This window comes from Prauserella sp. PE36, from assembly GCF_003311655.1.
In the GTDB taxonomy this organism is placed as follows: Bacteria; Actinomycetota; Actinomycetes; order Mycobacteriales; family Pseudonocardiaceae; genus Prauserella_A; species Prauserella_A endophytica.
On sequence record NZ_QEQT01000087.1, the window covers coordinates 55,784 to 111,062 of the forward strand.

57 protein-coding genes (2 of these 57 cut by a window edge) are annotated in these 55,279 nt (G+C 72.0%); 26 read left to right on the plus strand and 31 right to left on the minus strand.

What is annotated here, in order from left to right:
* Both DI005_RS25615 and DI005_RS25620 read right to left on the minus strand, forming a co-directional pair.
* On the minus strand, window positions 1-28 hold the beginning of the coding sequence (locus tag DI005_RS25615) for a hypothetical protein (protein WP_113643880.1). Its footprint begins 617 nt before the window's first position; 28 of the gene's 645 nt are visible here — the first part of the coding sequence; it begins with the start codon at window positions 26-28; its stop codon lies beyond the left edge, outside the window.
* 114 nt (window positions 29-142) lie between these two features.
* A complete protein-coding gene (locus DI005_RS25620) occupies window positions 143-946 on the minus strand; it encodes a sulfite exporter TauE/SafE family protein (RefSeq protein ID WP_113643881.1) in 804 nt (267 codons plus the stop codon).
* An 85-nt stretch (window positions 947-1,031) separates the two neighbouring features.
* Here DI005_RS25620 and DI005_RS25625 point away from each other — a divergent pair, with 85 nt between their 5' ends.
* Both DI005_RS25625 and DI005_RS25630 read left to right on the plus strand, forming a co-directional pair.
* Complete coding sequence (locus DI005_RS25625) at window positions 1,032-1,793, plus strand: helix-turn-helix domain-containing protein (protein ID WP_113643882.1); 762 nt, start codon at window positions 1,032-1,034, stop codon at window positions 1,791-1,793.
* Window positions 1,794-1,841: 48 nt separating this feature from the next.
* Entirely contained in the window at window positions 1,842-2,450 is a 609-nt protein-coding gene (locus tag DI005_RS25630; protein WP_113643883.1) for a cysteine hydrolase, read from the plus strand.
* 421 nt (window positions 2,451-2,871) lie between these two features.
* On the opposite strand, the gene DI005_RS25635 is transcribed toward DI005_RS25630, so the two are convergent.
* From DI005_RS25635 to DI005_RS25665, 7 genes are all read right to left on the minus strand, one after another.
* Window positions 2,872-3,261, minus strand: coding sequence for a VOC family protein (locus DI005_RS25635; RefSeq protein WP_112267421.1), 390 nt, complete (start codon window positions 3,259-3,261; stop codon window positions 2,872-2,874).
* 156 nt (window positions 3,262-3,417) lie between these two features.
* Window positions 3,418-3,705, minus strand: a complete 288-nt coding sequence (locus DI005_RS25640) for a VOC family protein (protein ID WP_369973620.1) — start codon at window positions 3,703-3,705, stop codon at window positions 3,418-3,420.
* 59 nt (window positions 3,706-3,764) lie between these two features.
* Entirely contained in the window at window positions 3,765-5,654 is a 1,890-nt protein-coding gene (locus DI005_RS25645) for a DUF2075 domain-containing protein (protein ID WP_113643884.1), read from the minus strand.
* 160 nt (window positions 5,655-5,814) lie between these two features.
* A complete protein-coding gene (locus DI005_RS25650) occupies window positions 5,815-6,441 on the minus strand; it encodes a dihydrofolate reductase family protein (RefSeq protein ID WP_113643885.1) in 627 nt (208 codons plus the stop codon).
* Window positions 6,438-6,908 (minus strand): SRPBCC domain-containing protein, encoded by a 471-nt coding sequence (locus tag DI005_RS25655; protein ID WP_113643886.1) that lies wholly within the window; start codon window positions 6,906-6,908, stop codon window positions 6,438-6,440. The genes DI005_RS25650 and DI005_RS25655 overlap by 4 nt, the downstream gene beginning before the upstream one ends.
* Entirely contained in the window at window positions 6,905-7,255 is a 351-nt protein-coding gene (locus DI005_RS25660; protein ID WP_112267411.1) for a helix-turn-helix transcriptional regulator, read from the minus strand. Before DI005_RS25660 ends, DI005_RS25655 begins: the two co-directional genes overlap by 4 nt.
* Before the next feature lie 128 nt (window positions 7,256-7,383).
* Window positions 7,384-7,797 (minus strand): MarR family winged helix-turn-helix transcriptional regulator, encoded by a 414-nt coding sequence (locus tag DI005_RS25665; RefSeq protein WP_228713958.1) that lies wholly within the window; start codon window positions 7,795-7,797, stop codon window positions 7,384-7,386.
* Window positions 7,798-7,848: 51 nt separating this feature from the next.
* Here DI005_RS25665 and DI005_RS25670 point away from each other — a divergent pair, with 51 nt between their 5' ends.
* Window positions 7,849-8,262 carry an SRPBCC family protein gene (locus DI005_RS25670; protein WP_112267407.1) on the plus strand — a complete coding sequence of 138 codons (414 nt, stop codon included), beginning with the start codon at window positions 7,849-7,851 and terminating at the stop codon, window positions 8,260-8,262.
* 131 nt (window positions 8,263-8,393) lie between these two features.
* On the opposite strand, the gene DI005_RS25675 is transcribed toward DI005_RS25670, so the two are convergent.
* The 5 genes from DI005_RS25675 to DI005_RS25695 all read right to left on the minus strand — a co-directional run bounded on the left by DI005_RS25675 (window position 8,394) and on the right by DI005_RS25695 (window position 12,272).
* Entirely contained in the window at window positions 8,394-9,440 is a 1,047-nt protein-coding gene (locus DI005_RS25675) for an iron chelate uptake ABC transporter family permease subunit (RefSeq protein WP_112267405.1), read from the minus strand.
* Window positions 9,441-10,484 (minus strand): iron ABC transporter permease, encoded by a 1,044-nt coding sequence (locus tag DI005_RS25680; RefSeq protein ID WP_113643887.1) that lies wholly within the window; start codon window positions 10,482-10,484, stop codon window positions 9,441-9,443.
* Complete coding sequence (locus DI005_RS25685; RefSeq protein WP_113643888.1) at window positions 10,481-11,470, minus strand: ABC transporter substrate-binding protein; 990 nt, start codon at window positions 11,468-11,470, stop codon at window positions 10,481-10,483. Before DI005_RS25685 ends, DI005_RS25680 begins: the two co-directional genes overlap by 4 nt.
* 139 nt (window positions 11,471-11,609) lie before the next feature.
* Entirely contained in the window at window positions 11,610-11,963 is a 354-nt protein-coding gene (locus DI005_RS25690) for a DoxX family protein (RefSeq protein WP_112267399.1), read from the minus strand.
* A 6-nt stretch (window positions 11,964-11,969) separates the two neighbouring features.
* Entirely contained in the window at window positions 11,970-12,272 is a 303-nt protein-coding gene (locus DI005_RS25695; protein WP_112267397.1) for a hypothetical protein, read from the minus strand.
* Between the two features lie 78 nt (window positions 12,273-12,350).
* Here DI005_RS25695 and DI005_RS25700 point away from each other — a divergent pair, with 78 nt between their 5' ends.
* Window positions 12,351-13,226, plus strand: coding sequence for a sigma-70 family RNA polymerase sigma factor (locus tag DI005_RS25700; RefSeq protein ID WP_112267396.1), 876 nt, complete (start codon window positions 12,351-12,353; stop codon window positions 13,224-13,226).
* Between the two features lie 84 nt (window positions 13,227-13,310).
* On the opposite strand, the gene DI005_RS25705 is transcribed toward DI005_RS25700, so the two are convergent.
* The 4 genes from DI005_RS25705 to DI005_RS25720 all read right to left on the minus strand — a co-directional run bounded on the left by DI005_RS25705 (window position 13,311) and on the right by DI005_RS25720 (window position 17,981).
* Window positions 13,311-15,443 (minus strand): PQQ-dependent sugar dehydrogenase, encoded by a 2,133-nt coding sequence (locus DI005_RS25705; RefSeq protein WP_112267394.1) that lies wholly within the window; start codon window positions 15,441-15,443, stop codon window positions 13,311-13,313.
* A 446-nt stretch (window positions 15,444-15,889) separates the two neighbouring features.
* Complete coding sequence (locus tag DI005_RS25710) at window positions 15,890-16,087, minus strand: ferredoxin (protein WP_113643889.1); 198 nt, start codon at window positions 16,085-16,087, stop codon at window positions 15,890-15,892.
* Window positions 16,084-16,758 carry a TetR/AcrR family transcriptional regulator gene (locus DI005_RS25715; RefSeq protein WP_112267390.1) on the minus strand — a complete coding sequence of 225 codons (675 nt, stop codon included), beginning with the start codon at window positions 16,756-16,758 and terminating at the stop codon, window positions 16,084-16,086. The genes DI005_RS25710 and DI005_RS25715 overlap by 4 nt, the downstream gene beginning before the upstream one ends.
* A 2-nt stretch (window positions 16,759-16,760) precedes the next feature.
* On the minus strand, window positions 16,761-17,981 hold the full coding sequence (locus DI005_RS25720) for a cytochrome P450 (RefSeq protein WP_113643890.1): 1,221 nt from the start codon (window positions 17,979-17,981) through the stop codon (window positions 16,761-16,763).
* A 124-nt stretch (window positions 17,982-18,105) separates the two neighbouring features.
* On the opposite strand from DI005_RS25720, the gene DI005_RS25725 reads away from it, so the two are divergent.
* Window positions 18,106-19,539 (plus strand): MFS transporter, encoded by a 1,434-nt coding sequence (locus DI005_RS25725; RefSeq protein WP_113643891.1) that lies wholly within the window; start codon window positions 18,106-18,108, stop codon window positions 19,537-19,539.
* Between the two features lie 158 nt (window positions 19,540-19,697).
* On the opposite strand, the gene DI005_RS25730 is transcribed toward DI005_RS25725, so the two are convergent.
* Window positions 19,698-20,261 (minus strand): nuclear transport factor 2 family protein, encoded by a 564-nt coding sequence (locus DI005_RS25730; protein ID WP_112267384.1) that lies wholly within the window; start codon window positions 20,259-20,261, stop codon window positions 19,698-19,700.
* 95 nt (window positions 20,262-20,356) lie between these two features.
* On the opposite strand from DI005_RS25730, the gene DI005_RS25735 reads away from it, so the two are divergent.
* The 4 genes from DI005_RS25735 to DI005_RS25750 all read left to right on the plus strand — a co-directional run bounded on the left by DI005_RS25735 (window position 20,357) and on the right by DI005_RS25750 (window position 24,691).
* Entirely contained in the window at window positions 20,357-20,863 is a 507-nt protein-coding gene (locus DI005_RS25735) for an enoyl-CoA hydratase/isomerase family protein (RefSeq protein WP_255565767.1), read from the plus strand.
* A gap of 24 nt (window positions 20,864-20,887) precedes the next feature.
* Window positions 20,888-21,877, plus strand: a complete 990-nt coding sequence (locus DI005_RS25740; RefSeq protein ID WP_113643894.1) for a helix-turn-helix domain-containing protein — start codon at window positions 20,888-20,890, stop codon at window positions 21,875-21,877.
* 196 nt (window positions 21,878-22,073) lie between these two features.
* Window positions 22,074-23,528: a phenylacetaldehyde dehydrogenase StyD gene (styD, locus tag DI005_RS25745; RefSeq protein WP_112267378.1), complete on the plus strand. Its 1,455-nt coding sequence runs from the start codon at window positions 22,074-22,076 to the stop codon at window positions 23,526-23,528.
* A 38-nt stretch (window positions 23,529-23,566) separates the two neighbouring features.
* Window positions 23,567-24,691, plus strand: coding sequence for an NDMA-dependent alcohol dehydrogenase (locus DI005_RS25750; RefSeq protein WP_112267376.1), 1,125 nt, complete (start codon window positions 23,567-23,569; stop codon window positions 24,689-24,691).
* 75 nt (window positions 24,692-24,766) lie between these two features.
* On the opposite strand, the gene DI005_RS25755 is transcribed toward DI005_RS25750, so the two are convergent.
* Together DI005_RS25755 and paaK are read right to left on the minus strand one after the other, a co-directional pair.
* Window positions 24,767-25,384 (minus strand): TetR/AcrR family transcriptional regulator, encoded by a 618-nt coding sequence (locus DI005_RS25755; RefSeq protein WP_112267374.1) that lies wholly within the window; start codon window positions 25,382-25,384, stop codon window positions 24,767-24,769.
* Window positions 25,385-25,406: 22 nt separating this feature from the next.
* A complete protein-coding gene (paaK, locus tag DI005_RS25760; protein WP_113643895.1) occupies window positions 25,407-26,753 on the minus strand; it encodes a phenylacetate--CoA ligase PaaK in 1,347 nt (448 codons plus the stop codon).
* 136 nt (window positions 26,754-26,889) lie between these two features.
* Here paaK and DI005_RS25765 point away from each other — a divergent pair, with 136 nt between their 5' ends.
* A complete protein-coding gene (locus DI005_RS25765; RefSeq protein ID WP_113643896.1) occupies window positions 26,890-28,110 on the plus strand; it encodes a thiolase family protein in 1,221 nt (406 codons plus the stop codon).
* Here the strand turns inward: DI005_RS25765 and DI005_RS25770 are convergent.
* A complete protein-coding gene (locus tag DI005_RS25770; RefSeq protein ID WP_112267368.1) occupies window positions 28,107-28,892 on the minus strand; it encodes an enoyl-CoA hydratase/isomerase family protein in 786 nt (261 codons plus the stop codon). The two genes, DI005_RS25765 and DI005_RS25770, sit on opposite strands and share 4 nt — an antisense overlap.
* A gap of 55 nt (window positions 28,893-28,947) precedes the next feature.
* On the opposite strand from DI005_RS25770, the gene paaZ reads away from it, so the two are divergent.
* From paaZ to DI005_RS25820, 10 genes are all read left to right on the plus strand, one after another.
* Window positions 28,948-30,996 carry a phenylacetic acid degradation bifunctional protein PaaZ gene (paaZ, locus tag DI005_RS25775; RefSeq protein WP_113643897.1) on the plus strand — a complete coding sequence of 683 codons (2,049 nt, stop codon included), beginning with the start codon at window positions 28,948-28,950 and terminating at the stop codon, window positions 30,994-30,996.
* A complete protein-coding gene (paaA, locus tag DI005_RS25780; RefSeq protein ID WP_113643898.1) occupies window positions 30,993-31,928 on the plus strand; it encodes a 1,2-phenylacetyl-CoA epoxidase subunit PaaA in 936 nt (311 codons plus the stop codon). Before paaZ ends, paaA begins: the two co-directional genes overlap by 4 nt.
* Window positions 31,925-32,209 (plus strand): 1,2-phenylacetyl-CoA epoxidase subunit PaaB, encoded by a 285-nt coding sequence (gene paaB, locus DI005_RS25785; protein WP_112267363.1) that lies wholly within the window; start codon window positions 31,925-31,927, stop codon window positions 32,207-32,209. The genes paaA and paaB overlap by 4 nt, the downstream gene beginning before the upstream one ends.
* 7 nt (window positions 32,210-32,216) lie before the next feature.
* Window positions 32,217-33,098, plus strand: coding sequence for a 1,2-phenylacetyl-CoA epoxidase subunit PaaC (gene paaC, locus DI005_RS25790; protein ID WP_113643899.1), 882 nt, complete (start codon window positions 32,217-32,219; stop codon window positions 33,096-33,098).
* Complete coding sequence (paaD, locus tag DI005_RS25795; RefSeq protein WP_112267359.1) at window positions 33,092-33,580, plus strand: 1,2-phenylacetyl-CoA epoxidase subunit PaaD; 489 nt, start codon at window positions 33,092-33,094, stop codon at window positions 33,578-33,580. Before paaC ends, paaD begins: the two co-directional genes overlap by 7 nt.
* A 1-nt stretch (window position 33,581) precedes the next feature.
* Window positions 33,582-34,664 carry a 1,2-phenylacetyl-CoA epoxidase subunit PaaE gene (gene paaE / locus DI005_RS25800; RefSeq protein ID WP_113643900.1) on the plus strand — a complete coding sequence of 361 codons (1,083 nt, stop codon included), beginning with the start codon at window positions 33,582-33,584 and terminating at the stop codon, window positions 34,662-34,664.
* A 63-nt stretch (window positions 34,665-34,727) separates the two neighbouring features.
* On the plus strand, window positions 34,728-35,669 hold the full coding sequence (locus DI005_RS25805) for a sensor histidine kinase (RefSeq protein WP_113643901.1): 942 nt from the start codon (window positions 34,728-34,730) through the stop codon (window positions 35,667-35,669).
* A 665-nt stretch (window positions 35,670-36,334) separates the two neighbouring features.
* Window positions 36,335-37,171, plus strand: a complete 837-nt coding sequence (gene folP / locus DI005_RS25810; RefSeq protein WP_113644016.1) for a dihydropteroate synthase — start codon at window positions 36,335-36,337, stop codon at window positions 37,169-37,171.
* A gap of 17 nt (window positions 37,172-37,188) precedes the next feature.
* Window positions 37,189-38,661: a CoA transferase gene (locus tag DI005_RS25815; protein ID WP_233520315.1), complete on the plus strand. Its 1,473-nt coding sequence runs from the start codon at window positions 37,189-37,191 to the stop codon at window positions 38,659-38,661.
* A complete protein-coding gene (locus tag DI005_RS25820) occupies window positions 38,658-40,028 on the plus strand; it encodes an amidohydrolase family protein (RefSeq protein WP_170200559.1) in 1,371 nt (456 codons plus the stop codon). The genes DI005_RS25815 and DI005_RS25820 overlap by 4 nt, the downstream gene beginning before the upstream one ends.
* Here the strand turns inward: DI005_RS25820 and DI005_RS25825 are convergent.
* On the minus strand, window positions 40,013-40,615 hold the full coding sequence (locus DI005_RS25825; RefSeq protein WP_113643903.1) for a TetR/AcrR family transcriptional regulator: 603 nt from the start codon (window positions 40,613-40,615) through the stop codon (window positions 40,013-40,015). The two genes, DI005_RS25820 and DI005_RS25825, sit on opposite strands and share 16 nt — an antisense overlap.
* A 46-nt stretch (window positions 40,616-40,661) precedes the next feature.
* On the opposite strand from DI005_RS25825, the gene DI005_RS25830 reads away from it, so the two are divergent.
* The gene (locus DI005_RS25830; protein WP_113643904.1) at window positions 40,662-41,729 is read left to right on the plus strand and encodes an enoyl-CoA hydratase/isomerase family protein; all 1,068 of its coding nucleotides are present in this window, start codon (window positions 40,662-40,664) and stop codon (window positions 41,727-41,729) included.
* Between the two features lie 23 nt (window positions 41,730-41,752).
* On the opposite strand, the gene DI005_RS25835 is transcribed toward DI005_RS25830, so the two are convergent.
* The gene (locus DI005_RS25835) at window positions 41,753-42,103 is read right to left on the minus strand and encodes a hypothetical protein (RefSeq protein WP_199543221.1); all 351 of its coding nucleotides are present in this window, start codon (window positions 42,101-42,103) and stop codon (window positions 41,753-41,755) included.
* 40 nt (window positions 42,104-42,143) lie between these two features.
* On the minus strand, window positions 42,144-43,775 hold the full coding sequence (locus tag DI005_RS25840) for a RecQ family ATP-dependent DNA helicase (protein WP_113643905.1): 1,632 nt from the start codon (window positions 43,773-43,775) through the stop codon (window positions 42,144-42,146).
* 93 nt (window positions 43,776-43,868) lie between these two features.
* Between DI005_RS25840 and fdh the strand changes: the two genes are divergently transcribed.
* From fdh to DI005_RS25865, 4 genes are all read left to right on the plus strand, one after another.
* Window positions 43,869-47,144: a formate dehydrogenase gene (gene fdh / locus DI005_RS25850; RefSeq protein WP_233520316.1), complete on the plus strand. Its 3,276-nt coding sequence runs from the start codon at window positions 43,869-43,871 to the stop codon at window positions 47,142-47,144.
* Window positions 47,141-48,052, plus strand: coding sequence for a 4Fe-4S dicluster domain-containing protein (locus DI005_RS25855; protein WP_112267343.1), 912 nt, complete (start codon window positions 47,141-47,143; stop codon window positions 48,050-48,052). The genes fdh and DI005_RS25855 overlap by 4 nt, the downstream gene beginning before the upstream one ends.
* Window positions 48,049-48,981: an NrfD/PsrC family molybdoenzyme membrane anchor subunit gene (gene nrfD / locus DI005_RS25860; protein ID WP_113643908.1), complete on the plus strand. Its 933-nt coding sequence runs from the start codon at window positions 48,049-48,051 to the stop codon at window positions 48,979-48,981. Before DI005_RS25855 ends, nrfD begins: the two co-directional genes overlap by 4 nt.
* Before the next feature lie 90 nt (window positions 48,982-49,071).
* The gene (locus DI005_RS25865) at window positions 49,072-49,503 is read left to right on the plus strand and encodes a hypothetical protein (RefSeq protein ID WP_137095353.1); all 432 of its coding nucleotides are present in this window, start codon (window positions 49,072-49,074) and stop codon (window positions 49,501-49,503) included.
* Window positions 49,504-49,632: 129 nt separating this feature from the next.
* Here the strand turns inward: DI005_RS25865 and DI005_RS25870 are convergent, their stop codons facing one another.
* The 5 genes from DI005_RS25870 to DI005_RS25890 form a co-directional block, all read right to left on the minus strand.
* A complete protein-coding gene (locus DI005_RS25870; protein ID WP_112267337.1) occupies window positions 49,633-50,283 on the minus strand; it encodes a response regulator transcription factor in 651 nt (216 codons plus the stop codon).
* Window positions 50,284-50,503: 220 nt separating this feature from the next.
* Window positions 50,504-50,665 (minus strand): hypothetical protein, encoded by a 162-nt coding sequence (locus DI005_RS25875; RefSeq protein ID WP_233520317.1) that lies wholly within the window; start codon window positions 50,663-50,665, stop codon window positions 50,504-50,506.
* Window positions 50,666-50,685: 20 nt separating this feature from the next.
* Entirely contained in the window at window positions 50,686-51,678 is a 993-nt protein-coding gene (locus tag DI005_RS25880) for an ABC transporter substrate-binding protein (protein ID WP_199543225.1), read from the minus strand.
* Between the two features lie 24 nt (window positions 51,679-51,702).
* Window positions 51,703-52,464 (minus strand): ABC transporter ATP-binding protein, encoded by a 762-nt coding sequence (locus tag DI005_RS25885; protein ID WP_113643910.1) that lies wholly within the window; start codon window positions 52,462-52,464, stop codon window positions 51,703-51,705.
* A gap of 1 nt (window position 52,465) precedes the next feature.
* Window positions 52,466-53,545, minus strand: a complete 1,080-nt coding sequence (locus DI005_RS25890) for a FecCD family ABC transporter permease (protein WP_369973621.1) — start codon at window positions 53,543-53,545, stop codon at window positions 52,466-52,468.
* Window positions 53,546-53,672: 127 nt separating this feature from the next.
* Here DI005_RS25890 and DI005_RS25895 point away from each other — a divergent pair, with 127 nt between their 5' ends.
* Complete coding sequence (locus DI005_RS25895) at window positions 53,673-54,893, plus strand: MFS transporter (protein ID WP_113643911.1); 1,221 nt, start codon at window positions 53,673-53,675, stop codon at window positions 54,891-54,893.
* Here the strand turns inward: DI005_RS25895 and DI005_RS25900 are convergent.
* Window positions 54,880-55,279, minus strand: partial view of a TetR/AcrR family transcriptional regulator gene (locus DI005_RS25900; RefSeq protein WP_112267331.1) — the 3' portion only. 209 nt of this gene lie beyond the right edge of the window; only the last 400 of its 609 coding nucleotides appear in the window; its start codon lies beyond the right edge, outside the window; it ends in the stop codon at window positions 54,880-54,882. The genes DI005_RS25895 and DI005_RS25900 overlap by 14 nt on opposite strands.

Below are 55,279 nucleotides of genomic sequence, written 5' to 3' on the forward strand. Positions count from 1 at the left end.
CCGCGATCGCGATACGTGGTCTGCGCATAGGTTCTTGCCTTTTGGTCGGCACCGGTGTCGGTGATCGTCTTTGTCGGTTTTGGGACGTTCGGTTCCATCGGTGCGTTCCGGCTTTTTATGTGACGAACTCCTCTATGGATGCTCAGACCGTGGTCGCGACCATCGCCACGACGACGATGGCGAGCAGTCCCACGTAAGTCCACGCGTACACGTGGTCGGGGATGCGCGGCGGCCGCCGGCGCAGTGCCACGATCACCGGCAGGGCGCCGACGAGCAGGGCAGCCGCCGCGCCGACGTCGACGGCGCCGACGAGCGCGACACCCCCTTCGCCGCCGATGGCGGCGTGCTGGGCGAGGAACACCACGAGCGCGGGTGTGGCGATCGCGAGGGTCAGCGGGTTGGCGAGCGACGTCGCGACCCGCATCGGGTGGCCGGCGCGACGCAGCAACGGAACGGTCAGCACGCTGCCGCCGACACCGAGGAACGACGCCACCGCTCCGATCGGCAGCCCGGCGCCGGTCGCGAGCGCCGCCTGGCCAGGCGCCGCTTCGGCGCGGGCGGCCCGGCGCAGGAAACCCGGCCGGGCGAGGACGTCGACGATCGTGCCCGTGACGTAGCCGACGAAGCCCCAGGTGATCAGCGCCGACGGTGCGAAGCGCGCGGCGACGGCACCCGCGGCCCCGCCGAGGGCGAGCAGCCCGACGAGCCCGGCCCTGCCCCGGAGCAGCCCGAGCACGCCCCGGTCGGTCGCGGCCGTGGCGACCAGCGCGTTGACGACCATGACGACGCTCGACGTCGCGACGGCGACGTGCGCCGCGTCCGCGCCGAGCGCCGCGTCCACCCCGACGATCACGGGCACCGTCACGAAACCGCCGCCGAAGCCGAACAGCACGGTCGTGGTTCCGGTGAGGATCCCGACGCCGAACAACAGGAGAGCCACGTCCACGGGGGTTCATTCCAGCCGGTCGTCCGCTGGCCGACAATCGATGATCCGCCAGGTTCCTTCGAGACCCGGCCAGTATGCTCGCCGGGTGCGGAACGTGCCCTACGAGCGATACGACCGGGTGCCGCGCGACGTGCTGCCGATCGGCACCGACTACGAACCCGGCCACCTGCTGGAGTGGCACACCCACCGCAGGGCGCAGTTCCTCTACAGCGCCACGGGCAGCATGATCGCCGAGACCGACGACGGCACGTGGACGGTCCCGAGCGAGCGCGCCGTGCTGATCCCCGCGGGGACCCGGCACCGCATCCGGATGCTGGGCGCGAGCACCCGCAGCCTCTACCTCGAGCCCACCGCGGTGCCGTGGTGGCCCGCCGCGTGCACGGTCGTCGACGTCACGCCGCTGTTGCGGGAGCTGTTGCTCGTGGCCGTCGACTTCGGACCCGACTACGACCTCGCCGGCCGCGAGGGCGCGGTCGCGAGCCTGCTGCTCTTCGAGATCGCGGCGCTGACTCCGCTGCCGCTGCACGTCAGACTGCCGGCGGACCCGCGGCTCGCCGCGTTGTGCCGGGACTACCTCGCCCATCCGGAGCCGGGGGTCACGAACGCGGACTGGGCTCGGCGGCTGGCGCTCAGCGAACGCGGGCTCGTGCGCCGCTTCCGCGCCGAGCTCGGCTCGAGTCCCTCGGCATGGCGCGTTCGGGCCCGGCTCATCGCGGCCGTGCCACTGTTGCGCGAGCACGCGATCTCCCGCGTCGCGGGAGACCTCGGCTACGCCTCCCCGGCCGCCTTCACCGCGGCGTTCACCCGGACCTTCGGCGTGCCGCCCTCGGCGCTGCGCGGGACGTGAGCGACAGGGCGGTGGACGGCCGCGGGTTTTCTGGTGCAGTGTGGGCGAATGGCGAGCACTTCAGGGCGGGTGGCCGTGCTGGCGCTGCACTGGCAGGTCAACGTGATCAAGCCGGAGGGCTTCTTCGGAGGGATGCTGAGCGAACCGGTGGCCCGCAGCGGCGTGGTCGAGCGCGCGGCGTCCTTTCACCGCTCGGCCGGGGTGCCGGTCTTCTTCACCCGGTTCACGATCCCCGAGGGCGAGGGCGGGCTGGTGCGCAACACCGGCTTCATGCGGGCGGTCGGTGAGGCGCAGGAGGCGTTCCGGCCGGACGCGCCCGGCTCGCAGCTCATTCCCGAGATGGCCGAAGGCGCGCAGACCGTCGACAACCAGAAGCTGTCCGGTCTCGCCGGCACTGAACTCGCCGACCTGCTGACCGGGCGTGGCGTCGACACGCTGTTCGTCACCGGCGTGGCCACCAACCTCACCGTCGAGCAGACGGCGCGTCACGGCACCGACCTCGGGTTCACCGTGCACGTGGTGAGCGACTGCGTGGCCGCTGCCGACGAGGCCGTGCACACGGCTTCGCTGGCGAACCTCGAACTCACCACCGCCGGGTCCCTCACCGCCGACGAGGCGTTGGAGCGGCTGCGGACCGAAACACGCTCCGGCGCCTGAAAGGCCGGCCGACCCGGTCGGGAACGGCCGGTCGGTTCTCGACGCGGACCGTGTCGCGCTGGCGTGACCTCGCCGTCGTCGCCGTTCACCGTTGTCCACATAGGAACCGGGGCCGGGCGGGATGGTGGCGGAGCGCGTCACGACGGGCCACGTACCCTGCGCCCGCCCGTACCCGGACCGCCGCCATCCAGCGGCGACCGACAACTCCGAGGGGATCGACGTCAGCAGGTTCGTCCGCGCGGCCGAGTTCGACCCGATCGACGTCTGGGGCCCGCGCTCGAGGACGGCCGAACGTCGTCCTCGAGACGGTCGACCTGCTGGGGAGGCACCAGGCGCCGGTCACCGACCCGGAGCGCCGGACCCCTGGCTGCCGCTGGACGCGCTGGACCTCTCGCGGGAACCGCTGCCTGCCGTTCCCGGGTTAGCGCTGGGGGAGGTTCTCCCACAGGCCCACGACGTTGCCCTCGGTGTCGGTGAAGTAGGCGTAGAAGCCCATCTGCGGAATCTCGGTGCGGCCGACCAGCTTCGCGCCGCCGAGCTGCTCGACCTTGTCCAGCGCCGCGTCGATGCTCGCCACATCGACCGTGATCACCGGGCTCTTCGGAGCGGCGTCCTTGCGGTCGAACATGCCACCGTTGATGAACCCTGGCTCCGTCGGCATGCCCTGCTCCGAGGTCGGTCCGGTGGTCACGCCGGTGTAGCCCATGCCGGGGAACTCGGTGAGGCTCCAGCCGAACACCTCGCGGTAGAAGCCGCGGGCCCGCTCGCCGTCGTCGTAGGGGATCTCGAAATGAACGATCCGGTTGCTCATCGTCGTCTCCTGCCTTCGGCCGGTACAAGGGGCACCGACGTTAGGCCCCGGGCCCTGGCGACGAACAGAGCACTTAGTCCCCATCGGCTCCCGGAGCCGTGGCGCCGGCGGGCAGGCCGCCGAAGCCGATCTCGTTGCCGTCCGGATCGCGGTAGATCACCTTGCGCACGCCGTTGTCGTACGTCTCGGTGGTGGCGGCCTCGATACCCCTGGTGGCGATACCCTCGACCCGCGCATCGAGATCGTCGACGAAACCGTCTGCACGGCGTTGCCCGCGCGCTCGGGCAGCACGTCGATGTAGAAGTACCGGTGCTCGGCGAGCTCCCACACAGCCTCGGTGTCGTCCGGCAGGAACGCGGGTTCGGAGCCCAACAGCCGCTCGTACCAGGCGAGCGCACGCTGGTAGTCGCTCACGGGAAGACCGGCGAAGAGGTCGAGTGTCATGCGCTCACGCTAGTGCCCGCCCTCGTCCTCGGCCGCCGCGGCGGATCCTGGCTTGCCGGTTAGCGTGCCATGGACTCGAGGAACTCCTGTGTTTCCGGGTCGGTGGAGTACACGCACACGCCTTGCATCCCTCGAGTGAGCAACACCTTGTAGGTGTTGCGGATCAGCGCGGCGAACTGCCGGTCGTCGGCGCGCTTCACCTGTGGGTCGCGCGATTCAGACTTGACGGCGACCCAGCGGTCCGTTCGCCATACGAAGTCGGGGCCGAAGATCACGCCCGCCCAGTCGTACTCGAAGCCCTGTGCCGTGTACACGCAACCGACCTGTCCGAAGCCGCGTTCGTCGGAGGCCCAGTAGTGCGATTCCGGTGCGTCCGGAACGCGCTGTTGCGGCTTGGCGTTCCACGGGCGCGCCCAGTCACCGATGCGCACGTCCAGGACCAGTTGCCTGCCGTCCCCGGTCCGCACCGGGTCGCTCCACGGCCAGCAGTACCCGGCCGCCAGTCGGGCCGTGCCGCTGCGCTCCGCGCGCTGGTGCAGCAGCCACGACTCCAGCGCCGCCGGGTTGACAGCGCTGTTGACCCGGAAATCGTCGTCCAGGCCGGCCGCGATCTCGCTCCACGACACCGGCGGCTGCTCGGCGATACCGAGAAGCCGTGCGACCCACTCGTCGTAGGCGGCCGAGCCGCCACAGCGGAACTGTCCGGAGAGGTGGACCACCTCGACCTCGCAGCCCACGGCACGGGCGGCTGCGGCGATCTCTTCTTCGGAGCCCAGCTCACCGGGTCGCACCGTCTGATGCTCATCGAGGAGGAACACCGGCGTCCACGCCACCTCGATCAGCTCGTCGACCTGGGGTCGCGCGCGTTCCCGGAGCTCACGTTTCGTGTACCGGTTCACACTCTGCTCGCGGATTCGGTGCGCCTCGTCGCAAACGATCACGTCGAGGGCACGCGGTTCGGCGTCGATGTAGTTGTGGAAGAACTTGAACAGCGCTTGCACCCTGCTGTTCCGACTGCCCGCGATCTTGCGCAGCGTGCGCGTGAACGAGCCTGAGCCCGTCGCATGGTGGACCTTCAGCCCGCGACGGGCGAGGTCTCCAAGAAGGCTCAGCGCGATGACGCTTTTGCCGGAGCCGGGGCCGCCGAGCACGATCACGACGGTGCGGGTGTTGGCCCGGCGTGCCCTTTCCACGGCGTTGAGCACCGTACGGTAAGCGACCTGTTGTTCATCGAGCAACACGAACTGCTCGCGTTCGCGGATCTCCTTCGCCGCCAGGTCCAGCAGCGGCTTGGCCGGCGCGTGCCGGAAGTTCAGGAACATCTCGGCCGCGTCGCGAGCGGCGTCGCGCTCGCCGTCGGGATCGAGCAGACCGCGCAGGTGTTCGACGAACGCTGCTCTGTCGTCGAGTGTGAAAAGCCGGCCGAACGGAGTTGGCTCGTACTGCAGCAGTGTCGCGATGCCGGAGTTGCGCGCGTTGTGCAGGTACGCCACACCGTGCACGGCGTTCGGTCGATCGGCCAGGGCCGGTGTCTCGTCCACCAGGTACTCGCAATAGCGCCGCACCTGTTCGACCGGGTGTAACACCGGCTGACCGTAGCCCACGAGGTGCACCAGTTCCGCGGTTTCCAGTTCCGCCCGCGACCACTGTTTCAGTTCGACGAGCACGTAGGTCGCCTCGCCGGTGCGGGGATGGCTGCCGCACAGCACCGCGTCGACCCGCTTCGGGCTATGTGGAAGTTTGTGCTCGAGCAGAACCTCCACATGACCGAGGTCGGCGTCGGCGAGATCGTTGAGGAGGATCGGGAGGCTTCGTGCCCACGAGGTCACCTCACCGTGCCCCACCCGGTGCTCCAACTGGAACCTGGCCTGTTCGTGCAGGCGCTGGTGTAGTTGTCCCGCCTGTGCCTCGACGAGCAGGTCGGAAACCTTCCCCCGGATGAGCGCCACTTAAGTCTTCCCCCAACAGGCACGCAGGTATCCACGTGCGGATTGGGGGCAGCGACGAAGTGTTGCTTCGGTGCCCGTCGGACCGCGAGGACCAGATTAATGGATCAAGCCGGCGCGCTCTGGGCCGTGGCGACCGCGTGTCGAGAGAAGGGCGAACCGCCTAGCGCAGATCCGCGACCCCGCCGTAGTCGGCGGTGCGGACCTCGCCCGTGGTCTCGTACTCGAGCAGCAGCAGGCCCTCCGGTGTGGCTTCGTGCCGGATGAGGCGGAAGCCCGTCGCCGACGTGGGGTGGTTCAGCAGTCGGCGCCCCGTTCCGAGCACGACCGGCGCCACCGCGAGGCGCAGGGTGTCGACGAGGCCCGCGGAGAGCAGCGCGTTGCCGAGCCGGGCGCTGCCGTGGATCTGCAGCTCGCCGCCCGGAGTGTCCTTCAGCTCGCGGACGGCTTTCGCGGCGTCGCCGCGAAGGACGGTGGTCGGCCGCCAGTGCCCCGCCGTGAGAGTGTTCGTCACGACGTACTTCGGCAGCGAGTTCATCCGTTTCGTGTACGGGTCCGCGGGATCGGTGATGCGGGGCCAGTCGCGCGCGAACGCCTCGTACGTGCGGCGGCCGAGCAGCAGCCCGTCGGCGAGGTCGAGCCATTCGGACGTGCGTTCCACGAACGCCTTGTCCAGGTACGGCACGAGCCAGCCGCCGCTGCCGAACCCGTCGCTCGGGTCCTCGGCGGCTGAGCCAGGGCCCTGGCTCACCCCGTCCAGGGTGACGAACTCCGTCAGTGCGATCTTCACGGCGCACGCTCCACGAACCGGGCGAGCTGGTCGGCGACGGTGCCCCAGCCGTCGGCGAAGCCCAGTTCGGCGTGGCGGTCCCTGGCGGCAGGGTCGCCGTGGCGCACGACGATCCGGTAGTCGGTGCCGTCGGCGTGGTCGCGCAGCGTGATCTCGGCGGTCATCGCGACGGGCTCGGGGTTCGCAGGCCGCCACGCGGAGTCCACGCTGTTGGTGAACACGATGCGTTCGAACTCGTCCACCAGCAGGAAGCACGCGTCGACGTGCGGGACGAACATGTCGCCGTCGTCGCTGATCCGGGTCACGAACGCGCCGCCGGGGCGGACCTCCAGCCGGTCGACCCGGCACAGGGTCGGGGCGGGCACCCACCACTGCGCGAGACTGCCGGGATCGGTCCACGCTGCCCAGACCACCTTGCGGGGTGCGCGGATGACCCGTTCGATGCTGAGGTCGAGCTCGGGGTTCATGACGTCCTCTTCTCCATGGAATGCGTCGAATCGGTGACGAACTGCTCCAGCCGGTCGGTGCGCTCCTCCCAGAGGCGCCGCTGCCGCGCCAGCCAGTCCTCGACGACCGTGAACCGCTCCCGGTTGAGCGTGCAGGTGCGCACGCGACCGGACTTCGCCGTGTGGATCAGCCCGTTCGTCTCCAGAACCCGCACGTGCTTCATGAACGAGGGGAGCGTCATCGTCGCCTCACGCGCCAGTTCGCCGACGCTCGCCGGACCGTGCCCGAGCCGGTGGATCACGGCCCGTCTGGTCGGGTCGGCGAGTGCGAGGAAAAGGCCGTCGAGGTCGGCCAAACACTGTGCCACGAGGCTAAGTATCCGCGCGCACAACACTTAGCGCAAGAGCTAAGTATCAGGCCAAGCCCCGCCACCTGCCCCCAAGGCCACCTTTGCTGCGCTCAACGCAACAAAGGTGGCCTTGGGGGCCGGTGGCGCTACTCCGGATGGGCGAGCTTGGTCAGCATCGCGCGGAGGGCGCCCTGCTCGTCGGGGGGCAGGTCGGCGAGCAGCTCGATCTCCATCTTCCGGATGTCGGCCTTCGCGGCGGCGTGGCGGGCTTCGCCTTCCGGGGTCAGCCGGACGGTCTGTGCGCGACGGTCGGCCGGATCCCGTTCGCGGACGATCAGCCCGTCGTGCTCGAGCTCGTCGAGGAGCGCGATCAGCCGGGTCTTGTCGTAGCCGATCGCCTTGGCCAGCGCGAGCTGGGAGGTCGCGGGTTGCTCGGCGAGGCTCGTCAGCGTGGCGTAGGCCCACATGGAGAGTCCGTGTGCGCGCAGCAGCGGGTGCTCCGCGTCCATCAGCCGTCGCATGATGCGCGCGAGCAGCGCGCCGAGGTCCTCGTCTTCCACAACGGGGATCGTAGAGTGACAAATTGATACGCAGATGCGTACGATACGCGCATGCATACTATTTCATCCCGTGCCGAGACCGCGACCGTCTCCATCAAGGCACCGACGAAAACCGTCCTCGACCTCGTCGCCGACCCGCAACAGCTGCCTCGCTGGGCTCCCGGCGTCGCGAAGGCCGTCCGCCCCGAGGGCGACGAATGGGTGCTCGTCAACGGCGACACCGAGTTCCGGATCACCGTCCGCGTGTCGCGGGAGCACGGCACCGTGGACCTGCTTTCCGCGCAGGACCCCCGGCAGGGCGTGTTCACCCGGGTGCTGCCCAACGGTGAGGGCTCCGAGTACCAGTTCACGATGCTCTTCCCCGCCGACGCGCCGGACACGGCGGTCGCCGAGCAGATGTCGACCGTCCGCGAGGAGCTGCGGACAGTGCGCAAACTGTGCGAGGAGCAGGCGGCGCTCGGCTGACACCGGCCCAGGGCAGGCACCGCCATGCCCAGCGGCCGCATCGCGCACGAGCTGGATCAGCGCCGCCGCGCGGTTTCCACAGTGAACACGGACTCGCGCGGGTGGCTCAGTTGCCCGCCGCCTGACGGAGGCTAACCGCCCCGGCCCACACGGTTGGTGACCGCGAGCAGCCAGAGCAGGTACGGTGCGCCGACGATCGCGGTGACGACGCCGACGGGGAACTGCACCGAGGCGAACGCGTGCTGGGCGACGAGATCGGACACCGTCATCACCAGCGCGCCCACCAGCGCCGAGGGCACAAGCGCGATACCGGGGCCGCCCGCGAGCCTGCGGGCGATCGGGCCGGACACGAACGCCACGAAGGCGACCGGGCCCACGGCGGCCGTGGCGGCGGCCGCGAGGGCGACCGCGGTGACGATCAGTCCCATCCTGGCCCGTTCGAGCGGCACGCCGAGTGCCTGCGCGGTGTCGTCGCCGAGCTCCAGCGGCAGCAGCCAGCGGCCTGCCAGCAGCGCGAGCGGGACGATCAGCGCGAGACTGAGCCCGAGGATCTGCACGGTCGTCCACGTCTTGGCGTTGAGGCTGCCCGTGAGCCACACCAGCGCCTCGCGCGCGTCGTACACGTCGGCCCTCGTCAGGCAGTAGGACACGATGCTCGTCAGCATGGCGCCCATCGCCACGCCCACCAGCACCAGCCGGTAGCCGGTGACCCCCTTGCGCCAGGTGAGCACGTAGATCGCCGCGGCCGTGGCGAGCGCGCCCGCGAACGCGGCCAGCGACACCGCGAACCCGCGCAGCCCGATCAGCAGCAGGGCCACCACGGCGGCCGCGCTCGCGCCGCCGGTGATGCCGATGATGTCGGGGCTCGCCAGCGGATTGCGAACGAGGGACTGGAAGATCGCGCCGGACAGGCCGAGTGCCGCGCCGGCCAGCACCGCGACCAGCGCCCTGGGCAGCCGCAGTTCCCTGACGATGTAGGACATGCCGTCCCCGTCGCCGCCGAACAGCGCGCGCACGACGTCGGGCAGCGGGATCGTGACGTCGCCGAGCGACACCGACACGCAGAGGGCGAGGAACCCCGCCGCGGCGAGCATGAGCGACACCACCGTGGTGCGCGAACGCTTGCGCCTGCGGGTGCGGGCGACCGTCGGCGGCCGGGCGTCGAGAGACGTGGGCATCTAGAGCTCCGACAGCTTGCGGTAACGGACGAGCATGATCAGAAACGGCGAGCCGACCAGGGACAGCACGATGCCGACCTGCAGCTCGCCCGGTTGGGCCACCACCCGCCCGAGGACGTCGGCGGCCAGCACGAGGACGGGGCCGAGCAGCAGCGAGTACGGCAGGATCCAGCGGTAGTCGGGGCCGGTCACCAGCCGCGCGAGATGCGCCACGAACAGGCCGACGAACCAGATCGGGCCCGCGATCGCCGTCGCCGCGCCGCAGAGCACCACGGTCACGACGGCCGTCGCCCCGCGCGCCAGGCCAACCCGCTGTCCGAGCCCGCTCGCGACGTCATCGCCGAGGGAGAGCGCGTTGAGCGCCCTGCCGAGAAACAACGCGGCGACCACGCCGGCGACGACGAAGGGCGTGAGCGGGGCGACCAGGTCCCAGTCGCGGCCGGCGAGGGAGCCGACGGTCCAGAACCGGTGCTGGTCGAACGTGACCGAGTCGGTGAGCAGGACGGCGGTCGTCAGTGCCACGAGCGCGGCGCTGACCGCGGCGCCGGCGAGCGCGACCTTCACGGGTGTCGCGCCGCCGCGGCCGAGCGAGCCGACCACGTAGACGACGACCGCCACGAACAGCGCTCCGGCGAATGCGAACCACACGTAGCCGAGCGCGGTGGTGACGCCGAACAGCCCGATCGCGCACACCACCGCGAACGCGGCGCCCGCGTTGATCCCGAGCAGGCCGGGGTCCGCGAGCGGGTTGCGGGTGATGCCCTGCATGAGGACGCCCGCGAGGCCGAGTGCCGCGCCCACGAGCAACCCCGCGAGCGTCCGCACCGCCCGGTCCGCGATCACCTGGTGCTCGGCTATCCCCGCGTCGTAGGCGCGCAGCGCGTCGAGCGCGACGGAGAGCTCGATCGGCCGCGCGCCGACGACGACGCCGAGCACGGAGACGAGCAGCACCAGCACGGCGAGCCCGGCGAGGCCCGCCGCGAGGCGGTACGAGGCGGGTGCCCTCCGGCGTTGCCCGGTCGGCACCCGCGTCCGCTCTGTCACGCGCCTGGCTGGCCGGCGGCCTCGCGCAGGTGCGGCCGCAACTGGTCGAGCGCGTACGGGATCGACAGCGGCGTGGGCGTGTTGAGCCCCACCACCGTCGGGTAGTCGAGCACCGCCACCGTGCCCGGCAGCTGGTCGAAGCCGGGGATGTCGGCGAGGTCGCTCTCGTCGCCACCGTTGACGAGGAAGGCCAGCAGGTCGGAGCGCAGCAGGTCGGCCCGTTCGGTGCTCACGTTGAGCCTGGTCTGGCCTGTTCGCGTGCCCTCGTCCCGCACCGGCGGGTACAGCTTCATGCCCAGCTGCTGGAAGAACAGGCTCGAGCCGTCCTTCTCGCTGGCGACGATGTACATCGAGTCGCCCACGATGTACTGCGCGAGCGCGAACGTCTTGCCATCGAGCCCGGGCAGCTCCCGCGCCGTGGCCGACACGGCGTCGTCGACCGAGGTGACGAGTCGCTCGGCCTCGTCCGGCTTGTCGAGGATCTTTCCCGCCGTGCGGACCAGGTCCTGCCATGGCGTCACCTCGTCGGCGCTCGCCGGGCCCGCGATCGTCGGCACGCGCTCCGACAGCAGCCGGTACGTCTCCTCGTTGTTGATCGAGAACGAGCCGACCACCAGGTCGGGGTCCAGCGCCAGGATCTGCTCGACGGGCACGCCGTCGGTCAGGGAGAGCGCCTTGCTGTTCGCGGGCAGCTTCTGCCACGGCACGCCCGACTCCGGCATCAGGTCGTCGACCGTGTAGCCGACGGGCTCGACGCCCATCGCGAGCATCGTGTCGGTCCACTGCACGTCGATGGTGACGATCCGCTCGGGCACCGTGTCGATCGTCGTCGACCCGAACCGGTGCTCGACCGTCGCCGGATTCGCCAGCGCGCGGCCGCTGGCCTCAGTGCCGCCTTCGTCCGAACCGCAGCCCGCGATGGCCGCGACCGCCAGCGCGCCGGCCAGCACGGCGACGGAGCGTGACAGACGTCCTCGAAAGTTCATTAGGGCAGGTTAACCTAACTCGCCCCGTTGGCCGAGGTATCTTGTCCGGTCCGTAACCAGGGGCCGCGCGAGTCGTGCGCTCAGGGCGCCGAGTTGTGCACGTCCGCCGTGAGGGGAACGCACGACTCGCGCGGGTGCGTCAGGCCGAGAGGCCGAGCGTCAGCGAGGCCGCGGCGACCAGCAGGAAGGCGAGGGGGAAGCCGAGCGAGGCCGAGCGGTCACCGGCTCGCAGGTGCGTGAGCACCGCCCCGATGTAGAAGAGCACCAGCCCGGCCGCGGCCAGCAGGCCGATCACCGGCACGCCGAGGAGCCCCAGCAGCAGTCCCACCGCGCCGGCGCCCTTCAGCAGCGCGAGACCGGGCAACCACGACTCCGGCACCCCGACGGCGGCCGAGTTCCGGAGCACGAACCGGGCGCGGGCCAGATCGGCAACCACGATGAAGGCGTTGGCGGCGATGGCGAGCACCGTCACGGCGAGATAGGCGACGAACATGGCGCCTCAGCCGAACAGCTCGTAGGAGCCGAGCACGGTGACGGGGTGCGGCCCCGTCGGCTCCAGCGACCACTCGGGAATCAGCTGCTGGTACGCGCGGCACTCCGGGATGCCGGGCAACGGGTTGTCCACGCCCTCGTCGAGTTCCAGCAGGTTGAGAAAGGTGACGCCGTCGGCCAGCTTGCACGCGGCGAATCGGATACCGTGCGGGCGTGCCCGCCGGAGCGCGGCGACCATCGTGTCCATCGCCTCCTCGACTGCGGGCACGTCCGCCTCGCGGGTGGTGAACCGGACCAGCTGAACCGGCATGGTGTCCTCCTGTGTGTCCCGTTGCGGGGTTGGATCGCGTCATCCCTCTGACGAGAGGCGCACGAGGAAGGGGACACGATGCGCGACTGGGACGCGCTGGCCGAGCTGTTCGAGGGGCGGCGGGACTACCTGTGGGCGGTGGCCTACCGGATCCTGGGTTCGGCCACCGACGCGGAGGACGCCGTCCAGGAGACGTGGCTGCGACTTCAGCGCGCTGACCTCGGCGAGGTCGGCAACCTACCGGGCTGGCTCACCACCGTGGTCACCCGGATCTGCCTCGATCTGCTGCGCTCGCCCCGCAGGCGGCGGGAGACGCCCGCCGATCCAGAGCTGCCGGACCGGCCCGGCGACGCCGCCGACCCCGCCCGCGAGGCCGTGCTGGCCGACTCGGTGAGCAGGGCACTGTTCAGGGTGCTGGAAACCCTCAGCCCCGCGGAGCGCGTGGCGTTGGTGCTGCACGACGTGTTCGCCGTCCCGTTCGCCGAGATCGCGCCGATCCTCGACCGGACACCGCAGGCCACGAAGAGGCTTGCGAGCCGTGCCCGCGCGCGGGTGGCCGGGGGCGCCGGGGAGGAGCCCGTGGCCGACCTCGCCGGACATCGGCGGCTCGTCGACGCCTTCCTTGCCGCGATCCGGGCAGGTGACACCGAGGCGCTGCTCGCGGTGCTGGCGCCCGACGTCGTCCGGCGCGTCGACCCGGCCTTGCTGCGGGACGGCGTGCCTGCCGAGGTCCGGGGATCCGCCACGGTGGTGGCCGAGGCACGCACGATGTCCGCACCAGCGCGGACCGCGCGGCCCGCTTTGGTGGACGGTTCGCCGGGAGCGGTCGTGGTCCGCGACGGGCATGTCCGGCTCGCGCTCACGTTCCGGATCGTGGGCGACCTGATCGCCGAGTTCGCCGTGATCGGCGACCCCTCACGGCTTTCGCGGCTGACGGTCACCGAGGTCGGGTGACCGAGGCTGCCGGCCGCACCCAAGGCCACCTTCGGTGCGTTCAGCGCACCAAAGGTGGCCTTGGGGGACAAGAAGGGGCGGTACTTATTCGGTGGGGGTCAGTGCGACTTCGGCCGTGCCCGTCAGCGGGGGCACGCCCTCGGCGCCGGGGTCGGTGTAGGTCGCGTTGAACACGCCGGCCAGTTCGTCGTGCTCGGGATCGTGGCCGTCCGGCACCGTCGTCACGAAGGACCCGGTGCAGCCGGTCGCCGACGAGATCGGGTGACCGTGATCGTCGTGACCGAGGATGTAGGTCACCTGCACCCGCGAGCAGTCCACGGGCTGATCGTCGGTCACGGCGACCTCGTACTGGACGACGTCGCCGAACTCGAAGGGCTGTCCCTCCACGGGGCTGACGAACGTGACCACGGGCTCCTCGTTGCCGACCACGATGTCGACCTCGGCGGACGCGGAACGGCCGCGGTGCTTGCCCCCGAGGTCGGTCACCTTCAGCGTCGCGGTGTAGACACCGTTCTGCGTGTAGGTGTGCGTGGGGTTGAGCTGCCGGGAGTCGATGTCACCGTCGGAGTCGAAGTCCCACTCGTAGCGCAGTCGGTCCCCGTCCGCGTCCTGGGTGCCCTCGCTGGAGAAGTTCACCGTGAGCGGTGTCTGTCCATTGTCGACGTCGGCTGTCACCACGGGCACCGGTGTGTGGTTGCCGCCAGTTCCGATGTAGTCGATCCGGGCGAGCTGCGCGTCCGGATTCTCCGCGAAGTAGCCCTTGCCGTAGTCGAGCACGTACAGCGCCCCGTCGGGGCCGAACTCCATGTCGATCGGCCCGGACACGGGGATCGACGGCACGACGTCCTCGATGGACGTCAGCTCACCGGCGCGGTCGAGGCGGAAACCCTTGATGTAGTCGCGCGTCCACTCGTAGAACAGCGGCATGCCGTCGTAGTACTTCGGCCACGCGACCGGGGTGCGCCCGTGCTGGTCGCGCGGGTCGTATTCGTACGCGGGCCCGGCCATCGGACCGATGCCGCCGGTCGCGCCGAGCTCGGGGAACTCCTCGGACTCGGCGTAGGTGTACCAGACGTCGGGCTGTTCCACTGGCGGAAGCTCGGTGAGGCCGGTGTTGTGCGGCGAGTTGTTCACGGGCGCCGCGCAGTCGAACGGCTCACCGGACTGTTCCGTGGCGAAGTCGTAGTCGACGTAGGGCATGTCCGGCGCGACGCAGTAGGGCCAGCCGTAGTTGCCTGCCTCCCTCGTCACCAGCCACCGTCCGTGCCCGGAAGGCCCGCGTCCGGGGTCGGCCTCGGCGGCGTCCGGCGAGTAGTCGGCCACGTAGAGGTCGCCCCGACCGTTGACCTCGATCCGGAACGGGTTGCGCAGCCCCATCAGGTAGATCTCGGGCCGCGTCTGGGGAGTTCCGGGCTCGAAGAGGTTGCCGTCGGGGATCGTGTAGGAGCCGTCCTGCTGCACGCGGATCCGCAGCACCTTGCCACGCAGGTCGTTGGTGTTCGCCGACGTCCGCTGGGCGTCGAACGCCGGGTTGCGGTCGGCTCGCTCGTCGATCGGCGTGTACCCGTCGGACTCGAACGGGTTGGTGTCGTCGCCCGTCGACAGGTACAGGTTTCCCTTGCCGTCGAACACGATGTCGCCGCCGACGTGGCAGCAGATGCCCCGGTCCTCCTCGACCTCGAGGATCTGCTGCTCGGTGGAGAGGTCCAGCTCGTTGCCCTTCAGCTGGAAACGGGACAACCGCTGCACGCCCTCGAACGGCTCGAAGTCGGCGGGCGTCCCCGTGAACGGCGCGTCGCCCTCGTTGACGTCCGGGGTGGCCGGGTCGTCGACCGGGGTGTCCATCGGCGGCGCGTAGTACAGGTACACCCACCGGTTGCTCGTGCCGTTGAAGCCGGGGTCGACGGCGACGCTCTGCAGCCCCTCCTCGTCGTGGGTGTAGACGTCCAGCTCCGCCGCCAGGGTGTTCAGGCGCGTGTCCGGGTCGTGCAGCCACAGCTCGCCGGCGCGGGTGGTGTGCAGCACCCGCCCGTCCGGCAGCACCGCGAGGTCGACCGGCTCGCCGGGGGAGTCGTTGAGGGTAACCTTCTGGAAGGCCGAATCGGGCGGCGGCGCGGGTTGTCTCACGGACGCCGGCGAGGCCGCCGACATCGCCGGCGCGACGGCCAGAGCCGTGCCGGCCGCGGCGGCCAGTGCCACCATGCGCGATATTCGCATGGGTACCTACCTCTCGTCACGGAACTCGGTGGGGATGGGGAAGTGGCGCGTGCCGTAGAAGGCGTGACGCGGGGAGCAGCCATCGAGCTCACGTGGGAGAGGAACGAGCGACGGTGCCGGTGACGCTGTCGGATCCGCCCCGATCCTGCTCACGCGGTGACCCCCAACCTTCTTCGGCTCGGTAGTGCTCGAGGCGGGGCCTACGCGAGCGCCCCACACCGGGTGTCTTCGCCGTTTCGAACAGTAAGGGGACTTTTGGTTGTCGTCAACATAAACACGTTCGCACCGTGCTGAAGATCGTTTGCGTTGACCCTAATGAGAGGCGCGTTTCAGCTCAGGCAGCCGCAGTGAAGGCCACCATGCCTGCGTTCAACGCAGGCATGGTGGCCTTCACTGCGGTCGGGCCCTGGGGAGCGTGGTGTGGGCGGTGGTGGTCATGACAGGGTTCAGGCGCCGCGCAGGGCGATCGCGCCGGCCGGGCAGATGTCGGCGGCCTCGCGGACGCCGCCGTGCACCTGCCCCGGCGGTTCCGCGTCGAGCAGCACCACGACGCCGTCGTCCTCGCGCTGGTCGAACACCTCCGGCGCGACCAGCACACAGGAACCCGCGCCGCAGCACCTGTCCTCGTCGACCTCGACCCTCATGTCCTGCGTTCTCCCTTCGGTTGCCGCGTTTCCGTCACGGGGGCGTGCCACAGGCCGACGATCGCGTCGATCAGACCGCTCGCGGCCGCGTGCCACGTGCTCCTGGGGGTGGGGGAGCCCTCTGCCAGCGCACGCTCGCGCTCGGCGACCGTGTGCACCATCAGCTGCCGGACCATGTCGCCGCGTTCCATGCGCACCTCGACCGGCAGCTCGGGGATGCACCGGTTGAGGCCGTCGATCGCCCGGACCAGCGTGGGCGAGGTGAGCGACTCCTCCGACGTGATGTCTCGCAGCGAGGGCTCGGTCATGAGCTGCGCGGAGAACCGCCCGTACCACGTGGGGGTGCCGAGCTCCGCGAGGTGCTCGATGGGCGGCCGCACGAGACAGGTCACCCAGTCCCTGGTCTCGGTGGAGTCGCCCAGCTCGGACACCATCCGCTCGCGGATGCGCTCGGTCTGGTCATGGTGCTTGCGCACGATCGCCCTGACCAGATCGGTCTTGGTGCCGAAGTGGTAGTTGACCGCCGCGTTGTTGCCCTGCCCCGCGGCCTCGCTGATCTGGCGGTTGGACACCGCGAAGACCCCGTGCTCGGCGTACAGCCGTTCCGCGGCGGCGAGGATCGCCTCCCTGGTGGCGCTGACGCGGTCGGCGCGCGCGGTTCCGTTCGGCATCGTCACCACCGCACCGGGACCTCGCGCAGGCCGCCCACCACGAGCCCCTCCACGCGGCGCAGGTCCTTCGCGGGCACGGCCAGCTCCAGCGTCGGCAGTTTGCGCAGCAGCACCTCGAGCACCACCTGCAACTCCGTGCGGGCCAGTGCCTGACCGAGGCACGAGTGCGGCCCGCTGCCGAAGGCGAGGTGCGGGTTGGGTGTGCGGGCGATGTCCAGCTCGTCCGCATCCTCGAACGCCTGCTCGTCGCGGTTGGCGGCGGCCATGCTGCACAGCACGGTGGTGCCGCGCGGCAGCACCGCGTCGCCGATCTCCACATCCTCGTCGAGGTAGCGCACCATGCCGAGCCCGGGGTTGGCGTCGAAGCGCAGCACCTCCTCGACGGCGGTGCGCACCGCCGACGGGTCGGCGAGCAGCCGTTCCCACTGCCGCCGGTCGGCCAGCAGCATGGCGACCATCTTCCCGATCATGTTCGCCGTCGTCTCGTGCCCGGCGATCAGCAGGCCGAGGCCGGTGGCGACGAGCATCTTGTCGGACAGGCGCTCGCCGGTGCTGTCGGTGGCGGTGATGAGCTCGCTGAGCAGGTCGTCGCCCGGCCGCTCCCGTTTGGCGGCGACGTGGCTGGCCAGGTACGCGAAGAACTCGTCCTGCGCCGCGTTGACCTCGTCCTCGGTGTAGCGCGTCAGGTTGAGCAGGGAGTCGGACCAGTGGGCGAACCGGTCGCGGTCGCTGGCGGGCACGCCGAGCATGTCGCAGATGACCCACACCGGCAGCGGGAAACCGACACTCGCCTTCAGGTCCGCGGGCGGGCCCGACTTCACCATGTCGTCGACGAGCCGCTCGGCCATCGCCTCGATGGCGGGCCGCAGGGTCGCCATCCGCTTTGCGGTGAACCACCTGTTGACCATCCGGCGCCACCGCTGGTGGGCCTCGCCGCTCTGCGGGAGTGTCGTCGCCATCTCGTTGTTGAACAGCCCGCCCGACTCGGTGGCTGAGATGCGCGCCGCGTCGGGGGCGTTCAGGAGCCTGCCGAACCGAGGGTCCGCGAGCACCTGCTTCACGTCGTCGTAGCGCGTGAGTAGTGACGCCTCGTCGCCGCTGGGCAACGTCACTCGGGCGACGGGACACCGCTGCCGCAGCCGCTCCCATTCCCCTGGCGGTTCGAGCGCCGCCGGGCCGGTGAAGGGATAGCCCAGCGCCTCCTCGGTTCCGGCATGGCCCACGGTGCATCCTCCTCGAAGTAGCCGTCGAGTACGTGGCCAGTTAACCGAGCCCTGCTAGTCTTCGTCAAGCGCTTGCTTTAAACTTGCAACGCACAAGCATATTTTCCGAAGACGGAGACTTCCCATGACGCATGCCCCTGCCGTGGCGCGGCCGAACGTCGTCGTGGCGGTGCTGGCCCTCTCGGGGATCGTGGTGTCGCTGACGCAGACCATGGTCATCCCACTCGTGCCGAAGCTTCCCGACCTGCTGGGGGCGAGCGCCTCCGACGCGGCGTGGGCCATCACCGCGACGCTGCTCGCTGCCGCTGTCGCGACTCCCACCGTGGGGCGGCTCGGGGACATGTACGGCAAGCGCCGCATGCTGCTGTTCAGCCTCGGGATGCTGGCGGTCGGCTCCGCCGTCGTCGCGCTGTCCGGCAGCCTCGCGCCAGCGGTGGTCGGGCGGGCACTGCAGGGCCTCTCCGCCGGGGTGATCCCGCTGGGGATCAGCATCATGCGCGACGAGCTGCCCGCCGAGCGGGTCGGCTCGGCGATCGCGCTGATGAGCGGGTCGCTGGGTGTCGGTGGCGCGCTGGGCCTTCCCGCCGCGGCGTTCCTCGCCGAGAACGCGGACTGGCACGTGCTGTTCTGGAGCTCGGCCGGGCTCGGGATCGGGGCCGCCGCGCTCGTGCTCGTGCTCGTGCCGGAGTCCTCGGTGCGCACCGGGGGCCGCTTCGACGTGCCCGGTGCGGCCGGGCTTTCCGTGGCGCTGCTGTGCCTGCTGCTGGCGATCTCCAAGGGTGCCGACTGGGGCTGGGGGAGCGGTCTCACCACCGGGCTCTTCGCCGTGGCCGTGGTCGTGCTGCTGCTGTGGGGATGGTGGGAACTGCGCACGACCGAGCCACTGGTCGACCTGCGCACCACGGCCCGCCGTCAGGTCCTGCTCACCAACCTGGCCTCGGTCGCGTTCGGGTTCTCGATGTTCGCGATGTCGCTCGTGCTCCCGCAGCTGCTGCAGCTGCCGGAGGCGACCGGGTACGGCCTCGGTCAGTCGATGGTCGCGGTCGGCCTGGTGATGGCGCCCAATGGACTCGTGATGATGGCGATGGCGCCGGTGTCGGCGCGGATCTCCCGCAACCTCGGCCCCAAGGTGACGCTCATGGCCGGCGCGGCCGTGGTCGCGATCGGCTACGGGCTTGGCATCGTGCTCATGTCGGAGATCTGGGAGCTGGTGTTCGTCTCCTGCGTCATCGGCGCCGGGATCGGGCTCGCCTACGGTGCCATGCCGGCGCTGGTGATGGCGGCCGTGCCGGTGTCGGAGACGGCGGCGGCCAACAGCCTCAACACCCTCATGCGTTCCATCGGCACGTCGGTCTCCAGTGCGGTGGCCGGCGTGGTGCTCGCGCACCTGACCGTCTCGCTCGGCACCGTTTCGGTTCCCGCCGTGAACGGTTTCCGTGTGGTGATGGCGATCGGTGCGGCCGCCGCGCTGGTCGCACTCGCCGTCGCGGCCTTCCTGCCCGGCCGCACACCGGTGCGGGCCGTCGAGGAGGCGGAGCCGGTGGCGGCGGCGCGCTAGCCGCTGCAGGGAAGGTGGCCTTCACTGCGTCCGCCCATTGGCGCGGCACTGCGCGGGCGCCGGGTGGTGGTGCTGGAGGCGGCGGAGCACGCAGCGGCGCCGGCGTTCGGCATCGCCGACGGCCGCAGCCCGGTGTGTCCACACCGGACCCTCCAGGGTCAGTGAAGGTGGTCGTGCAGCCAGTCGGCACTGCCGCCGTTCAGCACCTCGGGCCAGTCGGCGGGCCGCTGGTCGCCGTAGGCCCGCACGCGCAGCGCGTCGCCGAGGGCGTCGGCGTACTCGCGCACGTCGACGTAGTACATATAGGACATCAGGCGGTCGGCGAACCGCCAGCCCTCCGGCGTCCTGCGGTAGCGGTCCCGGTAGCGCAGCGCGACGACCATGGGCTTGCCGTCGCGAACCACCTCGGCGTGCGAGGCCAGCAGCCCGTGCGCGGAATCGGGGTCGCCGTCGTCGAAGCGGATCACGTGGCCGTGCGTGAAGTGGTTGGTGGCGCCCAGCGCGGCGAACCGGCCCTGGTACACGCGCACGATCTCGTCGATCCCGCTGGCGGCGAACACCCCGTCCGCCGAGCGCAACGTCGCGTCCTCGCAGAAGATCCGGCGGATCCCGCGAACGTCCCGCTCGTCCATGACGTAGCCGTACAGCACGGCGAGGTCGGTGATCTCGGTACGATCCTCGATCCTGGTGAGCCGTTGTTCGAGCGTCAGGGCGGTGGTCACGCGGTTCCTCCTTGGACACGATTGACGGGCGCAATCTATTGCTATGGTAATCATTAATAGCATCGGATAAAGCGGTCCGCCGGACGCGGCCGCACCTGCGCGACGTCTACGCCGCCTTCCACGCCGTCGAGCGGTGCGCGGTGCCCGTGATCGCGGCCGTGAACGGGCTCGCCTACGGCGGCGGCACAGAGCTGGCGCTAGCCTGCGACATCGTGCTGGCGGGGCGCTCGGCCCGGTTCGCGTTCAAGGAGCCGACCGTGGGGCTGATGCCCGGCTACGGCATCGTCCGCGGTCCTGACGTCGTCGGCAGGCACTGGACGCGCTACCTCGCGCTCACCGGCCGCGACATCGGCGCCGAGCGCGCGGAGCGGGCGGGCCTGGTCCAGGAGGTGCATCCCGACGAGTCGCTGGTCGACGCCGCCGTCGCGCTGGCCGCCGAGATCGCCGCGCACCCCGCGCTCGCCGTGCAGGTCGGCAAGGCATTCGTCAACCGCGACACCGGCGGCGGATTCACCGAGTCGGTGGACACCACGGCACTGCTGTTCGACACCGACGAGCACCGCGAGGCCGTCCGCGCCTTCCGGGCCGCCCGCGGCAGGTGACGCGAACCACCACTTCGTCGTACCATGGCGCTTCCCGACCACACGGTCAGTAATTGGGCCGGGAAGGAGGCCGACGTGGGCGCGCTCCCCGACGCACCGACGAGCCTGACGGACTGGCGGGAGGCGCTCGCGCGGGCGTTCGTGCCGCTGGACGTGTCCCCGCTGGGTGAGGCCGCGGCGTTCCGAGGGCGGCTGCACGCCGGGCCGATGGCCGACCTGCAGGTTTCCGTCGTCTCCTCGTCAGGGCAGGTCGTCCGGCGGACGCCGGGCCTGGTCCGGCGCAGTGCCGCCGACCTGTACAAGGTTGGCCTGCAGCTGCGCGGCCGCGGCCGTGTGGAGCAGGACGGCAGGGCCGCGCGGCTCGAACCCGGCGACCTGGCCGTCTACGACACCACGCGCCCCTACGAGCTCGTGTTCGAGCACGACTTCGAGATGCTGGTCCTCGTGGTGCCCCGGCACCGGCTCGCCACCCGCGCGCCCGCGCTGGCCGACGCGACCGCGGTGACCATCCCGGGCGCGAGCGGCACGGGCGCGCTGACCTCGTCGCTGCTGCGCGGCCTAGACCCGAGGATCCTGCGCCCCGGCCCCGAGGCCGCCCACCTGAGCGACGCGGCCGTCGACCTGCTCGCCGCCTGCCTCACCGGCCGCGCGGGCACCCGCCCGGAACCCGCGGCCGACACCGTTGTCACGGCGGCCCAACGCTACATCGACGACCACCTCCGCGAACCCGACCTGCGGCCCGCCGACGTCGCCGCGGCGGTGCACGTGTCGCTGCGGCACCTCCAGAAGCTGTTCGAACGGCGCGGAACCACGATCACCGGTTGGATCCGGGAGCGCAGGCTCGACCGTTGCTGGCACGACCTCGCCGACCCCCGGCTCGCGCACCGCCCGGTCGCCGCCGTCGCCGCGTCCTGGGGGCTGGTCGACGCCCCGCAGTTCAGCCGCGTCTTCCGCGCCCGCTACGGCCGTACGCCACGGGAGCACCGAGCCGAGCTGACCGCCGCCGCGAGCTGACGGATGCAGTGAAGGCCACCTTCACTGCGTTCAACGCAATGAAGGTGGCCTTCACTGCGTTGGGCGCTGACCGGAGACGCCGCATCCGCACAAGAGCTGTGCGCGCACGCACAAGACGTGTGGTCACCGCCGCGCGCATGCTCGGCACCGGCGTCCCGTCCGGGCCGCGGTCAGCGCAGATCGGCAAGGAGAACCCGTGACCAGCACCGACACCCTTCCCCACCGGTTGTTCGTGGCAGGCGAGTGGCGAGACGGGGGCGGCGGCACGTTCGCCGACCTCAACCCGGCCACCGAGGAGAAGCTCACCGACGTCGCCGCCGCGTCGGCGGAGGATGTCGACGCCGCGGTCGCCGCCGCCCGCGCCCAGCTCTCCGGCGATTGGGCCGCGCTGCCCGGCTCGCAGCGGGGGAAGATCCTGAACCGCGTCGCCGAGCTCATCGAGCGCGACGCCGACACGCTGGCCCGCCTGGAGGCCATGGACGTCGGCAAGCCGCTCGCGCAGCCGTCCATGCTGGACATCCCCAACGCGGCGCGCACGTTCCGGCACTTCGCCGGGTGGGCCGACAAGATCACCGGGCAGGTCGTGCCCACCGATGGCTACCTGGGCAGGCCCACGCACTCCTACACCCGCCGCGAGCCGGTGGGCGTCATCGGCGCGATCATCCCGTGGAACACGCCGCTGATGATCGCCGCGTGGAAGCTCGCGCCCGCACTGGCGGCGGGCAACACCGTGGTCGTGAAGCCGCCGGAGGACGCGCCGCTGTCGATCCTGCACCTGGCGGCACTGCTGCAGGAGGCCGGCCTTCCCGACGGCGTGGTGAGCGTGCTGCCCGGCCTCGGCCCGGTGGCGGGCCAGGCGCTGGTGGACCACCCGGGCGTCGACAAGATCAGCTTCACCGGCAGCCCCGAGGTGGGCCGCCAGATCGCGATGGCGGCCGCGTCGTCGTTCAAGCGGATCACGCTCGAGCTGGGCGGCAAGTCGCCGCAGATCATCCTGCCCGACGCCGAGCTCGAGGCCGCCGTCGCCGGCACCGCGATGGGCCTGTTCTTCAACCAGGGCGAGGTCTGCGCGGCGGGCACGCGCGTACTGGTCCACCGCTCGCGCTACGCCGAGGTGGTGGAGGCGCTCGCGGCCGCCGCGGCGCAGCAGGTGCTCGGCGACCCGCTCGACCCGGCCACCACGATGGGCGCGCTGGTGAACAAGAAGCAGCAGGAGCGCGTGCTCGGCTACATCGAGAAGGGCCGCTCGGAGGGAGCCCGGATCGTCGCGGGCGGCAGCCGTCCCGACGGGGCCGGGTTCTTCGTGCAGCCCACCATCTTCGCCGACGTGGACAACGACATGACGATCGCGCGCGAGGAGATCTTCGGCCCGGTCGGTTCCGTGATCCCCTTCGACGAGCCCGAGGAGGCGATCCGGATCGCCAACGACACCAGCTACGGGCTCGCCGCGACGCTGTGGACCAGGGACGTCGCCGCCGCGCACACGCTCGCCGCGCAGGTGCGTGCCGGTGCGGTCGGCGTCAACGGCTGGGCGCCGATCGACGCCGCCCTTCCGTGGGGCGGCATGAAGACCAGCGGCATCGGCCGCGAGCTCGGCTGGAGCGGCATCCTCGCCAACACCGAGGAGAAGGTCGTCACGGTCGTCCTCTGAGGACACTACGGACCCATTCAGCTCAAGGAGGAGCGAACATGCCCATCACCACCCGTGTCGCACTCGTGCGCGGCGCGCCCGGCACCTACGAGACCGCCACCGTGGAGCTCGACGACCCGCGCCAGGGCGAGGTGACCGTCAAGCTCGCCGCCTCGGGGCTGTGCCACTCGGACGACCACGTCGCCACCGGCGACGTGCCCGTGGCCGTCTACCCGTATGTGGGCGGCCACGAGGGCGCCGGCGTGATCACCGCCGTCGGCCCGGACACGCCCGGCTACGAGGTCGGCGACCACGTGGTGTTCTCGTTCCTGCCGGCGTGCGGCAAGTGCGAGTTCTGCGCGCAGGGCCTGTCGAACCTGTGCGACCTCGGCGCGTCCCTGCTCACCGGCGCCCGCGCCGACGACCCCACGAGCTTCCGGATGACCGAGAACGGCAACCCGGTGGGGCAGCAGTGCGGCATCTCGACCTTCGCGGAGTACACGACCGCGTCGGTCGACTCCGTGGTCAAGATCGGCAAGGACATCCCGCTCAAGGCGGCGGCGCTGGTCGGCTGTGGCGTGCCGACCGGCTGGGGCTCGGCGGTCAACTCGGCCAACATCCGGCCGGGCGCCACCGTGATCGTCATGGGCATCGGCGGCATCGGAGCCAACGCGCTGCAGGGAGCCGCGCACGCGGGAGCTACGACCGTCATCGCGGTGGACCCTGTGCCGTTCAAGCGGGAACAGGCCAAGCTCTTCGGCGCCACGCACGCCTACGCGACGATCGAGGAGGCCGCCGACTTCGCCCGCTCGCTCACCAACGGACAGGGCGCCGACGCCACGATCGTCACGATCGGCGTGGTCAAAGGAGAGCACGTCGGTGAGGCGCTGGCGTCGATCCGCAAGGCGGGCACCGTCGTCCTCACCGGACTCGGCGACATCACCGCGGCCGGCGCGCCCATCGCGCTCGGCGACCTGACCCTGATGCAGAAGCGGTTGCAGGGCTCGCTGTTCGGCGAGTCCAACCCTCGGCACGACATCCCGAACCTGCTGCGCATGTACCAGGCCGGCCAGCTGAAGCTCGACGAGCTGGTGACCCGGGAGTACACGTTGGACCAGGTGGCCGAGGCGTACGAGGACATGCACGCGGGCCGCAACATCCGCGGCGTGATCGTCTTCGACTAGGCGACCGCAGTGAAGGCCACCTTCCCTGCGTTCAACGCAGGGAAGGTGGCCTTCACTGCAGAAGGGGGTACGGGTTCAGGCCTCGCCGCGCACGCGCAGGCCGTCGAAGGCGACCGTGGCCACCATGCCGGCCAGTTCGGGCGCGCGCAGCCCACCCCGGGGGCGGTACCACTCGATGAGCGAGTTGACCATGCCGAACAGCAGCCGGGCGGCGGTGGCCGGATCGACGTCGGCACGCAGGTCGCCGTCGGCGATCGCCTTGCCAACCAGGTCGGTGACGATGTGGTCGAACTCGCGCCTTCGCGCGAGCGCGTCGCGCTCCACCTTGGTGTTGCCGCGCACGCGCAGCAGCAGCGTGACGAACGGCAGCTGGTCCACCAGCACCGCGACGCTGCCGCGCACGAGGTGCTCGAGCCGGTCGATCGCGCGCCCCTCGACGGTGTCCAGTTTGTCCACCTCGGCGAACAGGCCGTCCAGCGCTCGGTTCACGGCCAGCCGTAGCAGCTCCTGCTTGCTGGGCACGTGGTGGTAGATCGCGGACTTGGTGATGCCGAGCTTGCGGGAAAGATCCTCCATGCTCGTGCCGTCGTATCCGCGCTCGTTGAACAGCTTGACCGCCACCGCCAGCAAGGACTCGAGGTCGTAGCCCGGCCTGCCGCGCTTGGCCGGCCGGTTCGGCGAGGTGTCGGTCATGGCCGCATTATCCCAGGTCCGCTCAGGCGGGCGGCCGCTGGTCGACCACCCGGCGCAGTTTGCCAACCGACCGTTCGAGGGTCTCCGGGTCGACCACCTCCACACCGACGCTCACGCCGACACCGTCCTTGACCCTGGCCGCGATCTCGCGAGCCGCGTCCGCGCGGCGCTCGGCGGTGGTGTCGCCGTGTGCCTCCACCACGACGGTCAGGTTGTCCATGCGGTCGCGGCGCGTGAGCTTGATCTGGAAGTGCGGGGCGAGTCCCGCCGTGCCGAGCACGATCTCCTCGATCTGGGTGGGAAAGACGTTGACGCCACGCAGGATGATCATGTCGTCGCTGCGGCCGGTGACCTTGTCCATGCGGCGGAACGCCGGGCGCGCGGTGCCGGGCCGCAGCGTGGTGAGGTCACGGGTGCGGTAGCGGATGATCGGCATCGCCTGCTTGGTGAGCGAGGTGAACAGCAGCTCGCCGCCCTCGCCGTCGGGCAGCACCGTGCCCTCGATGGGGTCGACGACCTCGGGGTAGAAGTGGTCCTCCCAGACGTGCAGGCCGTCCTTGGTCTCCACGCACTCCTGCGCCACACCGGGACCCATCACCTCGGACAGCCCGTAGATGTCCGCGGCGTCGAGGTCCATGCGCTCCTCGATCTCGCGGCGCATCTGCTCCGTCCACGGCTCGGCGCCGAAGATGCCGACGCGAAGGGAGCTGGTGCGCGGGTCGATGCCCTGCCGTTCGAACTCGTCGAGCAGCGTGAGCATGTACGACGGCGTGACCATGATGATCTCGGGACGGAAGTCGGTGATGATCTGCACCTGCCGCGCGGTCATGCCGCCCGACGCGGGGATCGCGGTGCAGCCGAGTTTCTCGACGCCGTAGTGGGCGCCGAGCCCGCCGGTGAACAGACCGTAGCCGTACGCCACGTGCACCTTGTGGCCTGGCCGCCCGCCCGCGGCGAAGATCGAGCGGGCCATCACTGTCGCCCACGTGTCGATGTCGTCCTCGGTGTAGCCGACGACGGTGGGCTTGCCGGTGGTGCCGCTGGAGGCGTGGATGCGGCGCACCTGGTCCTGTGGGACGGCGAACATTCCGAACGGGTAGTTGTCGCGCAGGTCGTGCTTGGTGGTGCAGGGGAACTTCGCGAGATCGGCCAGCTCGCGGCAGTCGGAGGGATGCACGCCGGCCTCGTCGAACTTCCGGCGGTAGAAGGGCACGTTCTCGTAAGCGTGGCGGAGTGTCCACTGTAGACGCTCGAGCTGGATCGCGCGCAGCTCGTCGACGCTCGTCCGCTCGGCGGGTGACAAGTCGTCGACGGCCGGGGCGGTGCCCAGTCGCCGGGTGCTCGGCACTTCGCTGTGCGTGGTGGTCATGCTCGGGAACTCCTCCGCGTGGCGGGTGTGACCCCGGACTCCGGAGCCTGCGCCGCCTTGCTAACTGACCGAATGGACGGTTATTAATGGCACTTCAGTAAAGGTCAGCGCGTAAGTGGATGTCAAGAGGAGAGCCATGTCCGAGGTGTTCGTGGTCGATGGGGTCCGTACCGCACAGGGGCGGTACGGCGGGGCGCTGGCCGGGGTGCGACCCGACGACCTCGCCGGGCACGTCGTGGCCGAGGCGCTGCGGCGGGCAGGCGTCGACGGCGAGGCGGTGGACGAGGTGATCCTCGGCGCCGCCAACCAGGCCGGCGAGGACAACCGCAACGTCGCCCGCATGGCCGCACTGCTGGCGGGGCTGCCCGACGAGGTGCCCGGCTACACCGTCAACCGCCTGTGCGCCAGCGGGCTCACCGCCGTCGCGACCGCGGCGGCGACGATCCGCGCCGGCGAGGCCGACGTCGTGGTGGCGGGCGGCGTCGAGTCGATGACGCGTGCGCCGTGGGTGATGGCCAAGCCGGGCACACCGTGGGCGCGCCCGGGCGAGGTGGCCGACACGTCGCTGGGCTGGCGCTTCACCAACCCGGAGTTCACCGCCCACGACCGCGCCGTCGCGCCGGGCGCGGGCCCGGACGTGCGCAAGGTGACGCTGCCGATGGGGGAGACGGCCGAGGAGGTCGCCCTGCTCGACGGGCTCGAGCGCCGGGAGTGCGACGAGTTCGCCCTGCGCAGCCACCAGCGGGCCATCGCGGCGATCGACGCCGGCCGCTTCGCCGGCGAGATCGTGCCCGTGCCCGTCGGCGACGGCGAGTTCGCCGTCGACGAGGGGCCGCGGAGGGGGACCACGCTGGACAAGCTCGGCTCGCTGCGCCCGGTGTTCCGCAAGGACGGGATCGTCACGGCCGGCTCCTCCTCGCCGCTGTCCGATGGCGCCGCCGCGCTCGTGCTCGCCGGTGAGGAGGCCGTGCGCCGGCACGGGCTCACGCCGAGGGCTCGCGTGGTCGCCGGGGCGAGCGCGGGCGTCGCCCCGCACCTGATGGGTCTCGGGCCCGTCCCCGCGACGGAGAAGCTCCTGCGCCGCACCGGGCTCGGCGTCGCCGACCTCGACGCCGTGGAGCTCAACGAGGCTTTCGCCGCGCAGAGCCTCGCGGTGCTGCGGCGGCTCAAGCTCGACGAGGAGCGCGTCAACGCCGACGGCGGCGCGATCGCCCTAGGGCATCCGCTCGGCTGCTCGGGGGCCCGCCTCGTGGTCACCCTCCTCGGCAGGCTGGAGCGCGAGCAGGGCAGGCGCGGGCTCGCCACGCTCTGCGTCGGCGTCGGTCAGGGCGTCGCGCTGCTCGTCGAACGCGTCTAGTGACCTGCGAAGGTCGGCTTCTCCTTGGCGAGGAACGCCTCGACGGCTCCGCGGTGGTCGGCGGTGAGGCCAAGCCGGGCCTGCGCCGCCCCCTCCGTGGTGAGCGCGTCGGCGAGCGGGAACGCCGAGGCCAGCGCGCGCTTGGCCTCGGCGTAGGCCAGAGTCGGGCCCCCGGCGAGGCGGGCGGCGAGCCTGGCGGCCTCTCCCGCCAGCTCGGCCGCGGGCACCACGCGGCCCGCGATGCCCCAGTCGCGCGCCTGCTCCGCGGTGAACGGCTCGGCGAGCAGGATCAGCTCGCTCGCCCTCGCGACGCCGACGGCCCGCGCCAGTGTAGCGGACAGGCCCGAGTCGGGGGCCAGGCCGATGCCGGTGAAGGCCGTGCCGAAGCGGGCCGTGTCGGCCACCACGCGCACGTCGCACGCGAGCGCGAGCCCGAGCCCCGCGCCCACGCACGTGCCGTTGACGGCGGCGACCACGGGCTTCGGCATGGTCGCGAGCGCGGTCACGATCGGGTTGTAGTGCTCGTCGATGGTCGCGAACGCGGTCGCGGGGTCGGCGCGCAGCGCCTCCGCGTGCTCGGCGAGGTCCTGCCCGACGCAGAACGCCTTTCCACTGCCGGTGAGCACCACGGCCCGCACGGCGTCGTCGGCGGCGAGGCTCTCCAGCGCTTCGCGCAGCGCGGTCTTGCTCCGCCTGGTCAGCGCCGGGGTGCTCAGGGTGACCGTGGCCACCGCGTGCTCGGTTTCGACGCGGACTTCGGTGCTCCTGCTTTCGTCAGCCATGCGAGCACGCTACCATCACTTTCTGAACGTTCGGTTGGTAATTCGAGGAGGCTCGATGGGTGAGCACGCGACGGCGCTGTTGCGCAGCTACGTGAGCGGCGGGTGGCACGCCCCGTCCGGGGACGGTGCGCCGCTGCACGACGCGGTGACGGGTGAGGAGGTCGCCCGCATCTCCTCGGAGGGCATCGACATGGGTGCCGCGCTGGAGCACGGCCGCAGGGTCGGCGGCCCCGCGCTCCGGGAGCTGACGTTCCACCAGCGGGCGGCGCTGCTCAAGGCGCTCGGCGGGCACCTGCGCGAGCACCGGGACGAGCTGTACGCGCTCTCGGCGCGCACCGGCGCCACGCTCGGCGACTCGAAGTTCGACGTCGACGGCGGCATCGGCGTGCTGCTGGCCTACGCGAGCAAGGGCCGCCGCGAGCTGCCCAACGACACGGTCTACGTCGACGGCGCCGTCGAACCGCTGAGCAAGGGCGGCACGTTCGCCGGCAGGCACATCGCGACCCCGCTGCGGGGCGTCGCGGTGCAGATCAACGCCTTCAACTTCCCGGTGTGGGGGCCGCTGGAGAAGTTCGGTCCCGCATTCCTCGCCGGGGTGCCGAGCCTGGTGAAGCCCGCGAGCCAGACGGCGTACCTGACGCAGAAGCTCGTCGAGCTGATCATCGACTCCGGCCTGCTGCCGGAGGGCACGCTGCAGCTCGTGTGTGGCGGCGCCGGTGACCTGCTCGACCACGTCACCGGCCAGGACCTCGTGTCGTTCACCGGCTCGGCCTCCACCGCGCAGCGGCTGCGCGCACACCCGGCGATCGTGCGGCACTCGGTGCGGTTCAACGCCGAGGCCGACTCGCTGAACTGCTCGATCCTCGGCCCCGACGCGAAGCCGGGCACGGCGGAGTTCGACCTCTACGTCAAGCAGCTGGTCACCGAGATGACCGTGAAGGCGGGCCAGAAGTGCACCGCGATCCGGCGCGCGTTCGTCCCCGCCGAACTGCTGGACGACGTCGCGGAGGCCGTCAGCGCCCGGCTGGCGAAGACCACCGTCGGCAACCCGTCGAGCGAGGGCGTGCGGATGGGCGCGCTCGCGAGCCTCGAGCAGCGCGAGGAGGTACGCCGCTCGCTCAAGGGGCTCAGCGAGGCGGGTCGCCTCGTCTTCGGCGACCCCGAGCACGTGGACGTGGTCGACGCCGACGCCGAGCGCGGGGCCTTCATCTCCCCGGTCCTGCTGCGCGCCGACGACCCCGACCGCGCCGAGCCGCACGAGGTCGAGGCCTTCGGCCCCGTGTCGACGCTGATGCCCTACACGTCCACCGAGCAGGTGGTCGAGCTGGCCGCGCGCGGCCAGGGCAGCCTCGCCGGGTCGGTGGTGACCGGCGACCCGGCGTTCGCCCGCGACGTGGTGCTCGGCGTCGCGCCGTGGCACGGCAGGCTGCTGGTGCTCGACGCCGACGACGCCAAGGAGTCCACCGGGCACGGCTCGCCCTTGCCCGCGCTCGTGCACGGCGGACCCGGCCGCGCCGGCGGCGGCGAGGAGATGGGCGGCATCCGCGGCGTGCTGCACCACATGCAGCGCACCGCCGTGCAGGCCAGCCCGAAGGTCCTGTCGGCGGTCACCGGCCAGTGGGTCGCGGGCGCACCCCGGCAGGAGGGCACGCACCCCTTCCGCAAGTCGCTGGCCGAGCTGCGCGTCGGCGACACCGTGGTGGCGGGCCCGCGCCGTGTCACGCCCGAGGACATCGCCCACTTCGCCGAGTTCACCGGCGACACGTTCTACGCCCACACCGACGAGGCCGCCGCCGCGGCGAACCCGCTGTTCGGCGGGATCGTGGCGCACGGCTACCTCGTGGTGTCGTTCGCGGCCGGCCTGTTCGTCTCGCCGGAGCCGGGTCCCGTGCTCGCCAACTACGGGCTGGAGAACCTGCGGTTCCTCACGCCCGTCAAGCCCGGGGACGAGCTGACCGTGACGCTGACGTGCAAGCAGATCACCCCGCGCGAGAACGCCGACTACGGCGAGGTGCGCTGGGACACCGACGTCACCAACGCCGACGGCGAGTCGGTGGCGAAATACGACGTGCTCACCCTCGTCGCGAAGGAGGTCACGCAGTGAGCCTGGAACTGACGTTCGAGGAGACCATCGCCCGCGACCAGCGGATCGAGCCGAGGGACTGGGTGCCCGACGCCTACCGCTCGACGATGGTGCGCATGATCGCGCAGCACGCGCACTCAGAGATCATCGGCATGCAGCCAGAGGGCAACTGGATCACGCGGGCGCCGTCGTTGCGGCGCAAGGCGATCCTGCTCGCCAAGGTGCAGGACGAGGCCGGGCACGGGCTGTACCTGTACTCCGCCGCCGAGACGCTGGGCGCCGACCGCGCTGAGCTGACCGAGAAGCTCATCACCGGCGGGCAGAAGTACTCGTCGATCTTCAACTACCCGACGCTGACCTTCGCCGACGTCGGCGTGATCGGCTGGCTCGTGGACGGCGCCGCCATCTGCAACCAGGTGCCGCTGTGCCGGTCGTCGTACGGGCCCTACGCGCGGGCGATGATCCGCATCTGCAAGGAGGAGTCGTTCCACCAGCGGCAGGGCTACGAGCTGCTGATGACGATGATGCGCGGTACGCGGGGCCAGCGCGAGATGGTGCAGGAGGCGGTGAACCGCTGGTGGTGGCCGTCGCTGATGATGTTCGGCCCGCCCGACGCCGACTCGCCGCACACGGCGCAGTCGATGGCGTGGAAGGTCAAGCGGCACACCAACGACGAGCTGCGCCAGCGGTTCGTGGACATGACGGTGCCGCAGGCCGATGCGCTCGGCGTGACACTGCCCGACCCCGAGCTGAAGTGGAACGCCGCGCGCGGGCACCACGACTTCGGCGAGATCGACTGGGCCGAGTTCAAGCAGGTCGTCTCCGGCAACGGACCGTGCAACGCCCAGCGGATCGCGCACCGCAAGGCCGCGCACGACGAGGGCGCCTGGGTGCGTGAGGCAGCGGCCGCCCACGCCCGCAAGATCGACGAACGACAGGGGAGTGCGGCATGAGGAGCGAATGGCCGTTGTACGAGGTGTTCGTTCGGGGCAAGCGTGGCCTCAACCACGTGCACGTCGGCTCGCTGCACGCCGCCGACGACGAGATGGCGCTGCACCACGCGCGCGATCTCTACACGCGGCGCAACGAGGGCGTGAGCATCTGGGTGGTCAAGGCCGCCGACATCACCGCGTCCAGCCCGGACGAGAAGGACCCCTTCTTCGCGCCGAGCGGTGACAAGGTGTACCGCCACCCCACGTTCTACGACATTCCCGACCACGTCCCCCACATGTGAGCCCGCGATGTCCTTTGACAACGCCTACGAGGCGATCACCGAGGAGAACGACTCCCGCTGGGCCTTCGGCACCGGCTTCGAGGACCCGCTGTCCGGGGTCGACGCCACCGTTCCGTCCGGAGTGGACGGTGCCGACCTCGCGGCGTACTGCTTGATGCTCGGCGACGACGCGCTGATCTTCTCGCACCGGCTGCAGGAGTGGTGCACAAACGCGCCCGAGCTGGAGGACGAGGTGGCGATCGCCAACATCGGCCTCGATCTGCTCGGTCAGGCACGGCTGCTGCTGGCCCGTGCGGGCAAAGCCGAGGACGGCGACCGGGGCGAGGACCACTACGCGTTCTTCCGCGCGGAGAACGAGTTCCGCAACGTGCGGCTGGCAGAGCTGCCGCGCGGCGACTTCGGCGAGCTGATCGCGCGTCTGCTGGTGTTCTCCACGTGGCGGCTCGCGTTGTTGCAGCGGCTCGTGGAGTCCCGCGACCCCGTGCTGGCCGCCATCGCCGCCAAGGGCGTCAAGGAGGTGACCTACCACCGCGACTACGCCGCGCAGTGGGCCGTCCGCCTCGGCGACGGCACCGAGTACTCCCGTGAGCGCATGACGGCGGGGCTGGCGTCGGTGTGGCCGTACGCGGACGAGCTGTTCACCCCGCACCCCGTGGAGCTGCGGCTCGCCGGGGCCGGTGTCGCGGTGGACCCCTCGGCGACGCGGGCGGAGTTCGACGACGTGCTCGGGCAGGTGCTGCGGGCGGCGACGCTCGAGGTTCCCGAGGCCGCCGCGATCCCCGGTGTGGCGGGCAAAGCCGGCCGCCACGGCGTGCACACCGAGACGATGGGCTACCTGCTCGCCGAGCTGCAGAGCGTCGCGAGGGCGCACCCGGAGGCGACATGGTGACCGCACAGGCCGTCGCCTCTCGGGTGACCGACCCGGAGCTGCCGATGCTCACCCTCGCCGACCTCGGCGTGCTGCGCGAGGTGTCCGAAGAGGACGGCAAGGTGGTCGTGGCGATCACCCCGACCTACAGCGGCTGCCCCGCCATGGACACGATGCGCGACGATCTCGTCCACGCGCTCCGGGCGGCCGGCTACGCCGAGGTCGAGGTGCGCACGGTGCTGCGGCCCGCGTGGTCGAGCGACTGGATCACCGAGGACGGCCGCCGCAAGCTCGCCGAGGCGGGCATCTCACCGCCCGGCGCCGCCCCGAGGCGGTCGGGGCCGGTCCCCCTCACGCTCGGCCCGCCTGCCCGGCGCGTGCGCTGCCCGCGCTGCGGGTCGGCCGAGACCGAGCGGCTCTCGGAGTTCGGTGCCACCGCGTGCAAGGCGCTGCACCGCTGCCGCGCGTGCCGCGAACCGTTCGAACACGTCAAGGAGATCTGAGTTGACCGCGAGCACGAAGTCCCGGCTGCGAGGCGAGTTCCACGCGCTGACCGTTGCCGAGGTGACGCCGCTGTGCGACGACGCGGCGGCGATCAGCTTCGACGTCCCCGGTGAGCTGGCCGAGCGCTACGCGTTCCGCGCGGGCCAGTCGCTGACGCTGCGGCGCGCGGTCGATGGCCGCGAGGAACGGCGGTCCTACTCGATCTGTGCGCCCGAGGGGGCGGCGCCGAGGATCGGCGTGCGCGAGGTGCCCGACGGCCTGTTCTCCACATGGCTGGTGCGCGACGTCCGGCCGGGCGACGTGATCGAGGTCGGCACGCCCACGGGCAGCTTCACACCGGACCCGGCCGTGCCGGGGCACCACGTGCTGATCGCGGCCGGTTCCGGGATCACGCCGGTGCTCTCGATCGCCGCGACGGTGCTGCGCGAGCCCGACGCCACCGTGACCCTGCTGTACGGCAACCGGCGCACGGACACCGTGATGTTCGCCGACGAGCTGGCCGACCTCAAGGACCGTTACCCGGCGAGGCTGGAACTGGTGCACGTGCTCTCCCGGGAACCGCGCGAGGTCGAGCTGTTCACCGGCCGGCTCGACGCGGAGAAGCTCGCCGCCCTGCGGCCTCTGCTCGGGGATCTCACGCGGGTGGACCACTGGTGGTTGTGCGGACCGTTCGAGCTGGTCACCACGGCGCAGCAGGAGCTGCGGGCCGCGGGCGTGCCCGCGGAGCGGATCCACCAGGAGCTGTTCTTCGTCGACGGCACGCCGCCCACGCCGGTCCGGCACGAGGAGGCGCCCGTCGACGGCATCGCCAGCGACGTGACGATCGTGCTCGACGGCAGATCCACGACGGTCGCCGTGCCGCAGGACCGCTCGGTGCTCGACGGCGCCCAGCGTGCAAGGCCCGATCTGCCATTTGCCTGCAAGGGCGGCGTGTGCGGCACCTGCCGGGCCAAGGTCACCACGGGCAAGGTGGACATGCGGCGCAACTTCGCGCTCGAGGAGTCCGAAGTGGACGCCGGTTTCGTCCTCACCTGCCAGTCGCTACCGGTGTCGGAGAGGCTCACGGTCGACTTCGACGCGTGAGTGACGGCCATCACGTCCCTTGTAGAAGATGCCCCGTGCGGAGTGCGCGGATATGGTGGGGCGATGCGTGTCGGGCACGTTCACCAGGCCGGTTTCTACTCGTCCGAGGACGAGTTCCGCGCGCTGATCGTTCCGTTCGTCGAGGAAGGTCTCGCTCAGGGCGCGCCGGTGGTGATCGGCTACGACGAGCACAAGTCCGAACTGCTGCGGTCGTGGCTGGCCGACCCTTCGGGTGTCACCTTCGTCGCCGACCGGAGCGTGTACGCGAGCCCCGCCAAGGCGATCGCGGAGTACCGGCGGCTGTTCGAGCGGCACGTCGCGGAGGGCGCACGGCAGATCCGCGTCGCGGGTGACGTGCCGCACGCGGGCAACGGGGGCCGGTTCGACGGCTGGGACCGCTACGAGGCCGCGGTGAACGTGGTGTGGGACGACCTCCCCGTGCGCAGCGTCTGCCTCTACGACGCGACGACAGTCGCTCCCGAGGTGCGCGACGTGGTGGAGCGGACCCACCGGCACCTGGTGACACCCCTTGGCGGGCGCGTGCCGAGCGGGCGTTACGAGGACCCGGCGTCGTTCGTGGGACTGCCCGCCGAACCGGATCCGCTGGAGGAGACGCAGCCCCTGGTGGAGCTGGCCGACCCGGCGCCTGCCCAGGCGCGGCACGCGCTGGAACGTGTCGCGCGCTCGCAGGTGGCGGACGCCGTGGTCGACGATCTCGTGCTCGGCATCTCCGAGGCGACCAGCAACGCCCAGATCCACGGGGTGGCGCCGACAACGGTCCGGATCTGGGCGGCAGACGGGCGCGTTGTCGTGCACGTGCACGACAGCGGCCCTGGCCCGCGCGACCGGCTCGCCGGGCTCATGCCCGTCGCCGATTCCGTGACCCGCTCCGGCCTCGGGCTCTGGCTCACCCACCAGCTCGACATCGATGTCGCGCTCATCGCCGCTCCCGACGGGTTCACCGTCCGGCTCCGCGGTGGCCGAGCGCTGCCGCCACTCCGCTGACGGCTCCGCGAGTCCCCCGCTCAGGCCGGCGAGTTCCCCGTTCAGGCCGGCGAGTCCCCCGTTTAGGCCGGCGAGTTCCCCGCTTAGGCCGGCGAGTCCCCCGTTCAGGCCCGCGAGTTCCCCGCTCAGGACCGCGAGTCGTGCGCTTCAGACGACGAGTCATGCGCTCGCTCGGCTACGCGCACGCCTGCCGGGACGGGCGGAAGCCGGCGGGCGCGATCCGGAACGCAGAACTCGCCGTCCGGAGCGGGGAACTCGCCGTCCGGAGCGGGGAACTCGCCGTCCGGAGCGGGGGACTCGCGGTCTGGAGCGGGGGACTCGCGGTCTGGAGCGGGGGACTCGCGGTCTGGAGCGGGGGACTCGCCGTCCGGAGCGGGGAACTCGCCGTCCGGAGCGGGGGACTCGCGGTCTGGAGCGGGGGACTCGCGGTCTGGAGCGGGGGACTCGCGGTCTGGAGCGGGGGACTCGCCGTCCGGAGCGGGGAACTCGCCGTCCGGAGCGGGGGACTCGCGGTCTGGAGTGGGGGACTCGCGGTCTGGAGCGGGGGACTCGCGTGCGGGGGTGCACGACTCGCGCGGGCATACTCGGTTTGGTCGTCCGCAACGTCGCAAGGAAGTGGTATGGAAGGCGTCACGCCGCGCGAGATCCGGTTCCGGGGCCGTCCGATGAGGCGGGACCGCCCGCTGGTGATGGCGATCGTCAACCGCACACCCGACTCGTTCTACGACCGGGGCGCCACGTACGGCACCGGCGAGGCCATGGCGGCCGTCGAACGGGCCGTCGAGGACGGCGCGGACATCATCGACATCGGCGGCGTCAAGGCCGGACCCGGCAGCGACGTCGACGTGGCCGAGGAGACCCGCCGCGTCGTGCCCTTCGTCGCGGAGGTGCGCGCCCGTTTCCCCGAGCTCGTCATCAGTGTCGACACCTGGCGCCACGAGATCGGCAGGCTCGCCTGCCAGGAGGGCGCCGACCTGCTCAACGACACGTGGGCCGGTGCGGACCCACGGCTCGCCGACGTGGCCGCCGAGTTCGGCGCGGGCTACGTCTGCTCCCACACCGGCGGCGCCGTGCCACGCACCCGCCCGCACCGGGTCACCTACCCCCAGCTGGTCGCCGACGTGGTCGACGAGGTCACCCGGCGAGCGGGCGAGCTGGTGGCCCGCGGGGTGCCCGCCGAGGGCATCCTCATCGACCCGACCCACGACTTCGGCAAGAACACGTGGCACTCGCTCACGCTCACGCGCGAGATCGGCAGGCTCGTCGCCACCGGCTGGCCCGTGCTGGTCGCGCTGTCCAACAAGGACTTCGTGGGCGAGTCGCTCGGCGCCGACGTGGGGGAGCGGCTGTACGGCACGCTCGCCGCCACGGCCGTGTGCGCGTGGGAGGGCGTGGCGGTGTTCCGGGCCCACAACGTCGCCGAGACGTGCCAGACGCTGGACATGGTCTCGGTGATCAAGGGCACCAGGCAGCCCGCCATGGTGCTCAGGGGTCTGCGCTGACCGGGCAGAATCGGGGCATGCGGGGCCTGGTGGCGCAGCGGAGCGGCGGCCCGCTGACGGGAATGCGCGTGGCGGTGACGGGCGAAGGGCCCGCGCTCCGCCACGCCGCGCGCCTGCTCGCCGCCGCCGGTGCCACGGTCCTGCCCGCACCGGACGACGACGTCGACGGCGTCCTCGACGCGACCGGCACCGGCCACGACGGAGCCGTCGTCCGCACCGAGGACACCAGCGCGGCCGGGGACTGGGCGGCCTCCGGCGCGCTGGCGCTCACCGGCCGCCGCGACGGCCCGCCGCTCGCGGCTCCCGGCATCCCGGCGAGCGCTGCCCGGGGTGCTCTGCTGGCCACCGAGCTGCTCGCCCGCATCGCAGGCTCGCCGGTGACCCTGCCAGGAGCCGAGGTGCTCTCCGAGCGCGCCGCGCTGGCCGGGCTGCGCCGGGACGCTCCCCGGTCGGCGGGCGGTGCGCTGCGGCTGCTGCGCACCGCCGACGGCTGGCTCGGCGTCAACGTCGCCAGGGCCTCCGACGCCGAGCTGCTCCCGGCGTGGCTGGAGGCGCCCGTGCCACTCGACGACCCGTGGCCGATGCTGGCCGAGCTGGTCGCCGAGCGGGCCGCCGCGCCGCTGGCCGAGCGCGCCCGCCTGCTGGGCCTGCCGGTCGGCGCCCATCCGGCTCCCGCCGACGAGCAGCTCGCGGCGCGCGGGCAGACCGCACCCGTCTCGCCCCTTGTGCTCAACGGCGAGGTGCGTCGCGCGGTGGGCGGCGGTGGGTACGAGCCGCGCAGGCGGGCGTGGACGCTGGAGCCCACGCTCGTGGTCGACCTGTCGTCGCTGTGGGCAGGCCCGCTGTGCGGGCACCTGCTGACGTTGCTCGGCGCACGCGTGATCAAGGTCGAGAGCACCCACCGCCCCGACGGAGCCCGCTACGGCTCCGCCGCCTTCTACGACCTGCTGCACGGCGGGCAGGAGTCGGTGGCGCTCGACTTCGGCACACCCGAGGGCAGGACCGCGCTCGCCGGGCTGGTGGGGGCCGCCGACATCGTGATCGAGGGGTCACGGCCACGGGCTCTGCGCCAGCTGGGCGTGGTCGCGGAGGACGTGCTGGCGAACGCGCGGGCCGGGTGCTGGGTGAGCATCACGGCCTACGGCCGCACGGGTCCGTGGGACAACGCCGTCGGCTTCGGCGACGACGCCGCGATCGCGGGCGGGCTGGTGGCCTTCGACCGGGACACCGGAACGCCCGCGCCGTGCGGGGACGCCATCGCCGATCCGCTAACGGGTGTCCACGCCGCTTTCGCGGCCGTGGCCTGCCGCCTCGGCGGCGGCACGTGGCTGGCCGACCTGGCCCTGCGGGAGCAGGCCGCGGCGACCGTGTGCGCGGCGCCCGCGGAGCCCGCCGCGGAGGTGACCCCCGTGCCGAGGCGCCCCGAGCGGCCCGCGCCCGCGCTGGGTGAGCACACCGCCGCGGTCCTCCATGAGCTGGGGCTGGCGTGAGCGGGCTGCTGGTGCGGGATGGGGAGGTCGGCGGACGGCGCGTGGACGTGCGCGTCGCCGGTGGGTGCGTCACCGCGATCGGGACGCTGCGGCCCGAGCCGGGGGAGACGGTGCTCGACGCGGCTGGGGGCGCGGTGTTGCCTGGCCTGCACGACCACCACCTGCATCTGCTGGCGCTGGCGGCGGCGCGGGAGTCGGTGCGTTGCGGCCCGCCCGAGGTCACGAGCCTCGATGAGCTCGCGGTGGTGCTGCGGGCCGCGCCCGGCGAGTGGGTCCGCGGCGTCGGCTACCACGAGAGCGTCGCCGGGATCCTGGACCGGACGGTGCTCGACCGGCTCGAGCCGGGCAGGCCGGTGCGCGTGCAGCACCGGGGTGGCGCGCTGTGGATGCTCAACTCGCAAGCCCTCGCCGCGCTGCGGCTGCGCGACGAGCCTGGCGTCGAGCTGGGCCCCGGCGGGGAGCCCACCGGGCGGGTGTGGCGGGCCGACGCGCTGCTGCGCGAACGCCTCGGCGCGTCCCCGCCCCCTGACCTGGCGGCCGTGGGGAAACGGCTTGCGGCGCTGGGCATCACCGGGGTCACCGACGCGACGCCGCGCCTCGACGACGACACCGTGGCGCTGCTCGCCGGAGGAGCGCTGCCACAGCGCCTGCACCTGCTCGGGGCGCCCGCCGGGGCCGTCCTGCCGGAGCGCGTGACGGTGGGCCCGCACAAGATCCTGCCGCCCGACCACGTGCCGCCCGACTGGGACGCGCTGCACGCCGAGGTCACCGCGGCGCACGCGGTGGGAAGGGCCGTGGCGATCCACGCCGTCACGCGCGAGTCGCTGGTGGTGGCCCTCGCCGTGCTGGCCGAGGCAGGCCCGCTGCCCGGCGACCGGATCGAGCACGCCGCGATCGTGGGCGACGACCTGCTGCCGCTGCTGGCCCGGACGGGGCCGGTGGTGGTGACCCAGCCGGGGTTCGTCGCCGAGCGGGGTGAGGAGTACCGCCGCGACCTGCCCGAGGCCGAGCACACCGAGCTGTACCGCTACGCGAGCCTGCGGCGCGCCGGGATCCGCGTGGCGCCCAGCAGCGACGCGCCGTTCGCGAGCGAGGACCCGTGGCGCACGATCGCGTCCGCCGTGCACCGCCGCACGGCCGGTGGCGCCGTGGTGGGCGAAGGCGAGCGGGTGGCGGCGGGGGAGGTGCTCGCGGGCCTGCTTGCGCCGCTGGAGGATCCGGGTGGGGCACCGAGGCGGGTGGCGGTGGGCGTCCCCGGGGACCTGTGCGTGTTGCGGGTGCCGGTGGACGTGGCGTTGCGGGAGCCGGGCGCCGGGGCGGTGCGGGCGACGGTGTGCCGCGGCGCGCTCGTCTACGACGCGGGCTGAGGCACCGCCCCGAGCGCGCGCAGGGCGAAGCGCGTGACCTCGGCCGCGGCGTCGTCGGCGCTCATCGTGGACGCGCCCGAGAGCAGTTCGGTGAACGTCTCCTGCAGCGCGGCCCGGATGGCCTTCGCGTCCGGTTCGGGATCGGTCAGCGGGAACGAGCCGTCGTCGCGGCCCCGGCGCAGGATCTCCGCCAGCGCCGCCTGGTGCGCCGTCGCCGCGCGCGCCGCCTCCGCCGTGAAACCCCTGGCACTGGCCAGGTCCGGGGAACCCAGCAACATCACGCGCCGCCCTTCGCGCGCCTCGGTCGCCACCCGCAGCATGCCCTCGACCCAGTTCGCGAGCGCCCGCCGGGGGCAGGCTGTGGCGGCGGCGTCGCGCAGCTCGGCGAGCACCCGCTCGTAGTCCCGGCGGAACATCGCCAGCAGCAGCGAGTCCTTGGACCGGAAGTGCCGGTAGAACGCCCGCGTGGACAGACCCGAGGCCGCGAGGATGTCGGTCACCGACACTCCTCGCCTCTCGCCCGTCGCCAGGCAGTGCGACGCGGCTTCCATGATCCGGCCGCGTTCCGATGACTCAGTCCACGTCATGGTGTCTCCCCAGACTCGGCGGCGGCCGCGACGATACAGTCGCCGCATGGACGGCATTCCCGTGCCGCGGTGCTCGGTCGCCGACCTCGCCGAGGGCGCCGCGGCGGGGCCGCTTCTCGGCGAGAACGGCGAGGTGATCGACCCACTTCTCTTCGTGGACCTCGGCCCCGCGGACGCCGGCACGCTCGGCGCCGCCACGCACGCGGTGGCCACGGCCCACCGTGTGCTCGTCGGCGTGGTGACCGGCGAGCCGGACGAGAGGTGGCGCGGGCTGGCCCGCGCGCTCGATGTCACGCTCGTGCCCGGCGGCGCGGCCCGGCTCGGCCCCGAGTTCGCCTGCGGCGGCGACCCGGTGGCCGACGCCGCGGCCCTGCACGCGGCGGCCACGGCGTGCCCGAGGGCCACGCTCACGCTCGCGCAGGTGCTGCGTGCCACGGAACCGCTGGGCGTGCGCGCGGCGCTCGACGTCGAGTCGTTCGCCTACTCGACGTTGCTCGGCGGCGCCGAGTTCGCCCGCTGGCTCTCCGCCAGGGGCACGCGTCCGCTGCCGCCTCCCGCCGCCGAGCCCGTGCTCCTCGCCCGCGCCGACGGCCTGCTGCGGATCACGCTCAACCGTCCCGAGCGGCGCAACGCCTACGGCCGCGAACTGCGCGACGCGCTCACCGACGCGCTGCGTCTGGCCACAGTGGACGACACGATCACGCGTGTCGTGCTCGACGGCGCGGGCCCGTCGTTCTGCGCGGGCGGTGACCTCGACGAGTTCGGCACCACTCCCGACCTCGCCACCGCCCACCTCGTGCGCACGAGAGCGGGCGCCGGGCCGCTGCTGCACACGCTGGCGGAGCGCGCCGAGGTGCGCGTGCACGGCAGCTGCGTCGGCGCCGGCATCGAGCTGCCCGCGTTCGCCGGACGCGTCGTGGCGGCACCGGGGACCACGTTCCGGCTGCCCGAGGTGTCGATGGGCCTGCTCCCCGGCGCGGGCGGCACCGTGAGCATCCCGCGCCGCATCGGCCGCTGGCGCACCCTGTTCGCGGCGTTGTCCGGACGCGCGATCGACACGGACACGGCACTGGAGTGGGGACTGGTCGACGCGGTCGAGTCCGGACCGTCCTGATCGCGCCCGTGCTCTGAGCCCCCTCACCTGGGCACGGCCGCGCGCTCGTCCGGCACGCAGTGCGTCAGCACGAGATCGCTGACCTCGCGGGGCCCGTTGTGGCCCAGGTTCCGCAGCCGCCGCCGGTCGCGGGCCCCCTCGGAGTGCCTGCCGCCGATCACGGTGGAGAAACGCACGGCTACGTCGGTGGGCTTGCCGCGCTCGGGGATGCGCTCGCGGTGGCCGATCTTCTCGGGGGACCGGGCGTTCTCGAGCGTCGCGGCGGGCCCGCGACGGCCTGCGGTGCGCCGGTTCTGGTTGTCGTAGCCGGGGTGGCACCGGCGGCCGGCCGGGACGGGTCGCCTGCCGCCGTTGTCCGGGGGAGTGTCGGGCATGGGCAGGGCCTACCCGTGGCGCCGGAACGTCAACCGAGGTTCACCCGTGCGTGAGCAGGCCGTGCTCGCGGACCGCGGCGAGTGACAGGGTGCGGTAGCCCGCGTCGTCGAACAGCACGGTGATCCTGTCGGCCTCCTGGGCCACCACGTTGCCCGCGCCCCACTCGGGGTGACGGACCCGCGAGCGCAGCGGGAACTCCGCACGGGTTTCCTCCGCCGGGGCGTGCTCGACGGCGGTGCCCGCGTCGCACCGGTCGCAGAGCCCGCATGCCCGCGGCAGGTCCTGGCCGAAGTAGCCGAGGAGGAACCGTCTGCGGCACGTCCTGGTCTCGGCGTACTCGCGCAGCACCTCGACCCGCGAGCGGTCGAGCCGCTGCCGTCGCTCCAGCTCCGCCGCCGCGGCGCGCACCGGGTCGGTGCCGTCGCCTGCCCACGTCAGCTCGCCCCGCCGGGTCCTGCGCACGACGCCGGCCTGTTCGAGAAGGTTGAGGTCGCGGGTCACGCGGCGGTGCGACCGCCCGGTCGCGGCCTCGGCGTCGGCGAGGCGGAGCCGTCCCTCGTGCCGCCGGATCACGTCGGCGAGCTCACGCACCGCGGCCTCGTCCAGCGATTGCGAGGCGAGGAAGCGCTGCAGTCCGAAGTCCTCGCCGCGGTGCACCAGCAGCGCCCCGGCGGGTTCGCCGTCGCGCCCGGCGCGGCCGATCTGCTGGTAGTAGGAGTCGAGCGAGTCGGGCGGCGCGGCGTGGACGACGAACCGGACGTCGGGTTTGTCGATGCCCATGCCGAACGCCGAGGTGGCGACCACCACGTCCACGTCGCCCGCCATGAACGCGTCCTGCACGCGCCGGCGCTCGACGGCGCGGAGCCCGGCGTGGAACGCCTCGGCGCGCACGTCCCGCTCGCGCAGCACCTCCGCGAGCCGCTCGGTGTCCGCCCGCGTCGCCGTGTAGACGAGGCCCGGCTTCGCCGCGCCGGTGACGTGCCCCGCGACGATCTCGACCCGGCTGTCGTCGTCGGCGGTCTCGCGTGCCGCGAGGTGCAGGTTCGGCCGGTCGAAGCCGGCCACGACCCGTGCGGGGTCGCGCAGGCCGAGCTTCTCCACGATGTCGTCGCGCACCGGTCCGCCCGCGGTGGCCGTGAGCGCCAGCACCGGCGGCCTGCCCACGTACTCGGCGGCGTGGCGCAGCCGCAGGTAGTCGGGCCGGAAGTCGTGCCCCCACGCCGACACACAGTGCGCCTCGTCGACGACGAACAGGGCGGGGTCGCTGTCCGCGAGGCGGTCGAGCACGTCGTCCTTGGCCAGCTGCTCGGGGGAGAGGAACAGGTACTCGGCGTCGCCGGCGGTGGCCGCCTCGAACGCCTCCTCGGTGTCCCGGGCGCCCTGCGCGGAGTTCACCGCGACGGCCTCGGGTGCGTCCGCCTCGCCGAGGCTGCCGATCTGGTCGCGTTGCAGCGCGATCAGCGGCGACACCACGATCGCGGGCCCGGGCAGCAGCATCGTGGGCAGCTGGTAGATCGCCGACTTGCCGGAGCCGGTCGGCAGCACGACGAGCACGTCGTCGCCGTTGAGCACGTGCTCCATGGCCGTGAGCTGCTCGGGGCTCAGCTCGCGCCAGCCGAAGGTCTTCCTGGCGAGCCGCCGCAGCCTTCCCGGGATCGAGGTGTCGGGCATGGCCCGGTGTTCCCCTGGTCCGCCCCCGGAAACCCGGGTTTGGGACTCGTGATCACGGGGAAAGGCGTTACGGCGAGTGAGGAGGATGTGAGCATGGGGCTGGCGGACTGGATCCGCTCGTGGCCGGTGTACCGGCAGCTGACCGGACGTGATCGGACCGGCCGGGGCAAGGCCGCGCAGTCGGGGCGCTCGGCGGCGCTCGCGGCACGCACCACCGATGCCGACCGGGTCGTCGGCTCGGTGTGCCCGTTCTGCGCGGTCGGCTGCGCCCAGCATGTCTACGTCAAGGACGAGCGCGTCGTCCAGATCGAGGGCAACCCGGACAGCCCCATCTCGCGGGGGAGGCTGTGCCCCAAGGGCTCGGCGAGCAAGCAGCTGGTCACCGGGCCGCAGCGGGCCGAGCGGGTGCTCTACCGGCCGCCGTACGGCACCGAGTGGCAGGAGCTCGACCTCGACACGGCGATGGACATGGTGGCCGACCGCGTGCTCGACGCGCGGCGCAAGGGCTGGCAGGACGCCGACGAGGACGGCAACCGCCTGCGCCGCACGATGGGCCTCGCGAGCCTCGGCGGCGCGACGCTGGACAACGAAGAGAACTATCTGATCAAGAAGCTCTTCACGGCGCTCGGCGCCATCCAGATCGAGAACCAGGCGCGTATTTGACACTCCGCCACGGTTCCCGGTCTGGGAGCCTCCTTCGGTCGCGGCGGGGCGACGGACTACCAGCAGGACCTCGTCAACTCCGACTGCATCGTCATCATGGGCTCGAACATGGCCGAGGCCCACCCGGTCGGGTTCCAGTGGGTGATGGAGGCCAAGGCGCGCGGCGCCGAGGTGATTCACATCGACCCGAGGTTCACGCGCACCAGTGCGCTGGCCGATCTGCACGTGCCGCTGCGCGCCGGCACCGACATCGCGTTCCTCGGCGGTGTGATCAACCACATCCTGGAGCACGATCTCGACTTCCGGGAGTACGTGCGCGCCTACACCAACGCGCCGTACCTGGTGGACGAACGCTTCCAGGACACCGAGGACCTCGACGGGCTCTTCAGCGGGTACGACTCAGGGACCGCCTCCTACGACAACACCACCTGGCAGTACGAGAGCCAGACCGACAGCGGCGAGGGCGGCACCCGCGCCAAGGAGCAGTCCCGGCCCGACCAGCTCGGCTCCGGCGGACCCGGCGTCGAGGGAGGCGCGCGCAAGATCGCGGCCGACCCCGAGCTCAAGCACCCGCGCTGCGTGTTCCAGATCCTCAAACGGCACTTCGCGCGCTACACGCCCGAGGCCGTCGAGGAGATCTGCGGCGTGCCCGCCGAGACGTTCCTGCGCGTGTGCCGGGCGTGGACGGCCAACTCGGGCCGCGAGCGCACCGCCGCGCTCGTCTACAGCGTCGGCTGGACCCAGCACACCCTCGGCGCCCAGTACATCCGGGCAGGCTCGATCATCCAGCTGCTGCTCGGCAACATCGGCAGGCCGGGTGGCGGGGTGTTCGCGCTGCGCGGGCACGCGAGCATCCAGGGCTCCACCGACATTCCCACCCTGTTCAACCTGCTGCCCGGCTACCTGCCGATGCCAGACACCTCGCACGAGGACCTGCCGAGCTACCTGCACAAGGTGCGGGGCGACCGGCAGAAGGGCTTCTGGCGCAACGCCGACGCGTACCTGGTCTCGCTGCTCAAGGAGTACTGGGGTGAGGCGGCGACGCCGGAGAACGACTTCCGCTTCGACTACCTGCCGCGCATCAACGGCGACCACGGCACCTACCGGACGGTGCTGGACATGCTCGACGGCAAGGTGTTCGGCTACTTCCTCCTCGGCCAGAACCCCGCCGTCGGTTCAGCGCACGGGCGGCTGCAACGGCTCGGGATGTCCAATCTGGACTGGCTGGTGGTGCGCGACCTCACGATGATCGAGAGCGCCGAGTTCTGGAAGGACTCCCCGGAGATCGAGACGGGCGAGATCGTGCCCGAGCGGTGCCGCACGGAGGTGTTCTTCTTCCCGGCCGCCGCGCACGTGGAGAAGGCGGGCACGTTCACGCAGACGCAGCGGATGCTGCAGTGGCGGGACAAGGCCGTCGAGCCGCGCGGCGACCAGCGCTCGGAGCTGTGGTTCATCTACCATCTCGGGCGCCTGCTGCGGGAGAAGCTCGCGGGCTCCGCCGACGAGCGCGACCGCCCGCTGCTCGACCTCGCCTGGGACTACGAGCTGGAGGGAGAGGACGAACCGTCCGCGGAGGACGTGCTGCGCCGGATCAACGGCATCGACCTGCGCACCGGCAAGGAGGTCGACGGCTACCTCGACCTGCGGGCCGACGGCACGACCGTGTGCGGCTGCTGGATCTACAGTGGAGTGTTCGCCGATGGCGTCAACCAGGCCGCGCGCCGCGAACCGCACGACGAGCAGGGACCCTACGAGAACGAGTGGGGCTGGACCTGGCCGCTGAACCGGCGCGTGCTCTACAACAGGGCCTCCGCCGACCTCGACGGAAGACCGTGGAGCGAGCGTAAGGCGCTCGTGTGGTGGGACGCCGAGCGCGGCGAGTGGACCGGTCACGACGTGCCGGACTTCGAGAAGAACAAGCCGCCGGACTACCGGCCCGCCGACGACGCCGTCGGCCCGGCCGCGCTGAGCGGCGACGACCCGTTCGTCATGCAGGCCGACGGCAAGGGCTGGCTGTTCGCGCCCAATGGCGTGGTGGACGGTCCGCTGCCGACGCACTACGAGCCGCACGAGTCGCCCGTGCGCAACCGGCTGTACGCACAGCAGGGCAACCCGGCGCGCAAGGTCTTCGGCCGCGCGGAGAACCCGTCCAACCCGTCGCCTCCCGAACGCGGTGGCGAGGTGTTCCCGTACGTGTTCACCACTGCGCGGCTCACCGAGCACCACACCGCGGGTGGGATGAGCAGGCAGCTGCCGTACCTCTCGGAGCTGCAGCCCGAACTGTTCATGGAGGTCTCTCCCCGGCTCGCCGCCGAGCGCGGGCTCACGCATCTCGGCTGGGCGCACGTGATCACGAGCAGGACGGCCGTGGACGCGCGCGTGTTCGTCACCGACCGGATGCGGCCGCTGCGCCTCGAGGGCAGGGAGGTGCACCAGGTGTGGATGCCCTACCACTGGGGGCACACCGGTCTGGTGGACGGCGACGTGGTGAACGACCTGATCGGCGTGGTGCTCGACCCGAACGTCTTCATCCAGGAGACCAAGGTCGCCACGTGCGACGTCCGGCCGGGCAGGCGCCCGCGCGGGCCCGCGCTGCTCGACTACGTCGCCGGGTACCGGCAGCGGGCGGGCGTCACGCCGGAGACCGGCACGCGAATCGACACCGTCACCCGGCACGACACCGTGCACCGGGAGGAGGACCGATGACCGAGGAGGCCGCGCGCACCGACCCGGCCACCGCCACCGGCTACGGAGAGCACCCACCGAGGGTCGGGTTCTTCACCGACACCTCGGTGTGCATCGGCTGTAAGGCGTGCGAGGTGGCGTGCAAGGAATGGAACGGCGTCCCCGACGACGGATTCGACCTGCTCGGCATGTCGTTCGACAACACCGGCACGCTCGGCGCCAACTCGTGGCGCCACGTCGCTTTCGTCGAGCAGCCCGCGCCGCCCGAGCCCCGGCGCGCCGAGGCCTCGGAAGTCGTCGACCTCGGCCTGCCGTCGTTCGACCTGCCCGGCGCGGGCACCGGCGAGGAGGGCCGCACCGACTTCCGGTGGCTGATGAGCTCCGACGTGTGCAAGCACTGCACCCACGCCGGTTGCCTCGACGTGTGCCCGACCGGTGCGCTGTTCCGCACCGAGTACGGCAGCGTGGTGGTGCAACCCGACATCTGCAACGGCTGCGGCTACTGCGTGTCCGGCTGTCCGTACGGCGTGATCGACCGGCGCGAGGACGACGGCCGCGCTTGGAAGTGCACGCTCTGCTACGACCGGCTGCGCGACGGGCTGGAACCCGCCTGCGCCAAGGCGTGCCCCACCGACTCCATCCAGTTCGGACCGCTCGACGAGCTGCGCGAGCGGGCACGGGAACGCGTCGAGCACCTGCACGACTCCGGCGTGCCCGAGGCGCGGCTCTACGGGGAGAGCCCGGACGACGGCGTCGGCGGCGACGGCGCGTTCTTCCTGCTGCTGGACGAACCCGAGGTGTACGGCCTCCCACCGGACCCCGTGGTCCCGACCAGGGACGCGCCGTCGATGTGGAAGTACGCGGGCATGGCGGCGTCGGCCTTCGCCGCGGCCGCGGTGTCGGTGTTTCTCGGAAGGGGCTCGCGGTGAAGCAGCAGGAGAGCGTGGTGCCCGAGGCGACGTTCCGCTCCTACTACGGGCAGCCGGTGCTCAAACCGCCGGTGTGGGAGTGGAAGATCGCGGCCTACCTGTTCACCGGTGGGCTGTCCGCGAGCTCGGCGCTGCTCGGCGCCGGGGCCGACCTGACGGGCCGCCCCGCCCTGCGCAGGGCGGGCAGGCTCGGCGCGCTGGGCGCGCTCGGCGCGAGCATGTATCTGCTGGTGGCCGACCTCGGCAGGCCGGAGCGCTTCCTCCACATGCTTCGGGTGGCCAAGCCGAGCTCGCCGATGAGCGTCGGCACGTGGATCCTCGTCGCCTACGGGCCTGGCACCGGCGCGGCGGCCGTCGCCGAGCTGGTGCCGCGCGGATGGCGGAAGAGGCTGCCAGGGCGGCTGCTGCGCCGCCTGGCGCGGCCCGCGGGACTGTCCTCCGCCGCCGTCGCACCCGCGGTGGCGTCCTACACGGCGGTGCTGCTCTCGCAGACCGCCGTGCCGGCCTGGCACGAGGCACACCGCCAGCTGCCGTTCGTGTTCACCGGCTCAGCCGCGGCCGCGGGCGCGGGCCTCGGCCTGGTTTGCGCGCCCGTGAGCGAGGCGGCGCCCGCGCGCAGGCTCGCTGTCGCGGGGGCCGCGCTGGAGAGCGTGGCGGCCAGGCTCGTCGAGCACCGCTCTGGGCTCGCGGGGGAGGCGTACCGCACGGGAAAGGCTCACCGGCTGCGGAAATGGTCGGAGTGCCTCACCATCGGCGGCGCGCTCGGGGCGCTGCTTCCCGCCCGGCGCAGCCGCGCCGCGGCCGTGGCGTCCGGTCTGGCGTTGCTGGCGGGCAGCGCGCTGCAGCGGTTCGGGATCTTCGAGGCCGGCGTCGAGTCCACGAAGGATCCGAAGTACGTCGTGGTTCCCCAGCGGCAACGGAAGGTGTGACGGATGTCTCACCGAGCGCGTTTGTTGATCAGTGGGGCAGGGTACTCCGGTTTCTCGTGCGTTGAGCGAACAGCGGATGGGTGATTGACCGTGGCGGAAACGGATGAGGCGTGGGCCGACGACACCGGATGGCGGGCGGCTCGCGTACGTGATCTCCCGGCGTTACGACATCGCGTGCGGGCCATGCTCTCCCGGTACGACCACCAACTGGTGACCGACGCTCAGCTACTGGTCAACGAGCTGATCACGCTGGCGCTGACCGGCGCTTCCCGCTCCGTCCGGCTGCGCCTGTCCCACGCACCGGGTCGCCGCCTGCGCGTCGAGCTCGACCGGCTCGCCACGCCGGTCGCGGCGCGCACGCCCGAGGAACGCTGCGGCCTCGAGTTGGTTCGCGCCCTCGCGGCGGTGAGCGGTCTCGACGGCGGCACGGGCCACACGGTGCGCGCCGACTTCGACCTCAGCGCGCCATCGCGCCGGCCGGTGTTCCCTGCCCAGGCCCGCGTGGCCCGCGCCGTTTCCTGAGTCACCCTCGTCCGCGGTGAAGGCCACCTTCACTGCGCCCACCCGTCTCCCACCACCACCCGAACGGAGACGCTGGCGCGCCGCGGTGTTCGATTCAACGCAGGCATGGTGGCCTTCACTGCCGTCACCTCACCTGAGCACGTAGCCGACACCGCGCACGGTGTGCAGCACCGGCGGCGGTCCCAGCTTGCGGCGAAGCTGCGCGATGAGCACGTCCAGCACGTTCGAAGCCGGCGGCACCAGCTCGTCCCACGCCGCGGCGATCAGCTCGGCCCTCGGCACCGGCCCGCCCTTCGCGACCAGCCGCTCCAGCACCAGGAACTCCTTGGTGGTCAGGGTCAGCAGCGTGCCGGCGCGGCGCGCTTCGTGCCGCCCCGTGTCGAGCTCGAGATCCCCGGCCCGCAGCACCGGCGCGGGCAACGTGGCACCGCGGCGGCAGAGGCTGCGCACCCGCGCGACGAGCTCGGCGACCGCGAACGGCTTCACGAGGTAGTCGTCGCCCCACCGCAGCCCCGCGATCCGGTCGGTCACCGCGTCGCGCGCGGTCAGGAACAGCACGGGCACGGGCCACCCGGCCCGCCGGCGGTGTTCGACGTACCGCAGCGCATCGCCCGACGGCAGCATCCGGTCGAACACGGCTCCGTCATAGGCGTTGACGGCCAGCGCCTCGTCCGCCTCGGGGAGGTCGGTGGCCGCGTCTACGGCGAAGCCGGCGCCGCGCAGCGAAGCCTCGACGGCCACCCTGAGGTTCTCGTCGTCCTCCGTGACCAGCACGCGCACCCCTCAACGGTAGCGGTCCGTGCCCGCCCGCGTACGCGCAGGTCACGGGAACGAAGCGCGGCTGCAGGCCATGCGTGACCACGGCAGCGCAAGCTCGTCCCGCGTGGACGCCGGCGCCGAAGCACACGTTGCGCACCACGGCGGGCTCGAACGGTCCGCCGTCGAAGCCGTCGTAGACGGCCGCGCACCTCGATGCGCCCGTCGAGCACGCGCTCGTGGATCACGCGGCTCGTCGCTCCGGGCAGGAACACGCCCGGCGGCACGTCGAACGTCCACCGTTCCACTCGTAGGCCCGGAGGGTGTGCGGGTCGGCCTTCGGCTGGTTGAGCGCGATGATCTGCTCGGCCGGAAGCGGCGGTGGCAGCCGGCCGACCGTGTCCACGGCTGCCTCCTCTGCGTGGGTCAGCGGCCGATGGAGCGCAGGTACTCGGCGAGCTTCTCGGCGGCGTCGAGGTTGCGCGGTCCGCTCACGGCCTCGCCGTAGTCGAGGACGTGGAAGCGGTTGTTCCGCACGGCGGGGGAGTCGGCCAGCGGCGGGAACGACTTGAGGAACGCGATCTTCTCCTGCACCGGCTGGTCGCCGTAGTCCACCACGGCGATCACCTCGGGCTGTGCCTCCACCACCGGCTCCCAGCCGACCGTGGTCCACCGCTCGGCGAGGTCGCCGAAGATGTTGTGCCCTCCGGCGAGGGAGACGATCACGTCGGGCGCGCCCTGCCCGCCAGAGGTGAACGGCTGGTCGGTTCCCGAGTCGTAGATGAACACCCGCGCGGGCTCGCGCTCGGGCCGGTTCCCCTCCAATGTGGACGCCCGCTGTTCGAGATCGGCGACAAGCCGTTCCGCGCGGTCGGGGACGCCGAAGATCTGCCCGATCTGGCGCAGGTCCGTGTAGAGCGCCTCCAGCGGCGGCACCTTCACGGGCCGGTCGCCGTAGTTGAAGCAGCTCTCCGTGTGCTGGTAGCTGCGGATGCCGACCTCGTCGAGCCGGGCGGGGGTGATGCCCCGCTCCTCGCTGAAGCCGGAGTTCCAGCCCGCCAGCACCCAGTCGGCCTCGGCGGCGACCACCGTCTCGAAGCTCAGCACGTCGGTGGACAACGTCTCCACCGACCGGTAGTCCCGCAGGTACGGGGACCGCTCGACCGCGGGATCGGCGGTGCTGGGCATGACCATGCCGCGCATGCGGTCGGCGAGGCCGAGCGCGAACATCTTCTCTGTGCTGCTCATGTCGTAGGCGACAGCGCGCTCCGGCCGGGGATAGGTGATGCGCTCGCCGCAGTTCTCGATCGTCACGGGCTTCGGGCCCTCCTGGGCCTGCGGCGCTACGTCGGCGCCGCACGCGGTGGCGAGCAGGCCGGCGGCGAGCAGCGCGGACAATGTGGCGGGGAGCCGGTTCACGGGGACGGCCTTCCTTGTCGGGGACTACAGGGTGTAGAGCAGCTGGGGGACACCGGTGCGGGGATGGCGCACCACCGTGGGGGTCACGCCGAACACGCGCCGCACCAGCTCCGGCGTGAGCACGTCGGCAGGTGGCCCGGTCTCGACGAGCGTTCCGTTCTGCAGCACGGCGAGCCGGTCGCACGTCGACGCGGCGAGGTTCAGGTCGTGCAGCGCGACGAGCACGGTGAGCCCGCAGTCGCGCAGGAACGCGAGCAGCTCGACCTGGTGCCGCACGTCGAGGTGGTTGGTGGGTTCGTCGAGCACGAGGAGTTCTGGTTCCTGCACCAGCGCGCGGGCGATGAGCACGCGCTGGCGTTCCCCGCCGGAGAGCGACAGGATGCCGCGCCGCGCGAGGTGGGTGACGCCCGTGCGGCGCATCGCCTCGGCGCAGAGCTCCCGCTCGCGATCGCTCAGCACCGGGTTGCCGCGCTGGTGCGGGAACCGGCCCAACGCCACCACCTCGGCGACGGTGAAGTCGAGATCGGCCGTGCCGTCCTGAGTCAGCGCTGCGACCGAGCGCGCACTGTCGCGAATGGACAGCGTCGTCAGGTCGGTTCCGTCCACCAGCACGGCGCCCGAGCTGGGCCGTAGCGCCCGGTACACGCAGCGCAGCGCGGTCGACTTGCCGCTGCCGTTCGGCCCGACGAGGCCCACCACCTCGCCGTCGCCCGCCTTGAGGCTCAGCTCGTCGATCAGCCTGGCACCCGAGATCTCCACGGAGACCGCGTCGAGGGTCAGCTCCATGTCAGCGGCCTCCGAACAGATAGCCGCGGCGGCGCAGCAGTGTCACGAACACGGGCACGCCGATCAACGCCGTGATCACGCCCAGCGGCAGCTCGCGGGGGGCGAACAGGGTGCGCGAGGCGAGATCCACCCACACCAGGAAGATGGCGCCGGCGAGCGGGGCGATCACCAGCACGCGGCGGTGGCTCGCGCCGACGAGGATGCGCACGAGGTGCGGCATGACGAGCCCGACGAAGCCGACCGCGCCGCTGACCGCGACGAGCGCGCCGGTGACCACGGCGGTGAGCAGGAACAGCCTGCGGCGCACGGCCGCCGCGTCGACACCGAGGCTCGCCGCGGACTCGTCACCCATCGCCAGCACGTCGAGCGCGCTGGACTGCCTCAGCAGCAGGGCGACAGCCACCGCGACGGTCGCCGCGGCGATGGGGAGCGAGCCCCACGCCGCCCCACCGAGACTGCCGAGCAGCCAGAACAGCACCGAGCGCGCGGCCTCGCCGAACGGAGCGAAGAACACGATCACGCTCATCAGCGCCTGGAAGCCGTAGGCCAGTGCCACGCCGGTGAGCACGAGCCGCAGCGGCGTGAGCCCGGCCCGGCCGTGTGCGGCGACGTACACCAGCACGGACGCGGCGAGCGCGCCCAGGAACGCGGCCGCCGACAGCGCGTAGATTCCGAGGCTCGCGAACAGTCCGAACGACACGACCGCGCTCGCGCCCACCGAGGCGCCCGACGAGACCCCGAGGATGAACGGGTCGGCGAGTGCGTTGCGCACCATGGCCTGCACCGCGACGCCGATGACGCTCAGCCCGGCGCCCACCACGATGGCGAGCAGCACCCGTGGCGTGCGGACCTGCCAGATGATCGAGTACCCCGTGACGTCCTCGGGCCCGATCGTGCCGCCCGTGAGGGCGGCCCCGAGGTAGCGGAGTGTGTCCGGCAGTGGGACGACCGCGGGACCGAGTGAGATCCCGGCGATCGCCGACGCCACCAGCACGACCACCAGAGCCGCCACGGTCAGCGGACCGCGGGCCCGGGAGTTCTCCGGCGGAGCCACCCCGGGCGCCGCCTCCGTCACCGTCACGCGAATCCTCCACAGTGGACTTGTCCGGATGGTCGCCACCCGGCCGCAGCGATACTACAAATGAAAATCATTGTCGTCTAGCCTGTGCGTGCCAGAATGAGCGAGACCCCGGAGGAGCCACCACCCCGTGACACAGACAGCCAGCGCGGCGACCACATCCGTCCTGCGCGACACGTCGTTCCTGCGACTCTGGTCGGGCACCACCGCATCCGGGCTCGCGACCTGGGCGTTACCGTTCATCCTCGGCCTCGCGGTGCTCGATCGTTCCCTCAGCGCGACCGGGCTCGGACTCGTGCTGGCCACGCGCACCGCGGGCTTTCTCGTCGCCGTCCCGGTCGGCGGCGTGCTCGCCGACCGTTACTCCCGCAGGAAGGTCGTGTGGTGGTCCGGGCTCGCCGCGGTCGTCGGTTCCCCGCTGATCGCGCTGGGGCTCGACCGGTCGCTGGCCCTCATGGCCGTCGCCGCGGCCGTGGTCGGCGCGGGTCAGGGCGCATGCAGGCCCGCCTTCCAGGCGCTCACCGCCGAAGTGGTCGACGAGCCGCGCCGCCAGCAGGCCAACGCCGCCCAGACGTTCGCCGTGCGGGTCACCACGCTCGTCGCCCCCGCGCTCACCGCACTGCTCGCCACGGTGGTCGACACCGCGGCCCTGCTGATCGCCACCGGTGCGCTGTGGCTGATCGCCGCGGTGGTCCCGCCGTGGGTCACCCCGCACGCGCCGTCGCCCGCCCGTACGCGCGCGCGTTTCGTCACCGAGTTCGCCGACGGGGTGCGCGAGGCGCGCAGGCACCCGTGGCTACTCGCCGGGCTCGGCGCGCTCACGGCCGTGATCGCCACCGGCTACTCCGCGACGGGTGTGCTGCTGCCGCTGGTCAGCCGCGACCGTTACGACACCGAGGCCGTGCTCGCCGCCGCACTCACCGCCTACACGGCCGGTGCACTCGCGGGCGCTCTGCTCGTCGCGCGCTGGCGCCCCCGCGCGCAGGGCCGGGTCGCCCTCGCCGGGCTCGCCTGCTACGGCTTCGCGCCGCTGAGCCTGCTGCTGCCCGTGCACCCTGCCGTGGTCGTGGGCGCCTACGTGCTCGCCGGTGTGGGCATCGAGCTGTTCAACGTCCCGTGGTTCACGGCCACGCAGCGCGAGGTCGCGCCCGACAAGCTGGCCCGCGTCTCGTCATTGGACTTCCTGCTCTCCTACGGCCTCGCGCCCGTGGGCCTCGCGCTGATCGCGCCCGCGCTGGATGCGTTCGGGGCCCCGGCGGTACTCGGCGCGTGCGCGCTGGTGTGTTTCCTCGCGCCCGCCGCGGCGGCCCTGGTGCCCAGCAGCCGCCGGTTCAGCGTCAGGGAGCCGTGAGCGGCGGGCGCAGGAGGAAGTCGACGAGCTGGTCGGCGTAGGTGTCGATCTGCCCTGGCAGCGTGGACTGCAGGTGCGCGGGCGTCGACATGACGTGCATGACGACGCCGCCGCACAGGGTGTCGAGCAGCAGCGTCACCGATGTGCCCTCAGGCAGCTCACCCCTGGCGATCCCGCGCTTCACCATCGCGCGCGCGGCCCTGATTTGCGCATGCCGCAGCTCCTCGCAGCGCTGCGCGAGTCCGGGGATCGTCGGCGCCTCCAGGCTCATGCGCAGTGCCGCCTTGCGGCTCGTTCCCACGTACAGCCGCAGCAACTGCCTCGCCAGATCCACCAGGTCGCCCCGCAGCGTCCCGGTGTCGGCGTCGGCGACGTTCGCGACGTGC

What these genes read in the sequence shown, in the direction of transcription:
- folP (WP_113644016.1), top strand. Translation starts at nt 36,335, where the DNA reads ATGAGGCGGGACCGCCCGCTGGTGATGGCGATCGTCAACCGCACACCC.
- DI005_RS25750 (WP_112267376.1), top strand. Translation starts at nt 23,567, where the DNA reads ATGCCCATCACCACCCGTGTCGCACTCGTGCGCGGCGCGCCCGGCACC.
- DI005_RS25690 (WP_112267399.1), bottom strand. Translation starts at nt 11,963, where the DNA reads ATGTTCGTCGCCTATCTCGCCGTGACGGTGCTCGCCATCGCCGCCAAC.
- DI005_RS25725 (WP_113643891.1), top strand. Translation starts at nt 18,106, where the DNA reads ATGACGCATGCCCCTGCCGTGGCGCGGCCGAACGTCGTCGTGGCGGTG.
- DI005_RS25700 (WP_112267396.1), top strand. Translation starts at nt 12,351, where the DNA reads ATGCGCGACTGGGACGCGCTGGCCGAGCTGTTCGAGGGGCGGCGGGAC.
- DI005_RS25635 (WP_112267421.1), bottom strand. Translation starts at nt 3,261, where the DNA reads ATGAGCAACCGGATCGTTCATTTCGAGATCCCCTACGACGACGGCGAG.
- paaK (WP_113643895.1), bottom strand. Translation starts at nt 26,753, where the DNA reads ATGACCACCACGCACAGCGAAGTGCCGAGCACCCGGCGACTGGGCACC.
- DI005_RS25710 (WP_113643889.1), bottom strand. Translation starts at nt 16,087, where the DNA reads ATGAGGGTCGAGGTCGACGAGGACAGGTGCTGCGGCGCGGGTTCCTGT.
- paaC (WP_113643899.1), top strand. Translation starts at nt 32,217, where the DNA reads ATGTCCTTTGACAACGCCTACGAGGCGATCACCGAGGAGAACGACTCC.
- DI005_RS25705 (WP_112267394.1), bottom strand. Translation starts at nt 15,443, where the DNA reads ATGCGAATATCGCGCATGGTGGCACTGGCCGCCGCGGCCGGCACGGCT.
- DI005_RS25695 (WP_112267397.1), bottom strand. Translation starts at nt 12,272, where the DNA reads ATGCCGGTTCAGCTGGTCCGGTTCACCACCCGCGAGGCGGACGTGCCC.
- DI005_RS25655 (WP_113643886.1), bottom strand. Translation starts at nt 6,908, where the DNA reads ATGAACCCCGAGCTCGACCTCAGCATCGAACGGGTCATCCGCGCACCC.
- paaD (WP_112267359.1), top strand. Translation starts at nt 33,092, where the DNA reads ATGGTGACCGCACAGGCCGTCGCCTCTCGGGTGACCGACCCGGAGCTG.
- DI005_RS25815 (WP_233520315.1), top strand. Translation starts at nt 37,189, where the DNA reads ATGCGGGGCCTGGTGGCGCAGCGGAGCGGCGGCCCGCTGACGGGAATG.
- DI005_RS25630 (WP_113643883.1), top strand. Translation starts at nt 1,842, where the DNA reads ATGGCGAGCACTTCAGGGCGGGTGGCCGTGCTGGCGCTGCACTGGCAG.
- DI005_RS25640 (WP_369973620.1), bottom strand. Translation starts at nt 3,705, where the DNA reads ATGACACTCGACCTCTTCGCCGGTCTTCCCGTGAGCGACTACCAGCGT.
- DI005_RS25670 (WP_112267407.1), top strand. Translation starts at nt 7,849, where the DNA reads ATGCATACTATTTCATCCCGTGCCGAGACCGCGACCGTCTCCATCAAG.
- DI005_RS25755 (WP_112267374.1), bottom strand. Translation starts at nt 25,384, where the DNA reads ATGACCGACACCTCGCCGAACCGGCCGGCCAAGCGCGGCAGGCCGGGC.
- DI005_RS25740 (WP_113643894.1), top strand. Translation starts at nt 20,888, where the DNA reads ATGGCGCTTCCCGACCACACGGTCAGTAATTGGGCCGGGAAGGAGGCC.
- DI005_RS25835 (WP_199543221.1), bottom strand. Translation starts at nt 42,103, where the DNA reads ATGCCCGACACTCCCCCGGACAACGGCGGCAGGCGACCCGTCCCGGCC.
- DI005_RS25715 (WP_112267390.1), bottom strand. Translation starts at nt 16,758, where the DNA reads ATGCCGAACGGAACCGCGCGCGCCGACCGCGTCAGCGCCACCAGGGAG.
- paaZ (WP_113643897.1), top strand. Translation starts at nt 28,948, where the DNA reads ATGGGTGAGCACGCGACGGCGCTGTTGCGCAGCTACGTGAGCGGCGGG.
- DI005_RS25830 (WP_113643904.1), top strand. Translation starts at nt 40,662, where the DNA reads ATGGACGGCATTCCCGTGCCGCGGTGCTCGGTCGCCGACCTCGCCGAG.
- DI005_RS25855 (WP_112267343.1), top strand. Translation starts at nt 47,141, where the DNA reads ATGACCGAGGAGGCCGCGCGCACCGACCCGGCCACCGCCACCGGCTAC.
- DI005_RS25885 (WP_113643910.1), bottom strand. Translation starts at nt 52,464, where the DNA reads ATGGAGCTGACCCTCGACGCGGTCTCCGTGGAGATCTCGGGTGCCAGG.
- DI005_RS25685 (WP_113643888.1), bottom strand. Translation starts at nt 11,470, where the DNA reads ATGAACTTTCGAGGACGTCTGTCACGCTCCGTCGCCGTGCTGGCCGGC.
- paaB (WP_112267363.1), top strand. Translation starts at nt 31,925, where the DNA reads ATGAGGAGCGAATGGCCGTTGTACGAGGTGTTCGTTCGGGGCAAGCGT.
- DI005_RS25770 (WP_112267368.1), bottom strand. Translation starts at nt 28,892, where the DNA reads ATGGCTGACGAAAGCAGGAGCACCGAAGTCCGCGTCGAAACCGAGCAC.
- DI005_RS25825 (WP_113643903.1), bottom strand. Translation starts at nt 40,615, where the DNA reads ATGACGTGGACTGAGTCATCGGAACGCGGCCGGATCATGGAAGCCGCG.
- DI005_RS25805 (WP_113643901.1), top strand. Translation starts at nt 34,728, where the DNA reads ATGCGTGTCGGGCACGTTCACCAGGCCGGTTTCTACTCGTCCGAGGAC.
- DI005_RS25765 (WP_113643896.1), top strand. Translation starts at nt 26,890, where the DNA reads ATGTCCGAGGTGTTCGTGGTCGATGGGGTCCGTACCGCACAGGGGCGG.
- DI005_RS25675 (WP_112267405.1), bottom strand. Translation starts at nt 9,440, where the DNA reads ATGCCCACGTCTCTCGACGCCCGGCCGCCGACGGTCGCCCGCACCCGC.
- DI005_RS25840 (WP_113643905.1), bottom strand. Translation starts at nt 43,775, where the DNA reads ATGCCCGACACCTCGATCCCGGGAAGGCTGCGGCGGCTCGCCAGGAAG.